This is a genomic window from Microbacterium sp. NPDC006705 (genome assembly GCF_044903545.1).
GTDB classification, from domain to species: domain Bacteria; phylum Actinomycetota; class Actinomycetes; order Actinomycetales; family Microbacteriaceae; genus Microbacterium; species Microbacterium plantarum.
In genome coordinates this window covers 618,590-675,148 of record NZ_JBJDQQ010000002.1, presented here as the reverse complement: position 1 = coordinate 675,148, position 56,559 = coordinate 618,590, and the positions used below count along the sequence as shown (strand labels likewise).

General features: G+C 70.8%; 49 protein-coding genes, 1 tRNA gene and 1 pseudogene (2 of these 51 only partly in view). 34 read left to right on the top strand and 17 right to left on the bottom strand.

The window, feature by feature from the left end:
- The 4 genes in view from ACI2K6_RS13735 to ACI2K6_RS13720 are tightly spaced (at most 10 nt apart) and all read left to right on the top strand, a layout consistent with a single transcriptional unit that may run on beyond the window.
- A protein-coding gene (locus ACI2K6_RS13735) for a HAMP domain-containing sensor histidine kinase (RefSeq protein ID WP_274178998.1) crosses the window boundary here: on the top strand, positions 1–1,501 show its 3' portion. 122 nt of this gene lie to the left of the window's left edge; only the last 1,501 of its 1,623 coding nucleotides appear in the window; its start codon lies off the left edge, out of view; the stop codon is at positions 1,499–1,501.
- Between the two features lie 10 nt (positions 1,502–1,511).
- Entirely contained in the window at positions 1,512–2,471 is a 960-nt protein-coding gene (locus tag ACI2K6_RS13730) for an ABC transporter ATP-binding protein (RefSeq protein WP_404568834.1), read from the top strand.
- Complete coding sequence (locus ACI2K6_RS13725) at positions 2,468–3,559, top strand: ABC transporter permease (protein ID WP_112617501.1); 1,092 nt, start codon at positions 2,468–2,470, stop codon at positions 3,557–3,559. Before ACI2K6_RS13730 ends, ACI2K6_RS13725 begins: the two co-directional genes overlap by 4 nt.
- A 7-nt stretch (positions 3,560–3,566) precedes the next feature.
- Complete coding sequence (locus ACI2K6_RS13720) at positions 3,567–4,751, top strand: ATP-binding protein (RefSeq protein WP_114588629.1); 1,185 nt, start codon at positions 3,567–3,569, stop codon at positions 4,749–4,751.
- A 10-nt stretch (positions 4,752–4,761) separates the two neighbouring features.
- On the opposite strand, the gene ACI2K6_RS13715 is transcribed toward ACI2K6_RS13720, so the two are convergent.
- The 3 genes from ACI2K6_RS13715 to ACI2K6_RS13705 all read right to left on the bottom strand — a co-directional run bounded on the left by ACI2K6_RS13715 (position 4,762) and on the right by ACI2K6_RS13705 (position 6,422).
- The gene (locus ACI2K6_RS13715; protein ID WP_274178995.1) at positions 4,762–5,679 is read right to left on the bottom strand and encodes a helix-turn-helix domain-containing protein; all 918 of its coding nucleotides are present in this window, start codon (positions 5,677–5,679) and stop codon (positions 4,762–4,764) included.
- 19 nt (positions 5,680–5,698) lie between these two features.
- Positions 5,699–6,025: an ATP-dependent DNA ligase gene (locus ACI2K6_RS13710; RefSeq protein WP_112617498.1), complete on the bottom strand. Its 327-nt coding sequence runs from the start codon at positions 6,023–6,025 to the stop codon at positions 5,699–5,701.
- A gap of 187 nt (positions 6,026–6,212) precedes the next feature.
- A complete protein-coding gene (locus ACI2K6_RS13705; RefSeq protein ID WP_274178994.1) occupies positions 6,213–6,422 on the bottom strand; it encodes a hypothetical protein in 210 nt (69 codons plus the stop codon).
- A 134-nt stretch (positions 6,423–6,556) separates the two neighbouring features.
- On the opposite strand from ACI2K6_RS13705, the gene ACI2K6_RS13700 reads away from it, so the two are divergent.
- The 3 genes from ACI2K6_RS13700 to ACI2K6_RS13690 all read left to right on the top strand — a co-directional run bounded on the left by ACI2K6_RS13700 (position 6,557) and on the right by ACI2K6_RS13690 (position 8,511).
- Positions 6,557–6,892, top strand: coding sequence for an ATP-dependent DNA ligase (locus tag ACI2K6_RS13700; RefSeq protein WP_269267985.1), 336 nt, complete (start codon positions 6,557–6,559; stop codon positions 6,890–6,892).
- A 163-nt stretch (positions 6,893–7,055) separates the two neighbouring features.
- Positions 7,056–8,162 (top strand): acyl-CoA desaturase, encoded by a 1,107-nt coding sequence (locus tag ACI2K6_RS13695; RefSeq protein ID WP_269268047.1) that lies wholly within the window; start codon positions 7,056–7,058, stop codon positions 8,160–8,162.
- 43 nt (positions 8,163–8,205) lie between these two features.
- Positions 8,206–8,511 carry a biopolymer transporter Tol gene (locus tag ACI2K6_RS13690; protein ID WP_282501447.1) on the top strand — a complete coding sequence of 102 codons (306 nt, stop codon included), beginning with the start codon at positions 8,206–8,208 and terminating at the stop codon, positions 8,509–8,511.
- 8 nt (positions 8,512–8,519) lie between these two features.
- Here the strand turns inward: ACI2K6_RS13690 and ACI2K6_RS13685 are convergent.
- The 3 genes from ACI2K6_RS13685 to ACI2K6_RS13675 form a co-directional block, all read right to left on the bottom strand.
- Positions 8,520–8,595 (bottom strand) — tRNA-Met (locus tag ACI2K6_RS13685).
- 63 nt (positions 8,596–8,658) lie between these two features.
- Complete coding sequence (locus tag ACI2K6_RS13680; protein WP_282501446.1) at positions 8,659–9,012, bottom strand: hypothetical protein; 354 nt, start codon at positions 9,010–9,012, stop codon at positions 8,659–8,661.
- Positions 9,009–10,469 carry a PspC domain-containing protein gene (locus ACI2K6_RS13675; protein ID WP_404568833.1) on the bottom strand — a complete coding sequence of 487 codons (1,461 nt, stop codon included), beginning with the start codon at positions 10,467–10,469 and terminating at the stop codon, positions 9,009–9,011. The genes ACI2K6_RS13680 and ACI2K6_RS13675 overlap by 4 nt, the downstream gene beginning before the upstream one ends.
- A gap of 114 nt (positions 10,470–10,583) precedes the next feature.
- Here ACI2K6_RS13675 and ACI2K6_RS13670 point away from each other — a divergent pair, with 114 nt between their 5' ends.
- From ACI2K6_RS13670 to ligD, 5 genes are all read left to right on the top strand, one after another.
- A complete protein-coding gene (locus tag ACI2K6_RS13670) occupies positions 10,584–11,825 on the top strand; it encodes an ATP-binding protein (protein WP_274178990.1) in 1,242 nt (413 codons plus the stop codon).
- Entirely contained in the window at positions 11,794–12,477 is a 684-nt protein-coding gene (locus tag ACI2K6_RS13665) for a response regulator transcription factor (protein ID WP_274178989.1), read from the top strand. Before ACI2K6_RS13670 ends, ACI2K6_RS13665 begins: the two co-directional genes overlap by 32 nt.
- Positions 12,478–12,521: 44 nt before the next feature.
- Positions 12,522–14,990 carry an ATP-dependent helicase gene (locus tag ACI2K6_RS13660; protein WP_282501442.1) on the top strand — a complete coding sequence of 823 codons (2,469 nt, stop codon included), beginning with the start codon at positions 12,522–12,524 and terminating at the stop codon, positions 14,988–14,990.
- A 45-nt stretch (positions 14,991–15,035) separates the two neighbouring features.
- Positions 15,036–16,118, top strand: coding sequence for an SseB family protein (locus tag ACI2K6_RS13655; protein ID WP_404568832.1), 1,083 nt, complete (start codon positions 15,036–15,038; stop codon positions 16,116–16,118).
- 186 nt (positions 16,119–16,304) lie between these two features.
- Positions 16,305–17,336: a non-homologous end-joining DNA ligase gene (gene ligD / locus ACI2K6_RS13650; protein WP_269267981.1), complete on the top strand. Its 1,032-nt coding sequence runs from the start codon at positions 16,305–16,307 to the stop codon at positions 17,334–17,336.
- Between the two features lie 15 nt (positions 17,337–17,351).
- On the opposite strand, the gene ACI2K6_RS13645 is transcribed toward ligD, so the two are convergent.
- The 4 genes from ACI2K6_RS13645 to ACI2K6_RS13630 form a co-directional block, all read right to left on the bottom strand.
- A complete protein-coding gene (locus ACI2K6_RS13645) occupies positions 17,352–18,650 on the bottom strand; it encodes a threonine/serine exporter ThrE family protein (RefSeq protein WP_269267980.1) in 1,299 nt (432 codons plus the stop codon).
- 80 nt (positions 18,651–18,730) lie between these two features.
- Positions 18,731–20,845 carry a phosphatase PAP2 family protein gene (locus ACI2K6_RS13640; RefSeq protein WP_404568831.1) on the bottom strand — a complete coding sequence of 705 codons (2,115 nt, stop codon included), beginning with the start codon at positions 20,843–20,845 and terminating at the stop codon, positions 18,731–18,733.
- Positions 20,846–20,988: 143 nt separating this feature from the next.
- Complete coding sequence (locus tag ACI2K6_RS13635) at positions 20,989–22,032, bottom strand: ATP-dependent DNA ligase (RefSeq protein ID WP_404568830.1); 1,044 nt, start codon at positions 22,030–22,032, stop codon at positions 20,989–20,991.
- Between the two features lie 9 nt (positions 22,033–22,041).
- On the bottom strand, positions 22,042–23,199 hold the full coding sequence (locus ACI2K6_RS13630; protein WP_274179039.1) for an AI-2E family transporter: 1,158 nt from the start codon (positions 23,197–23,199) through the stop codon (positions 22,042–22,044).
- Between the two features lie 219 nt (positions 23,200–23,418).
- Here ACI2K6_RS13630 and ACI2K6_RS13625 point away from each other — a divergent pair, with 219 nt between their 5' ends.
- On the top strand, positions 23,419–25,290 hold the full coding sequence (locus tag ACI2K6_RS13625; RefSeq protein WP_404568829.1) for an alkaline phosphatase: 1,872 nt from the start codon (positions 23,419–23,421) through the stop codon (positions 25,288–25,290).
- 74 nt (positions 25,291–25,364) lie between these two features.
- A complete protein-coding gene (locus tag ACI2K6_RS13620; RefSeq protein ID WP_404568828.1) occupies positions 25,365–26,345 on the top strand; it encodes a hypothetical protein in 981 nt (326 codons plus the stop codon).
- A gap of 18 nt (positions 26,346–26,363) precedes the next feature.
- On the opposite strand, the gene ACI2K6_RS13615 is transcribed toward ACI2K6_RS13620, so the two are convergent.
- Both ACI2K6_RS13615 and ACI2K6_RS13610 read right to left on the bottom strand, forming a co-directional pair.
- Entirely contained in the window at positions 26,364–27,611 is a 1,248-nt protein-coding gene (locus ACI2K6_RS13615; protein ID WP_404568827.1) for an acyl-CoA dehydrogenase family protein, read from the bottom strand.
- A 46-nt stretch (positions 27,612–27,657) separates the two neighbouring features.
- Positions 27,658–28,323 carry a TetR/AcrR family transcriptional regulator gene (locus tag ACI2K6_RS13610; RefSeq protein ID WP_282501435.1) on the bottom strand — a complete coding sequence of 222 codons (666 nt, stop codon included), beginning with the start codon at positions 28,321–28,323 and terminating at the stop codon, positions 27,658–27,660.
- Positions 28,324–28,384: 61 nt separating this feature from the next.
- Between ACI2K6_RS13610 and ACI2K6_RS13605 the strand changes: the two genes are divergently transcribed.
- Complete coding sequence (locus ACI2K6_RS13605; protein ID WP_404568826.1) at positions 28,385–29,905, top strand: FAD-dependent oxidoreductase; 1,521 nt, start codon at positions 28,385–28,387, stop codon at positions 29,903–29,905.
- Between the two features lie 9 nt (positions 29,906–29,914).
- Here ACI2K6_RS13605 and ACI2K6_RS13600 read toward each other — a convergent pair whose 3' ends face one another.
- Positions 29,915–31,609, bottom strand: coding sequence for a long-chain-fatty-acid--CoA ligase (locus ACI2K6_RS13600; protein WP_404568825.1), 1,695 nt, complete (start codon positions 31,607–31,609; stop codon positions 29,915–29,917).
- A gap of 62 nt (positions 31,610–31,671) precedes the next feature.
- Positions 31,672–32,172 carry a small multidrug efflux protein gene (locus ACI2K6_RS13595; RefSeq protein ID WP_404568824.1) on the bottom strand — a complete coding sequence of 167 codons (501 nt, stop codon included), beginning with the start codon at positions 32,170–32,172 and terminating at the stop codon, positions 31,672–31,674.
- 112 nt (positions 32,173–32,284) lie between these two features.
- On the opposite strand from ACI2K6_RS13595, the gene ACI2K6_RS13590 reads away from it, so the two are divergent.
- From ACI2K6_RS13590 to sucD, 4 genes and pseudogenes are all read left to right on the top strand, one after another.
- On the top strand, positions 32,285–33,529 hold the full coding sequence (locus ACI2K6_RS13590; protein ID WP_404568823.1) for a sensor histidine kinase: 1,245 nt from the start codon (positions 32,285–32,287) through the stop codon (positions 33,527–33,529).
- Positions 33,526–34,126, top strand: a pseudogene (locus ACI2K6_RS13585) (DNA-binding response regulator). Before ACI2K6_RS13590 ends, ACI2K6_RS13585 begins: the two are co-directional and overlap by 4 nt.
- A gap of 133 nt (positions 34,127–34,259) precedes the next feature.
- Positions 34,260–35,426, top strand: coding sequence for an ADP-forming succinate--CoA ligase subunit beta (gene sucC, locus ACI2K6_RS13580; RefSeq protein ID WP_354449955.1), 1,167 nt, complete (start codon positions 34,260–34,262; stop codon positions 35,424–35,426).
- Positions 35,427–35,453: 27 nt separating this feature from the next.
- Positions 35,454–36,356 (top strand): succinate--CoA ligase subunit alpha, encoded by a 903-nt coding sequence (gene sucD / locus ACI2K6_RS13575; protein ID WP_112617478.1) that lies wholly within the window; start codon positions 35,454–35,456, stop codon positions 36,354–36,356.
- A 93-nt stretch (positions 36,357–36,449) separates the two neighbouring features.
- Here sucD and ACI2K6_RS13570 read toward each other — a convergent pair whose 3' ends face one another.
- Entirely contained in the window at positions 36,450–37,886 is a 1,437-nt protein-coding gene (locus ACI2K6_RS13570; protein ID WP_269267966.1) for an NCS2 family permease, read from the bottom strand.
- Between the two features lie 79 nt (positions 37,887–37,965).
- On the opposite strand from ACI2K6_RS13570, the gene ACI2K6_RS13565 reads away from it, so the two are divergent.
- The 7 genes from ACI2K6_RS13565 to ACI2K6_RS13535 all read left to right on the top strand — a co-directional run bounded on the left by ACI2K6_RS13565 (position 37,966) and on the right by ACI2K6_RS13535 (position 48,558).
- Positions 37,966–39,252 carry a DUF6350 family protein gene (locus tag ACI2K6_RS13565; protein ID WP_404568822.1) on the top strand — a complete coding sequence of 429 codons (1,287 nt, stop codon included), beginning with the start codon at positions 37,966–37,968 and terminating at the stop codon, positions 39,250–39,252.
- Between the two features lie 4 nt (positions 39,253–39,256).
- The gene (purN, locus tag ACI2K6_RS13560; protein WP_274178973.1) at positions 39,257–39,871 is read left to right on the top strand and encodes a phosphoribosylglycinamide formyltransferase; all 615 of its coding nucleotides are present in this window, start codon (positions 39,257–39,259) and stop codon (positions 39,869–39,871) included.
- Between the two features lie 39 nt (positions 39,872–39,910).
- Complete coding sequence (gene purH / locus ACI2K6_RS13555; RefSeq protein WP_112617475.1) at positions 39,911–41,515, top strand: bifunctional phosphoribosylaminoimidazolecarboxamide formyltransferase/IMP cyclohydrolase; 1,605 nt, start codon at positions 39,911–39,913, stop codon at positions 41,513–41,515.
- A gap of 94 nt (positions 41,516–41,609) precedes the next feature.
- Entirely contained in the window at positions 41,610–43,049 is a 1,440-nt protein-coding gene (locus tag ACI2K6_RS13550) for an RDD family protein (RefSeq protein WP_404568821.1), read from the top strand.
- 41 nt (positions 43,050–43,090) lie between these two features.
- The gene (locus tag ACI2K6_RS13545; protein WP_354449964.1) at positions 43,091–47,668 is read left to right on the top strand and encodes an FtsK/SpoIIIE domain-containing protein; all 4,578 of its coding nucleotides are present in this window, start codon (positions 43,091–43,093) and stop codon (positions 47,666–47,668) included.
- 80 nt (positions 47,669–47,748) lie between these two features.
- Entirely contained in the window at positions 47,749–48,114 is a 366-nt protein-coding gene (locus ACI2K6_RS13540) for a hypothetical protein (RefSeq protein WP_274178970.1), read from the top strand.
- A gap of 204 nt (positions 48,115–48,318) precedes the next feature.
- Positions 48,319–48,558, top strand: a complete 240-nt coding sequence (locus ACI2K6_RS13535; RefSeq protein WP_274178969.1) for a hypothetical protein — start codon at positions 48,319–48,321, stop codon at positions 48,556–48,558.
- A gap of 240 nt (positions 48,559–48,798) precedes the next feature.
- Here the strand turns inward: ACI2K6_RS13535 and ACI2K6_RS13530 are convergent, their stop codons facing one another.
- On the bottom strand, positions 48,799–50,298 hold the full coding sequence (locus ACI2K6_RS13530) for a DUF222 domain-containing protein (RefSeq protein WP_354449966.1): 1,500 nt from the start codon (positions 50,296–50,298) through the stop codon (positions 48,799–48,801).
- Positions 50,299–50,887: 589 nt separating this feature from the next.
- On the opposite strand from ACI2K6_RS13530, the gene ACI2K6_RS13525 reads away from it, so the two are divergent.
- The 8 genes from ACI2K6_RS13525 to ACI2K6_RS13490 all read left to right on the top strand — a co-directional run bounded on the left by ACI2K6_RS13525 (position 50,888) and on the right by ACI2K6_RS13490 (position 56,074).
- Positions 50,888–51,175 (top strand): WXG100 family type VII secretion target, encoded by a 288-nt coding sequence (locus ACI2K6_RS13525; protein WP_112617469.1) that lies wholly within the window; start codon positions 50,888–50,890, stop codon positions 51,173–51,175.
- A 64-nt stretch (positions 51,176–51,239) separates the two neighbouring features.
- Positions 51,240–51,542, top strand: a complete 303-nt coding sequence (locus ACI2K6_RS13520; RefSeq protein ID WP_023955668.1) for a hypothetical protein — start codon at positions 51,240–51,242, stop codon at positions 51,540–51,542.
- On the top strand, positions 51,539–52,666 hold the full coding sequence (locus tag ACI2K6_RS13515; RefSeq protein ID WP_088380581.1) for a hypothetical protein: 1,128 nt from the start codon (positions 51,539–51,541) through the stop codon (positions 52,664–52,666). Before ACI2K6_RS13520 ends, ACI2K6_RS13515 begins: the two co-directional genes overlap by 4 nt.
- Positions 52,666–53,307, top strand: coding sequence for a hypothetical protein (locus ACI2K6_RS13510; protein WP_404568820.1), 642 nt, complete (start codon positions 52,666–52,668; stop codon positions 53,305–53,307). The genes ACI2K6_RS13515 and ACI2K6_RS13510 overlap by 1 nt, the downstream gene beginning before the upstream one ends.
- 10 nt (positions 53,308–53,317) lie before the next feature.
- On the top strand, positions 53,318–53,992 hold the full coding sequence (locus ACI2K6_RS13505; RefSeq protein ID WP_404568819.1) for a hypothetical protein: 675 nt from the start codon (positions 53,318–53,320) through the stop codon (positions 53,990–53,992).
- 32 nt (positions 53,993–54,024) lie between these two features.
- Positions 54,025–54,510, top strand: coding sequence for a hypothetical protein (locus ACI2K6_RS13500; RefSeq protein ID WP_404568818.1), 486 nt, complete (start codon positions 54,025–54,027; stop codon positions 54,508–54,510).
- Between the two features lie 77 nt (positions 54,511–54,587).
- On the top strand, positions 54,588–55,268 hold the full coding sequence (locus ACI2K6_RS13495; RefSeq protein ID WP_404568817.1) for a hypothetical protein: 681 nt from the start codon (positions 54,588–54,590) through the stop codon (positions 55,266–55,268).
- An 80-nt stretch (positions 55,269–55,348) separates the two neighbouring features.
- A complete protein-coding gene (locus ACI2K6_RS13490; protein ID WP_404568816.1) occupies positions 55,349–56,074 on the top strand; it encodes a hypothetical protein in 726 nt (241 codons plus the stop codon).
- A 27-nt stretch (positions 56,075–56,101) separates the two neighbouring features.
- Here ACI2K6_RS13490 and ACI2K6_RS13485 read toward each other — a convergent pair whose 3' ends face one another.
- Positions 56,102–56,559 carry the final stretch of an NAD(P)/FAD-dependent oxidoreductase gene (locus ACI2K6_RS13485; protein WP_274178962.1) on the bottom strand. 970 nt of this gene lie beyond the right edge of the window, so the window shows 458 of its 1,428 coding nt (coding positions 971–1,428); its start codon lies off the right edge, out of view; its stop codon occupies positions 56,102–56,104.

The window sequence follows — 56,559 nt, the reverse complement described above, 5'->3', positions numbered from 1 at the left end:
CGTGAGCGTCATCGTCGCGGCCTGTGTCGCGATGGGGTTCGTCTGGCGCGACAAGCCGACTCGCGGAACCGTCTGGGTGTGCATCGTCCCGCTCGTCTCGATTCTCGCCTGCGCCCCGCTGCGCAACGGTGCCATCGATCTGCTGCCGGTGACCGGAATGCTCGTCATCTTCCCGATCGCCTGGCTCGCCTTCGCGTTCCCACCGCCCGTTGCGGCGCTGGGAGTCCTCCTCGCGGGGCTGCTGCCTCTCGCGGCGGCGACCGAGCCGCCCGCCGGGCTCGCGGAGTGGCTGGCGCTCGCGACGGTGCCGGCGCTGCTCGGCATGTTTGCGATGGGAAGTCGTTTCGTCTCCACCGACCTCGGCCGCCACCGCACCAGGGCCCGACGCGCCACGCATCGATTGGCCGAGGCGCTCGACTCCTCGAACCGGGCCGACGCCGCGCTGCGCCAGCTGCTCGACACGAGCCCGGACGCGATCGTGCTCTTCGGCGATGACGGCGCGGTGCTGGTCGCGAACGCCCCCGCGCATGCGCTGGCCCAGCGTGCGGGGATCGCGATCTCGCTCGACCAGGACGGGCGCACGTCCGTCTACGAGGAAGACCGGATCACCCCGGTCGTGGTGGGGGCGGACCTGCGCGACATCATCCTTTCGGGTGAACTCGCCGAGGCGCGTCGCGTGTGGGTCGGTGAGCCGGGCGATCAGGTAGCGCTGCGCTTCGTCGCCCGCCCCATCGCGCTCGACGGCGAGCCCATCGGCGTGCTCGTGGTCGCCCAGGACGTGACCGAGCTCGTCGAAGCCGTCGACGTCCGCGATCGATTCCTCGACACGGTGGGCCATGAACTTCGGACGCCGCTCACGGTCATCCTCGGCAATGCCGAGCTCGCGCTCGCCGGAGCGATGCCGGAGCATCGCGACCGCTGGGAGACCATCCACCGCGCCGCCGAGAGACTGGAGCACACCGTCGAACTGATCCTCGCGACGGGTCGAGCGGACGCGACGCCCGGGACAGCGGCGTGCGAGGCTCGTGCCGTCGTCGACAGGGTCGTCGCCGAATCGGCCGACGGCGACTCCGGCGTGGCCGTGACCGTGACTGGAGCCACGGTGCACGCGCGCATCGCAGCCCGCGACCTTCAGGCGATCATGACCGAGCTGCTGCACAATGCCCGGCAGGTGTCGCCTTCCGCCGGTGTCGTCGAGATCTCGATCGCGATGAGACCGGACGAGGTCGAGATCTCGGTGACCGACGAGGGCCCCGGCATGACCCCTGCCGAGCGCCGTCAGGCGTTCGAGCGGTTCTATCGCACCACGCGCTCGCGTCGGAGCGCTGCGCAGGGGCTCGGGCTCGGGCTCGCCCTCGCGCGCGGGCTGGCGCGCGCCCACGGGGGCGAGGTGCGGCTGACGCCCGGGCGGGTGGGCGGTACCGTCGCCGTCGTGAGGCTGCCGCGGGCCAGCCCGCCGGACGCCCCTCCGCCTCTCGATCACGTCTCCGCCGTCCCCTAGGGTGTCGGACATGCTCACCGCCGGGATCACCGTCCGCGATGTCCGTCGATCGTTCGGGCGCGTCGAAGCCGTTCGCGGAGTGGATCTCGACGCTCGCGCGGGAGCGGTGACCGGACTCGTCGGCCCCAACGGCGCCGGTAAGACGACGCTGCTCCTGATGCTCGCGTCGCTTCTGCAGCCGGACGCGGGCAGCATCCGGATCGCCGGCGTCGACCCGGTGACCGATCCCGCCCAAGCCCGCGCGCGGCTCGGATGGATGCCCGACGCGCTGGGCGCGTGGGGCTCGCTCACCGTGCGGGAGACGCTGGAGATGACCGCCCGGCTCTACGACCTCGACAGAGCCGCAGCGGCCCGCCGCGCGCGGGAGCTTCTCGATCAGGTCGGTCTGGTCGATCTCGCCGAGTCGCCCGCCCGTGTGCTCTCGCGCGGGCAGAAGCAGCGCCTCGGTCTCGCCCGAGCTCTCGTGCACGACCCGTCCGTCCTCCTCCTCGACGAGCCCGCCTCGGGCCTCGACCCCCAGGCGCGGGTGGACCTGCGCGGACTCCTGCGCGCGTTCGCCGCCGCAGGCAAGACGGTGCTGATCTCCAGCCACATCCTCTCCGAGCTCGAGGAGGTCGTCGACGACGCGGTGTTCCTGCTCGATGGCGCGACCGTGAGTCCCGACCGGGTCGCGGCGGCGGCTCGCCGCACCCGCACCTGGCGCGTCCGCGTCGCCGATCTCGATGCGCAGGCTGCCGTGCTCCCGATCGCGACGGCCCTCGGACTCGACGTCGCGCGCGTGCCGACAGACCGCCGCGACGTCCTGGTCCCGTTCTCGTCCGAGGTCGAGGCTGCCGCCGGTCTGCGGGCGCTGCTGGGCGCGGGCATCGCGGTCGCCGAGTTCTCGGCCGCGACCGGGATGCTCGAGCACACCTTCCTCGATCTCGGCGCCGGCCGGGATCTGGGCACCGAGGGGAAGGAGGCGTCATGAGCGTCGCCCGGCTGTGGACGGTCGCTCGGCTCGAGCTGCTCCAACGGGTGCGCACGGTGTCGTGGTACGTCCTGCTCGGCATCTTCGCCGTGCTGCTGATCGGTGTCACCGCGCTGTCGTTCCTGGCCTTCGGCGGGGGCATCGCGGAGGGCGAGCAGCGCGGCGCCGGCATCTACTCGACGATCGTCATCATCACGTTGCTGCTCGTCGTCCTCGTCTCGCCCACACTCAGCGGCAACTCCGTCAACGGCGACCGGGATGCCGCGACCCTCGCACCGGTCCAGGTGACGCTCGCGCGAACCTCCGAGATCCTGCTCGGCAAAGTGCTCGCGGCATGGGTCACGGGTCTCGCGTTCGCCGCGGTGGCCGCCCCGTTCCTCGTCATCGCGACCCTGGCCGGGGGAGTGGACCCCGTCGTCGTCGTGGTGTCGCTGGTCGTCCTCGTGATCGAGATCGGCATCATCGCTGCGATCGGCGTCGGGCTGAGCGGCCTCATCGCCCGGCCTCTCTTCTCGGTCGCCGCGACCTACCTCGTCGTCTCTGCGCTCGTCTTCGGAACGCTCATCGCCTTCGGCCTCGGCGCGACGGCGTTCTCGAGCGAGGCGACCGCGACCTACCGGCCGGCGCAGTACAACGCCGACGGGTCGCCGCAGTGCATCGACGGGGCGGACGACTGCTGGAACGATCCCGCTCGCATGGTCTGCGGCGAGCCGGAGACATCGACCTACACCGTGCCGCGGTTCGATCGTGTGTGGTGGGTGCTCGCGGCCAACCCCTTCGTCATCCTCGCCGACGCGACGCCTGCCGAGTACGACCGGTTCGGCTACCCCGTCGACCTGTTCGGTCAGATCGCATCCGGTGTCCGGCAGGCACAGGTCGCACCTGATCTCGAGACGGGGTACGACGAGTGCCGGCCAGCCGCAGACGGCGCCGTGCCGACCGCGGCGGAGATCCGGGAACGAACGGCGCCGAGCTGGTTCGTCGGACTGGCCGGGCAGATCGTGGTCGCGGGTCTGCTCGTGGCGGGAGCGTGGTCGCGGACGAGGACCCCGGCCCGAGCCCTGCCGCCCGGAACGCGGATAGCGTAAGAGTGCCATGGTCACCGAACTCGACATCACCCGCCGCGAGGCGATCGACGCCTATCACGTGATCGGCGAGGCCCCCGCGCCCGACCTGCAGGGGATCGTCCGTCTCGCAGCCACCGTCTGCGGCGTCGACACGGCCGTCATCAACATCATCGACGACCGCTCGCAGCATCAGATCGCCGCGGTCGGTTTCGAACCCGCGGTCTGCTCACGCGAAGACTCGATGTGCGCCGCCGTCATCGCGCGTCCCGGTCGGGTCATCGTGCCCGACGCGCGGCTCGACGAGCGGTTCGCACACAACCCCTTCGTCACCGGTGAGATCGCCCACGTGCGCTTCTACGCATCGAGTCCGCTCGTCACGCCGGCGGGCGTCGCCATCGGCACCCTCTGCGTCTTCAACGACTCCGTGGGTGACCTCGACGAATCGGCTCGCGAGGCGCTCGATCTGCTGGCTCATCAGGTGGTCGACCTGCTCGAGCTGCGCCGGATCAGCCGCGCTTTGAGCGAGTCGAACGATCAGCTCTCGCGTTTCGCGGGGCAGATCAGTCACGACCTCCGCAATCCGCTGACGGCCCTCACCGGCTTCCTCGAGCTCGCGATCGACAGCCCCGACATGGACAACGCGCCCGAGGCGGCGCGCGTGCTCGCCCGTGCGGAGTCGGCGGCCGACCGCATGAACGCCATGATCTCCGACATCCTCGCCTACGCCCGCATCGGCGGTGCGAGCCCCCAACGGGCGCGCGTCGATCTCGGTGCCGTGATGCACGCCGTCGTCGAGGATCTCGACGCGTCCATCTCGGCCTCCGGCGCCGACATCCGTCAGGACATCGAGGTCGAGCCCGCCGGTGATCCCACGCTCCTGCGCGCGGTGCTCCAGAATGTCGTGGCGAACGCGGTGAAGTTCACCGCGGCCGCGGGGAAGGTCCCGCAGGTGCGCGTCGAGGCGCACGCGGTGCACGGTGGCTGGCGCATCACGGTCGACGACAACGGTCCCGGGGTGCCCCCGGCGGACCGCGAACGCGTCTTCGCGCTGATGGAGCGGGGGGATTCCGAGGCCGAGGGCCTCGGCATCGGCCTGTCGACCTGTCGACGGGTGATCCAGGCGCACGGTGGGCGCATCGGTCTCGACGACTCACCGCTCGGCGGCACCCGCGTCTGGATCCTCCTGCCGGACCCCGCGGCGACCGCCGCCTGAGTCGCGCGCCTCAGCGGCGCAGCGTGTGCGAGGGGTGCTCGCCGTACATCGCGGCGTAGAGCTGCGCGAAGCGTCCCGTGTGCGCGAACCCCCAGCGCAGAGCGACATCCCGCACGGTCGTCGACCCGGGAGGCGCAGCGCGGAGCTCGCGGTGGGCGCCCTCGATGCGCAGGCGGCGAAGGTAGGTGCTCGGCGGGATCTCGAACGCCTTGTGGAAGGCGCTCTGGAGTGCGCGGACCGATGTTCCGGAGGCCACCGCGATGTCGCTGATGCTGATGGGGTTGCTGACGTTCTCCTCCATGAACGCCACAGCGCGGCGCACGGCTCGCGCGGTCGGGCGTCGGCGTTCCCCCTCTTCGGGGTCGATGACGGGGAACGCCGTCACGAGCGATGCGACTGCCTGGTGCATGAGCTGAGTGCGCATGAGAGGCGAGGCGGCGACCTTCTCGTCGGCCAGCATGGTCGCCTCGAGAAAGCGCAGGGTCTCGGCGACGAGCCGTGGATTCTCAGCCCGGCGGTTCAGTCCGGAGAACTGCAGATGGTGAGGGTCGTCGCCGATCATGCCGCGCAGCACGTGGTCGAGCGTCTCCGTGGTGACGCTGAACGTGCGCAGGTGCAGCTGACCGAACTCGGCGGTGAACTCGGTGTCCGGCGGCACGATGAAGGGGGTCCGGCCGTCGCCGGACTCGCCTCCGACCTGCCACCGGTGGCTGCCATGCGCCGCGTGCGCCACGATGAGACGCGGAAAAGCTCGCGTCGTGGTGCGCATCGTCCCCGTAAACCGCACAGCGGCGGCGGCTGCGGCCGGGTGGGCGAGCGCCGCCATCTCGTATCGGAATGGCGCGGACCCGTCGACCGCGAGCGCCACCGGCGTCTCGTACAGCGAGCTGACCGATTCCTGTGCCCGACCGGGGTCGTCGGTCTGCAACCCCCGCCGAACGGGCTCGCTATTCAACAACGAGCTTGTCGGATGCGGACTCTGCCGGTTCGGGGACGACGTAAAGTCCGCTGGGGGAGTTGGCCGTGTACATCAGCGCCTCGAGCCAGGCACGGTTGATCGCGGGGGTCCGGCTGCCGTGGAACGTGAAGACGAGAGAGGCTCCGGCGTGCATCCAGACGGTCGTCCGCCCCTTGCCGACGCTGACGTCGTCCTTCCAAGTGAAGAAGAACGCCTCACCGCGACGAAGCTTCGCACCGATGGTCATCTGGAGGTGTGCGAGCGTGCGGTCCTCGATCTCGACGCGATTGTTGCCGTCGTAAACAAACCTGCCCAATATTCCTCCTCGCGCGCCATTCGGCGCGATCATCAGCTTCCGCGATCGGGTCACGACGCCGCGCGGAAGAGTCCGTTCCGCGCGCGCTCTGTCCGCGACGCGCACAGCCGTGCTGTGCCACCGCAGATTTCAGGCAGTTGTCAGGGAGCGGGAGGGGGTTGACTTTTACGGACGATTACGTAACACGTTAATCACCGGGGATGGCGGCGAGTGTGACGTCCACCCCGGAGGTGATGAGCAGATCGGTGGTCTGCGCCACGCCTTCGCCATCGTTCACGGTCAGCCAGCCGTGACCGAGCGCGAGTGCCGCCGCGATCTCGGCGCGGACGTCTTCGATGTCGCGACCGCCGATGCTGTACGGGCGACCGCCATAGAACACATCGACTCTCTTCGACACGCTTTCGCCCTTCGCTCCACCGGCGTCGAGTCCGCCGTGTCAGGCGAGACTACCGATCAGCTGAGGAATCACAAGGGGATGCGGCAGGACCGCGCTGATCACTATTGTCAGGTCGAGCACGGGAAGGAAGTGCGATGGGCAGATTCATCTACGAGAACCAGATCCGCGCAGATTTCGAGGATCGGACGCTCGCGCACCTCCAGGCCGTGATCACGACGAAGCTCCGCCGGGGCGAAGCCTTCACGCTCACCTGGAAGGACGACGTGAGCATCGGCGACGGCCGCACGACGGTATGGCTGCACCCGGGCTGCGGCCTCGTCTTCAAGTACTACGGCAGCCGGACGCCGTCGCTGAATCGCGCATGGCTCGAGGCGCTGACGTACACGGCGAACTCGCCGACGGGCCTGTACGTCGTTCCCGAGCCGCCGGAATCGCCCCGTAACGGCGCATTCCTCGACGGCGCGGAGTAGCGGGGCGCCGAGCGTCCCGCCTGTGCGACCGCCGTGCATCGCCGGTGAGACCGGGGCATATACCGCTCCGGCGATCCAGCGCTCCGTAGTGTGAGCCACAGCCGTCGGCATCCGCCTTCTGCTCCCGACCTTCCCGGTCACGAACGAGTCAGCAGGTGCTCTCATCGCTTCATCCGTCGTCGAGTCGCGTCTCGGCCCCATCCGCACCACTTACGCCGGAACCGCCGATTTCCCGCCGATGGCCAAGGCCTTCACCGATGTCTCCCGCGTCGTTCGGGAATCGGGTCTGCTGCGGCGCACGCCCTGGTTCTACGGCCTCGTCGGCCTCGCCCTGATCCTCGCGATCGGCGGCTGCGTGACCGGATTCGTCCTGCTCGGCGACAGCTGGTTCCAGCTGCTCATCGCGGCAGCCCTCGGCATCGTCTTCACCCAGGTGGCTTTCCTCGCACACGAGGCCGACCACCGGCAGGTTCTCGCCTCCGGCCCCGCGAACGACCGCCTGGCCCGCTTCCTCGCCGTCGGCGTCGTCGGCATGAGCCTGTCGTGGTGGACGTCCAAGCACGCCCGGCACCACTCGAACCCGAACAAGGTGGGCAAGGATCCCGACATCGAGATCGACACGATCTCGTTCATCGAAGAGGACGCGGCCACTGCGCGCGGCATCCGCCGATTCATCACGCAGCGCCAGGGCTGGTTCTTCTTCCCGCTGCTGCTGCTCGAAGGCCTGAACCTCCACGCGCTGTCGATGCGCCACCTCTTCAGCCGAGGCCCGGTGAAGAAGCGTGCGGTCGAGATCACGCTGATCATCGCGCGGTTCGCGGTCTTCGTCGCTCCGATCTTCATCTTCCTGCCGATCGGTATGGCCTTCGCCTTCTTCGGCGTGCAGGTCGCGGTCTTCGGGCTGTACATGGGCGCCTCCTTCGCGCCGAACCACAAGGGCATGGCGATCATCGCGCCCGACGCGAAGCTCGACTTCTTCAGCAAGCAGGTGCGCACCTCGCGCAACATCGGCGGCGGCTGGTGGGCGACGTGGCTCATGGGCGGCCTCAACTACCAGATCGAGCACCACCTCTTCCCGAACATGCCGCGGCCGGCACTCGCCCGCGCTCGCGAGATCGTGAAGGACCAGTGCGACGCCCTGAACGTGCCGTACACCGAGACCACACTCTGGCGCTCCTACGCCATCGTCATCGACTACCTCAACCGCGTCGGACTCGCCGCCCGCGACCCGTTCGACTGCCCCATGCGCGCGGAGTTCCGTCGCGCCTGAGGCGCAGCATCCCTCGACGTCGGCCACGGCTCATACTGAGTCCGTGGCCGAAGTCGATTCCGAACGCTGGCTCGTCATCGACGGGAGACGCTGGCGGCGCACCGACCCCTCGCTGCCCGATGATCTCGTCGCTGCGCTGAAGTCCCACCTCGGACGCGGCCGATCGGCGGTGGGAGCCGCGAAGCGGCGCGGAGACGACGAGGCGGTCGCCGCAGCACGCGAGCGCGTGGGCCTGGCCAAGCATGGCCTGGGAGAGCGCGGACCGTACTGGTGGGACGAGCCCGAGGGCGATCGCCTCGCGCGGGCGCGGGACGCGCTGCGGCGACTCGATGCGCTCGATGAGGGCTGAGACCCGAATGGACGCGACGGCGGGAGTCGAACCCGCAACGCGATCGGTTATGAGCCGATGCCCGGGACCACCCGGATCGCCGCGATGCCTTCACGCTACGTGGGCGCCCGCCGGGTCGCCAGGGGTGTGAAGGCCGGAGACGCCGTGCTACGTCGTGTGACGCTCCGGCGTCTCGGTGGTCTCGGTGACGTGGTCCGTGCTGGGCGCAGCAGCGTGGCGGGGCGCCAGCGAGCGCTGAGCGTGCCTGAGCATGCCGACGATTCCCGTGACGAGGACCGCGGCGCCCACGGTCAACAGGCCCGTGGCGACGAGCGTCGGAATCGAGATCGCCGCCACCCACTCGAGCAGTCCGCCGTAGGCGTCGGGTGACCGGGTGAGCACGACGCCCGCGACAGCGAGGGCCGCGAAGGCGAGGCCCCACACGATGCCGGCCCACCGCACGCGGGGACGAGGAGGAGGCGAGGGGAGCGCCGTGTCTTCGGTGGAGGTCAGGTCGGTCATCGGTCGGTCTCCTTCGGGTCGAGGATGCGGATCTCGATGTAGCCGCTCTCCTGGTCGAGGGTGAGCGACTGACGCGTCGTCGTCTCCCCTCGAGAGGGGATCGTCGTGTCGACCGCGGTCCGGTTCGCGCTGAGATCTCGCGCGTCGGGGCCGTCAGTGAGTACGGTCCATTCGTCGCCCTCCGAGAGGATGAGTGACGCTTCGTCGCCGACAGATGCGTGCAGCGTCACTTCGACACCGGGTGCGACCGTCACGTAGGTCGAGCCTGACCCCTTCTCGATGGTCAGCGGCGCCGCATCGGACGCGTCGACGAGCGCGACGCGGAGTTCGCCGAACGTCTGCCGATAGGTCTCCGTCCGGGCCTCGGATGAGACGTTCGAGATCCCGTAGACGCCGATGTGCAGTTCCTCGACGACGGAGACAGCGACCGCGACGCCCCCGCCCATGAGCAGGCATGCGGTTGCGAAGGCGAGGAAGCCGCTGCGGCGGCGGATGGCTCCGGCGACGATCATGGCGAGAGCCGTGACGGCGGCCGCGGCGAACAGCCCGAGCGCCGTCTGCAAATCACCCGACGCACTGAGCGCGGCGATCGTGCCCGTGACGACGGCAGCACCGGCGGTCACCGCGACGAACGCGACGCTGGTGCGCGGCCGTTCCGACCGCCGGATGCGCCGGCGTTCTGCCGCCTCGCGCGCGAAAGCGGCCGCCGACGCGCGACGCTCTTCCCGCGCGGCGGAGCGAGCCGCGCGATCGGCGTCATCCTGTTCCCGTCGCCACGCTCGATCGCGCTCTTTCCAAGCCGCGTGCTGAGCGCGCCAGGCCGTCAGGTCGGCCGGGTCGGCGTCGTTGTTCAGAGGCGCGGGCGGGGTGGGCGCAGGCTCGCGCTCCGCTCCCCCCGCGCCGGCATCCCCGACAGAGCGGTCGGCGGATGCAGCCGGCGCCGTCTCGGACGCTGCGGAAGCCCGACGCGCTGCTCGGACCAGCAGCGCGATCATGCCGGCCGCCACCACCACCCCGCCCATGAGGGCGAGTGCCCCGAGGACAGCCGTGACCGCTGCAGCGCTCGAATTCGTCGCGAGGCCGGCGAGAGTGATCAGGAGACCGAGGATCTGCACGACCCCGATGATCGCGACGGCGAGGATCGCACCCTGGGCGTACGAGAACCGGCCGCGCTCGAGGTCGGCGGCGTGCGACCGCCCCGAGGCATCGGGCAGGATCGCCCAGGCGGTGGCGTAGGCGACGATGGCGGGGAGGCCGATCACGGTCGCGACGACGGCGAGCCCGCGCACGATGACCGGGTCGACACCCCAGCGCGCGGCCACTCCCGCACACACGCCGCCGATCCACCCGTCTCGGCGGGCGGCGCCGAGGGCGTCGACCCAGCGGAAGAACCGGCCCTCCGTCGGTGACGCGGGATCGGGTCGCGGTGGGGCGGCGAGAGGCGGTGCGGAAGTCATGATCCGATCCTCCGCGGTGCGCGGCAGCGGGCGATATGGGGGATCGCCCTGAGGCTTCCCTGATCCTGCGCCGGCGCTGGTGTGCGGCCGCGTCCGGAGTGATTGGATGTGGCCATGTCCTCCGCTCTCGCGACTCCCGCCGCGCACCCGGGACCTCCGCCTCCGCGACCGGTCATCGGCCCGGGCACGCGACCGCCGCTCGATCGCGCTCGCGACAGCGTGGTCTCGGGCGTCAGCGCGGGGCTCGCCCAGCACCTCGGCGTCGGGGTGGGCAGCATCCGTGCGCTGTTCGTCGTCCTGACGCTCGTCGCGGGAGCCGGTCCGCTCCTGTACCTCTGGTTCTGGGCCCTCGTGCCCCGCCGACCCGGGCCTGCGGCGCCGACCCGGCAGGCGCCGGTCGCCTGGATCCTCGCCGCAGCCGCGACCGCCGCGCTGCCGATCCTGTTCGCGGTCCTCGCCATCGAGGCCCGTGATGCCTGGATGTCGCGATCCTTCTCGCCCACTCTCCTGGCGGTCGTCGCGTTCGTGACCGTCCTCGCGACGACCGCAGGGTGTTGGGCCGAGCTCGTCGACCGCCGAGACATCGATCGCGGGGGCCGGCATACCGTCACCGTTCGGACGGTCGCGGCCGGCATCCTGATCGTGGTGCTCCTCGCGATGCTGCCGCGCGTCGACTCCGACGGTCTCGTGGCGCTTCCTGACCTGGCCCTTCCCGTCGCGGGGGTGCTCGCGCTCGGCGGGGCATTCCTCGCCGGTCGGTGGCGCGACCTGTCGGGGGAACGCGTCCGGCGCATCCGCGAGGAGCAGCGAAGCGCGATGGCAGCGCATCTGCACGATTCGGTGCTGCAGACTCTCGCGCTCATCCAGAACACGGCGGGCGCCTCGAGCGAGGCCGCGCGCATCGCTCGGGCACAGGAGCGCGAGCTTCGCGCCTGGCTCTTCGACGGCGAGGCGCACCCCGACAGCGACCTCGTCAGCGACCTGCGCGACTACGCCGCCGCGCTCGAGCTCGATTATGCGGTGCGGATCGACGTGGTCTCCGCCGGGCTGTCGGCCGAGCAGGCCAGCGGTGAACTGGCGGCGGCGGCGCGCGAGGCGATGCTCAACGCCGCCCGGCACGCCGGCGGCGACGTCTCGGTCTACATCGAAGGTGGAGCCCACGGGGTCGACGTCTATGTGCGCGACCGAGGGCCCGGGTTCGACGTGACCGCGATCCCGGATGACCGGCTGGGCGTCCGGGAGTCGGTCATCGGCCGGATGCGGCGCGCCGGGGGATCGGCATCGGTCCGCACGGCGGCCTCGGGCGGCACCGAGGTCCACCTCCATGTCGGCGGCCCCGGGGACGCACGTGGCTGACGCGCTGCGCGTCGTCATCGTCGACGACCACTCCATCTTCCGGTCGGGGCTCCGGGCTGATCTGGGCACGGGGATCGCCGTCGTCGGGGAGGCCGCGGACGTCGAATCCGCCGTCGAGGTCATCGCGCGAACGGAGCCCGACGTCGTGCTGCTGGACGTGCACCTGCCCGGCGGAGCGGGCGAGGACCGTGCCGGGGGAGCGGAGGTGATCGCCCGGGCCGCCCCGACACCGGCGCGGTTCCTCGCGCTGAGCGTCTCGGATGCCGCCGACGACGTCGTGCGGGTCATCCGCGCTGGCGCACGCGGATACATCACCAAGGGCTCATCGGGCGACGAGGTGAGCCGCGCCGTCGCTGCGGTGGCGGGCGGAGACGCCGTCTTCTCGCCGAGGCTCGCGGGATTCGTCCTCGACGCGTTCGGGGCCGTGGCCGGTGAGACGGCGACGGCGGTGGAGGAGCTCGACCGGCTGTCTTCGCGCGAGCAGGAGGTCATGCGGCTCATCGCCCGCGGCTACGCATACAAGGAGGTCGCGGCCGACCTGTTCATCTCCGTGAAGACGGTCGAGACGCACGTCTCGGCGGTGCTGCGCAAACTGCAGCTGTCGTCGCGGCACGAGCTGACCGCCTGGGCGACGGCCCGACGCCTGCTCTGAGTCGCCGGGCGGGTGTCGGTGGCCGAACGTAGAATCGAGTGGTCATGCCAGAGCCCATCAAGCCCGTCATCGTCGGGTCCGCCGCATCCGTGCGCCCCGGCGCCTCCTCGGGCGAGCGTCCCGACGCCGACCTCCTCGAGGGACTCAACCCGCCCCAGCGCGAGGCGGTGACCTATCGCGGTCCGGCGCTGCTGATCGTCGCGGGCGCCGGCTCGGGCAAGACCCGGGTGCTCACACATCGCATCGCGTCGCTGCTCCGAGGCCGCGAGGCGTGGCCGAGCCAGATCCTCGCCATCACCTTCACCAACAAGGCCGCCGGCGAGATGCGCGAGCGCGTGCAGCAGCTGATCGGCGACAGCGCACAGGGCATGTGGATCTCGACGTTCCACTCGGCGTGCGTGCGGATCCTCCGGCGCGAGGCGCAGCAGTTCGGCTTCACCAAGAACTTCACGATCTACGACTCGGGCGATTCGCGCGCGCTCATCAAGCGTCTCGTGAAAGAGCACGAGGCCGACGCCTTCGGACTCACGCCGGCGGCTGTCCAGAGCCGCATCTCGAAGCTCAAGAACGAGCTCGCCGACGCCGACTCGTACGCGCGCCAGGCGAACATGTCCGATCCCGCCGAGCGCGTCTTCGTCGAGCTCTTCGGCGCCTACCAGTCCGCCCTGCAGCGGGCCAACGCCTTCGACTTCGACGACCTCATCGCCCAGACGGTCTACCTGTTCCGGGCGTTCCCGCATGTGGCCGACGTGTACCGCAAGCGGTTCCGGCACATCCTCGTCGACGAGTACCAGGACACCAACCACGCCCAGTACGCGCTGATCCACGAGCTCACGCGCCCCGTCCAGGGGCAGGGCGGCGACGCGTTCTCGTCGGGCGGCATGATGATCTTCGAGCCCGAGTCGGCCCCCGAGGTCGAGGCTGCGTCGCTGACCGTCGTCGGCGACTCCGACCAGTCCATCTACGCGTTCCGCGGCGCCGACATCCGCAACATCACCGAGTTCGAGCGCGACTATCCCGGCGCGAAGGTCGTGCTGCTCGAACAGAACTACCGCTCGACGCAGAACATCCTCTCTGCCGCCAACGCCGTCATCTCCCATAACTTCGACCGCAAAGACAAGAAGCTCTGGACGGATGTCGGCGCGGGCGACGCGATCGTCGGCTTCACCGGCTACTCGCAGCACGACGAGGCGCAGTTCGTCGCCGACGAGATCGAAGCGCTGCACCGCTCGTCGGTGCCTTACTCGCAGATGGCGGTCTTCTATCGCACGAACTCGCAGTCGCGAGCGCTGGAGGAGATCTTCATCCGCGCGGCGATCCCGTACAAGATCATGGGCGGCACGAAGTTCTACGACCGTGCCGAGATCAAGGATGCGCTGGCCTACGTCGTCGCGGTGGCGAACCCCGCCGACGAGCTCGCGGTGCGCCGCATCCTGAACCGCCCGCGCCGCGGCATCGGCGACGTCACCGAGACGTCCATCGCCCGGTACGCGGCCGACCACCAGATCACCTTCCGCGATGCGCTCGCCAACGCCTCGGCGCTCGGCGTGGGTCCGAAGATCCAGGCCGCGATCGCGCAGCTCGATGCCGTTCTCGCCGAGGCATCGGAGATCATGCTGCCGAGCTCGGGCGAGATCGCCCCGCCGACATCCGTGACCGAGGGCCTGACGGTGCTGCTGAACAAGTCGGGGTACATGGACGCCCTCCGGGCGAGCCGCGACCCGCAAGACGAAGCGCGCCTCGAGAACCTCGACGAGCTCATCGCGGTGACTCGCGAGTTCGCCCGTAACAACCCCGAGGGAACCATCCTCGACTTCCTCACCGAGGTCGCCCTCGTCGCCGATGCCGACGACCTCGACGACGCATCCGGCACGGTGTCGCTCATGACCATGCACACGGCGAAGGGTCTCGAGTACGACGCCGTGTTCGTCACGGGCGTGGAAGAGGACCTCATCCCGCACCGCATCTCGGCGAACGAGCCCGGCGGCCCGCAGGAAGAGCGGCGGCTCTTCTACGTCGCGCTCACCCGTGCCCGCAAGCGCCTGCATCTCTCGCTCGCCATGACGCGTGCGCAGTTCGGCGAGGTGTCCGCCGCGATGCCGAGCCGGTTCCTGCAGGAGATCCCGCACGACCTGATCGACTGGCGGCAGTCGCCCGGTGACGTCAACTCGCGCGGGGGCATGCAGTCACGAGCCCTCAATGGTCGGCGTTCCGGCGGATCCGGCGGCGGCTTTGGCGGATCGGGCAAGCGATACGGCGACGACCTCGTGCCGCTTCCGCGCAAGGAGAAGAGCGGCGATATCGCGAAGTTCGCCAACCGCATTCCGGCCAAGGTCCGTGACAACGGCGACCTCGAGCTCGGCCCCGGCGACCGCATCAAACACGACGACTTCGGCGAGGGTCGGGTCGACGCGGTCACGGGCGAGGGGGCGAAGCGCGTCGCGCACGTCCGCTTCGATTCCGCCGGCCCGAAGAAGCTGCTCATCAAGATCGCACCGATCGTCAAGCTGTGACGCAACCCCCCGCGCGGCGCGGGGGCGCGGGTTAGGCTCGGGGACATGGCGATCTTCAAGCGCTCCGCGCGAGACACCACGAGCCAGCCCGCGAACGCCGACGAGGTCGCTGCCGACGTCGACGGCGACTCCGCCGTCACCCCCGACGCCGAGACACCTGCCGAGGTGGTGCCCCACGTGGGCATCTCGGTGTCGACTTTCGGTGCTCCCGCTCAGGCCGCAGCCCCGGCGCAGCCCGAGCGGACGGTCACGCGCCCGCCGGCTGAGGCCCCCGCCCGCACCGAGACGGTGACGGGCATGCCCGACAACACCCTCGTGCAGGCGGCCCTGGCGTCGCTGCCGGAGAAGCCCGGCAACGTCGACGTCATGAACGTCATGCGTCAGAGCATGCAGGGCACGATGTACGTTCGCGTGCGCGGCGACGCGCGGGCCCTGACGGCCGAAGGCAAGCCGATCACGCTCGCGGTCTCGCAGATCGACGGCGCCCGCTTCCTCCTCGCCTTCACCGGCGGCGCATCGCTGCGGGCGAGCGTCGAGGCCGACGGCGACCGCGACACCTCGGCGCTGGGGCTTCCCGTCGCGAACGTGTTCCGCAACGCGATCGAGGGTCCGTACGAGGGCCTCATCATCGATCACGCGGTCGCCGGATCGCGCATCGTCCTGCCCGTGCAGCTCATCACGAAGGCGTTCGAAGAGGGCGATCCCGCCTTCACGATCAAGAACCTGCTCGCCGGACCCCGCAGCGCCGAGACGGCGGCCGCGGTCGGCGAGGCTCTCGCGCAGGCGCCGTTGTGGGTGGCCGCCGGGCCCGCGGGCGACAGCGGCCAGCTCGGTCTCGCCGAGTCGCGCACCGTATCGGGCGAGCGGCGCCTCGAGGTTCACTCGCACCCGCTCGAGGTGCTGGTGCTGCAGCGCGGCGACCGTCCCGTGCCGGTGACCGCGCCCCAGCTGGCGCGTGCCCTCCAGTCCAACCCCGCGCTCAACGGCGTCATCGTCGACCCGGGTGGGCCCTGGATCCATGTCGACCGCGCCGACCTCGGTCCCGTCCTCGCGCGGGCCGACGAGCCCGACCCCGAGCCCGCTCCGGGCGCGCCGGCTGAGCCGGCCCCCGAGCCGCCGGCGTCCTGACGACGCCGTCGCGCTGATACATCCGTCGGGCCGCCGGTGCCGGTGAGCCCACACGCCGCGTGCGAGGGCTTACCAGCACCGCCGGTCCGGCAGGTGTATCAATCCGCTCGCTCCGTCGCCGAGCATTCCGCCGACGGGATTGTCCAGGGGCTACGTCATCCGTTCCCGACGCCCTAGGGTCGGGCCATGGCGAGCGAGCGCATCACCCTGACCGTGCCCGGCCCCGAGGGCGACCGTGAGGTCGGCCTCTCGAGTCCCAATCGGGTGCTCTGGCCCGAGCTCGGCATCACCAAGCACGAGTACGCCGAGTACGCGATCGCCGTCTCCGAGCCGTTCCTCCGTGCGAACGGTCATCGGCCCGTCTCGCTCGAGCGCTTCCCCGACTCGATCGACGGCGAGCGGTTCTTCTCGAAGAATCCGCCGAAGGGCGCCCCGGGCTACGTCGATCAGGTCGTGTGCACCTACAACAGCGGGCGGCGGCATCCCCAGGTCGTGCTGAACGAGACCGCCGCCGTCGTGTGGGCGGTGCAGATGAACACGGTCGTCTTCCATCCGTGGGCCTCGCTCGCCGCCGACACGGACAACCCGGTCGAGCTGCGGATCGACCTCGACCCGCAGCCGGGCACGGACTTCGCGGATGCCGCATCTGTCGCGCCGGCTCTGCGTGAAGTCCTCGCCGAGGCCGGCCTGACGGCGTTCCTCAAAACGAGCGGCAATCGCGGCCTGCACGTCTTCTGTCCGATCGAGCCGACGCACGAGTTCCTCGATGTGCGGCACGCGGTCATCGCCGCCGGACGCGAGCTCGAACGCCGGATGCCCGACCGGGTGACCACCAACTGGTGGAAGGAGGAACGGGGCAAGCGCGTCTTCGTCGACTTCAACCAGGCGAACCGCGACCGCACGATGGCGGGCGCCTACAGCGCACGGGCGCTGCCGGCGGCGACGGTGGCGACACCGATCACCTGGGAGGAGCTCGAGGCCGGAGTCGAACCGTCCTCGTTCACGGTCCGCACCGTGCCGCAGCGGCTGGCGGACATCGGCGATCCCTGGGCCGAGCTGCAGGCCGACCCCGGCCGCATCGACACCCTGCTGGAGTGGTGGCAGCGCGACCTCGACGCCGGTCTCGGCGAGCTGCCCTTCCCGCCGGAGTTCCCCAAGATGCCGGGAGAGCCGCCGCGCGTGCAGCCGAGTCGTGCCCGACAGCCCGGCGCCGACTAGCCGGCATCCCGCCGCTCACCGGGCGGAGGGTCGCTGCCACTCGCGCTCGGTGACCACGCGCGCAACGGTGAGGCCCACCGCCAGAGCGACGACGACGAACACCGCCGTCACCCCGTACTGCACCGCGCTGATGGTGTCGCTCTCGATGGTCCCGACGATGGCCCGGTAGGCGGAGGCCCCCGGCACCATGATCAGCACGGCGGGCACGGTGAGGGTGATGCGCGGCGCCCGGACGAAGCGCGACACGGCGAACGCTCCGAATCCGACCGCGACACCGGCTGCGGCGGCCGCGACCGGCTGCATCGTGCCGTGGTCGATCATGAGGAGGCGGCCCACGTTGGCGACCGTGCCGATCGCCGCGGCCGCGAGGGCGATGCGCCAGGGCGTCGAGAACAGCAGAGCGAAGCCCATCACGCCGACGAACCCCGCGATGAGGCGACCGAGGGAGAGCAGCGGCTCCGCCAGCTCGGGGGCCGCGACGGCGACGGCACTCGTCTGGAACACGGCGGCCACGGCCCACACGGCGCAGCCTGTCGAGAGCAGCACGAGGCAGGCGTACACGACGCGGTTCACTCCCGCGTTGAGATCGAGGCGGGCGAGATCGAGGGCACCCGTGACGAGGGGGAATCCGGGCACCAGGTAGAGCACGGCGCTCGTCAGCGCGGCGCCGTACTGCGGCGAGGGCGCACCGAGCAGCTCGATCAGATGCGAGACGCCCAGGAAGGTGAGCAGCGCGGCCGAAGCCGACAGGAACACCAGCAAGAACTCGTTGACCTGCAGCCGGGCTCCGCGAACGCGCACGTACTGGCCGAGCGCGACGGCCAGCGCCACGCTCAGGCACTCGGCCCATCCGCCGTTGTTGAGGAACGCGAAGGCCGTGCAGGCCGCCGCGGCGGCCAGCACCCGCACCGCGGTCGGGTAACGCGGCGGCATCCGTTCGATCCGGTCGAGCTCGCGCTGCAGGTCGTCCGCGGTGACGCCGCCGGCGACGCGATGGGAGAGGTGCATGACCTCGGCGATCCGCTCGGAGTTGACGACCGGATGCCGCACGTCGGCCACCCTCGTGCGGAAGAGCTGTCCCCGCTGCGCGGTGATGACGATGTCGGTCATCCCGACGCGCGACTCGAGGCGATCGAGGCCGAGTCCGTGAGCGGTGCGGTCCATCGTGTCGCGCACACGGGCCGAGGAAGCGCCCGCGCCGAGCATCAGCGTGCCGAGGCGGAGGACCGCATCCGTCCGCGCGATGAACCGCAGGGGCTCGAGGTGCAGTTCGGCGGTGCCGTCGGGGACGTCGTCGCGCTGGTCATCCCGCATGGTTCGATCCTCCCACCCGAGGAGGCTGCTCGGGTGGGAGGATCGGCCGGACCAATCGGGTCGATCGGGTCGCCGCGCTGTCAGCGGCGCGCGAGGCGACGGAGCCGCGAGAGCAGCACGACGCCTCCGGCGGAGACCAGGAGGACTCCGCCGATCAGGAGACCGATCGGCGAGCCCTCGCCGCCGGTCCGCGCGATGCGGTCGGGGGTGGGTCGCGCCGCGCTCGTTCCGATCGCCGCAGCGGAGTCGCCTCCGGCAGCGGTGTCGGAAGCTCCGGGCATCGGAACGCCGGGCGCCGGGATGCCGGGCGCCGGGGTGCCGGGCGCCGGGGTGCCGGGCGTCTCCCCAGGGGCGGTGACGTCGACGAGGTACACCCCGTCGGCACGGTAGTCGAGTGCGCCGTCGAATCCCGCGCCGGCGCCGGTGAGCTCCACCGCGTCGAACGTCGTGTCGGCGGCACGCGCGCCGTACGCGATCAGCCGCAGGGGAGAGGTCGGAGCCTCCGCGGGAAGGTCGACGCGCAGGGTGCCCCCGAGCGTGGCGGTGCCCGCGATCGAGAGGGCCGGCGCTGCGTTCTCGACCGACAGCTCGAGCGCGGCATCCTTCGCCTGCGTGAAGTCGCCGCCCACGGCGAGCCCGGAGGTCGCCTCGACGAGCGATCCGCCGGTGACCGAGAGGTCGCCCGTGCCGAGGGCCGTCGGGGAGGTCGCCTGCACGATGCCGTCGCCGACGATGGTGCCGCCGGTGTAGGTGTTCTCGCCCGACAGGACGAGGGTGCCGGAGCCGTCCTTCGTCAGCGACCCGGAACCGTCGATGTCGTTGCGCCACTCGTCGGCTGCGGCGAAGCCGCCGGAGCCGGCATCCATCGTCACCGTGACGTCGGTGTCGAAGGCACCGTATCCGTTCGACGCCTCGAACAGGTTGAGTCGTCCCCAGCCCTCGGGGTCGTCGAGCACGGCGTGGCCGGAGTCGATGGCGGTGGAGTGGAGCACCCAGCGGCGCTGCTCGGCGTCGAGGTAGGGCAGCCGGTGCTCGAGCAGCACTTCGGCGCCTGCCGGGACGCGTGCGGGCAGGCCGGCGATGCCCGTGCTCGGCAGCCCGTAGGTCATGCGATCGCGGTACTGCTGCGCGAGCGCGTCGTAGTGGGCATCGTCGAGCGTGGATGTGGATGCCGGGGCGGGCAGCGTGTCGATCAGACCCTGGGCCTCGGCCGATGCGGCGGCGCGCAGCTCGGCGTTCGCGGGATCGTTCAGGCTTGCGGCGGCGAGGGCGGTCGCCAGCACGCGACCGCCGATGACGTCGAGCGACGAGTGCATCCCGGCGACGATGCGGCTGTCGCCGATCTCGGCGGCGTTCGCGATGAGGAGGTCCTGGTACTGCGGCGCCGCGTCGGCGAGGGCGAACGAGGCGAGGTAGGCGGCGTTGGTGTGACCGCTCGGAAAGCCGCCGTCGCTCGCCGCCTCGCTGTCGGGCTTTCGCACCGGCATCAGCGCGGGGACGATGATCGAGTCGTCCACCCAGCGGAAGGGGCGCTTGTAGCTGAAGAAGTTCTTCGACGGGTTCGACGAGGCCGAGGGACCGCGCACCGTGTCGACGAGCGCGACGACCGAGCCGAGCTCGGAGTTCGGGTCTGCCCAGCGGCCCGAGGCGTTGCCGGCGTCGTCGTAGCGCACCGTCGTGGCGTCGGCGGGGATGGCGTCGGGGATCGTGGTGCCGGCATTCATCGCCTCGCGGAAGGCGGAGGCTGCCGGGCCGAGTCCGTCGATGGCGCTGTAGCTCTGATGACGGCGGTCGAAGATCCACGCGGCGGTCTCGTCCGCTGCGGTACGGGTGCGCGCGACCTCCACGTTGCGCGCGATGTTGGCGTCGAGCACCGCCGCGCCGGCATCCGTCGCCCGGCCGGTGTCCCAGGTGGCTCCCGGCTGCCAGAGGTCGAGCATTCCCGAGAGCACACCGATCGCGGGGTTCGTCTCGGGCGTGGTGTTGGCGGAGCTGTTCGCGGTGTAGACGTCGACGAACGTGCCGTAGGGAGCGGCGTGCGGTGCGATCGCGTTCTCGTCGAGCAGATCGTCGGCGGCCGCGTTCGCGGGCGCGGCGACGCCGAGAGCGAGGGTCGTGACGGCGAGCGCCGCCACGGCCAGGGGGATGCCCGTGCGGCGCCGGGATGGATCGGGAGCAGAGGGGGCGAGGTGCATGCAGCGTCCTTCGGATGCGGGGGGAGAATCGCGCCCCCAGCCCGGGCGGGCGGGGGTTGCGGGCGACTCTCGCACGCTAGGAAGCGGCGCGCAACGATCGGTGGCCGCGGCGTGAACGGCCGGTGTCGCCCGCTCGCCCGCCGTCAGTCCAGAACGTCGGCCAGGTCGTAGGCGGCGACGGTCTCGAGCTGGTCGAACGTGCACGAGCGGGCGTCCCGGTCGTGGCGCCAGCGCTCGAACTGGACCGTGTGCCGGAACCGCCGACCCTCGAGCTGGTCGTAGCGCACCTCGAGCACGAGCTCGGGTCGCAGCCTCACGAATGAGACATCCTTCGACGATGCGAAGCGCGAGCGGTCGGATTCGCCGGTGACCGCCGCCCCGGCGGCATCCCGCTCGACCAGCGGCTCGAGCTCGTCGATCAGCTCACGGCGCCGCTTGTCGCTCCACGCGGACACCCCGCCGACCCCGTGCAGCTCGCCGTCATCGCCGTACAGCCCGACGAGCAGTGAGCCGACCCCGGTCCCGGACTTGTGGATGCGGTATCCGATCGCGACGACGTCCGCCGTGCGGGCATGCTTGATCTTGAGCATCGTGCGCTTGCCCGGGGCGTAGTGCTGATCCACGGGCTTGGCGACGACGCCGTCGAGGCCGGCGCCTTCGAACTCCGCGAGCCAGCGACGCGCGGTGCGCACGTCGTCGGTCGCGCGCGTCACGTGGATCGGATCGGGCACGACGCGCAGCAGCTCGACGAGTTCCTCACGCCGCCGCGAGAAGGGCTCGGCCTGCAGGTCTCGCTCGCCGCGGGCCAGGAGATCGAACGCGATGAACATGGCAGGTGTCTGCTCGCTCAGCAGCGCCACGCGCGAGGCAGCGGGGTGGATCCGCTGCGAGAGAGCCTCCCACTGCAGCCGCCGGCCGGCACCGGTGTCGGTGGCCACGACGATCTCACCGTCGATGAGGCACGGCTCGGGGAGCAGCCTCGAGAAGGCGTCGACGAGCTCGGGGAAGTACCGGGTGAGCGGCTTCGAACCGCGGCTTCCGATCTCGACCCTCTCGCCGTCCCAGGAGACGATCGCGCGGAACCCGTCCCACTTCGGCTCGAACGACAGCCCCGCGCCGCGGGGCCCGGCATCCGGAATGGCGGGCACCGCTTTGGCCAGCATCGGCGCGGGGATGTCGTAGGTCATCGCGGTTCCTCAGGCGCGCAGCTGCTCGCGCGGCTTCGGTCGGGCCCAGCGGGCGGGCAGGTTCGGCCCGTCCCACACCTGCACGATCCCCCAGACGACGGCGGTGATGGGCACGGCGAGCAGGGTGCCCAGGATGCCGCCGATCGCGGTGCCGGCGGTCAGAGCGACGAGCACGACGAACGAGTGCAGCTTCATCGTGCGGCCCATGAGGACCGGCTGCAGGAAGTTGCCCTCGAGCTGGTTGACGAGCACGACGGCACCGACGACGAGGACCGCGTTGAGCGGGCCGTTCGCGACGAGTGCGACGAGCGCGGCCAGGATGCCGGCGAGCGTCGCACCGACGATCGGGATGAAGGCCAGGAGGAAGACGAGCACGGCCAGGGGGATAGCGAGCGGAACCTGGAGGGCGAGCAGCGCGATGAAGATGCCGACCGCGTCGACGAAGGCGACGGCGGCGGTGCCGCGGATGTAGGAGCCGAGCACCACGACCGTCTTGTCGCCGATACGGCGAGCCCGCTGCTCGTTCGCCCCGCGGAACGGGCGCAGCAGGAACTCCCACATGCGCGGGCCGTCCTTGAGGAAGAAGAACAGGATCACCACCATCAGCACCGCGCCGGTGATGAAGGTCGCGACCGCGCTCACGCCGGCAATGGCGCCCGATCCGAACTGAGCGCTGGTGACGAAGTCGCCGAGGGCGCCCAGCCACTCGTCGATCTGCTTCTGATCGATCGAGAAGGGCAGCGTCTGCGCCCAGGCGACGAGCTGCTGGAATCCTTCCTCGGCCTGGGAGTACAGGTCGTCCCACTGGTCGCGGACGGCCCACACGATGAGCCACGAGAGGCCGCTGAGCAGCAGCACGATCGTGAGCAGGGTGATGATCGTCGCCAGCAGCGACGGCACGCCGTGCCGACGCATCCAGCTCATGGCCGGCGCGAACGCGCACGCGAAGATGAGCGCGAGGATCAGGGGGATCGCGACGACCGACACCTGGCGCAGCACGTAGACGACGCCGATCGCGAGGATCACCAGGACGATGATCTGCACTCCGCGGATGGCCAGCCGCCCGAAGCCGTCGGCCCACAAGCCTGCGGGAGGTCGCTCGGCGTCGCGGTCGATGGCATCCGCCAGCACGATCTCGGGCCGCGGTCTCCGTCGGAACAGGCTCATGACGACGACGCTAGCGGACCGCGACGCCCCTGACGCGGGGTTGCGCTCGAGGCGCTCGCGGGGCAGGGCAGCGGCGACGGCGGTCACGTCCGCGGCTCCTCCCGTTCACCGACCCGTCGCTCAGGTGTCGGCGGGTGGACACCTGCGCCGACCACCGTTGAAGGGCCGCCCGCACGCGGCGGCTTTCGCACCTCCCCCCAGATACGAAAGAGGATCTCCATGCAACGGAGAGCGCACACGCGCGCCTGCACATTGACGGCGACGAGCATCGTCACCGGCCTCGCCCTCGCGTCGGCACCCGCCATCGCCGCGGGCGCGACCGAGGCCGACCCGGCATCCCTTCCGAAGAACGTCATCCTGATGATCTCGGACGGCGCGGGCTACAACCAGTTCGACGCCGCGAGCCTCTACGAGCACGGAACGAGCGCGCACCAGGTCACCGTCGATCCCGCGACCGGCGCGATCGCGCACGAGGCGGCCACGCCCGGTCAGGCCTACGAGACCTGGCCCGTTCAGGTCGCCCAGTCGCACTACTCGGCCTCGGGTCGGGCGGAGTACGTCACCGAGAAGGCCTGGGGGGACTTCGACTGGGTCGCTTCGGGCGCCACCGACTCCGCGGCAGCGGGCACGGCGCTCGGAACCGGTGTGAAGACGAACAACGGGACCCTCGGCTTCGAGCCGGGCGGGGACCGCCTGCTCACCGTCGGCGAGCAGGCGCAGGAGGTCGGCAAGAAGGTCGGGCTCGTCACCTCCGTGCCCTTCAACCACGCCACCCCCGCGGGCTTCATCGCCCATAACGCCGACCGCAACGACTACCAGGGCCTGGCGGCGGAGATGATCGACAGCGGCGTGGACGTCCTCATGGGCGGCGGACACCCGATGTACACCGACGGACACCAGTCGCGTGCGGCCGACTGGACCTGGATCGCGCAGAACGACTACGAGCGGGTGTCGACGGGCGCCACGCCCTACAGCTTCATCGACGACAGAGCCGACTTCGAAGCTCTCGCCGCAGGCACCGCCGTCCCCGAGAAGGTGTTCGGCCTCGCGCAGGTGGCCGAGACGCTGCAGTACAACCGTCCCGGTCTCGCCAACGATGCCGTGCTGCCGTACACCGATCCCGCGAACGACGTCCCCGACCTGGACACGCTCGCTCGCGGCGCGCTCAACGTGCTCGACACGGGCGACGAGGGCTTCTTCCTCATGGTCGAGGGCGGGGCGGTCGACTGGGCCGGCCACGCGAACCAGACCACGCGCCTGATCGAGGAGCAGATCGCCTTCAACGACGCCGTCGAGGCCGTCGAGGCGTGGGTCGAGGAGAACAGCAGCTGGGACGAGACGCTCGTCGTCGTCACCGCAGACCACGAGACCGGCTACCTCGCGGGTGCGGGCGCCGGTCCCGAGGCCGGATGGACGCCGATGACGGGAACGGCGGGTCAGCTGCCGGACCTCACCTGGCACTCGGGTGGACACACCAACGCGCTCGTTCCGCTCTTCGCCAAGGGCGCCGGGGCCGAGGTGCTCGAGGCGCGCGCCGATCAGTGGGACGTCGTCCGCGGCGCCTATCTCGACAACACCGCGATCGGCGAGACGATCTTCGACTTCCTCGGACACGGCGAGCGCAGCTCGGCGGATGCGGTGGCGCTCGAGGCCACGGTCGCGGGGCGTCAGGCGGAGGGGGCCCTGAGCCTGAGCGTCGCCGGCCACGGCGAGCGGGTGTCGTTCAGCGGTTCGGGGGAGGGGCTCGACGCCACTCTGCCGCTCGTGACGGTCGCCGACACGCGCAATGAGGTCCGCGCTCAGGGACGCGGTTGGACGCTCGCGGGCTCCGCGACCGATTTCGTCGCGGGCAACCGCACGCTCGCGGCGGAGAACCTCGCCTGGACGCCGCGCGTGATCCGGTCGGAGTCGGGCGCCGCCGCGGGCGGGCGCGCGACCCTCGAGGCTCCCGCGACTCTGGCGGCTGCGGACCGCACCTCGCGCCTGGGCGCGACGGTCGTGGGCGCTGATCTCGACCTGTCGATCCCCGCCGAGGCAGCGGGCGGTCGGTACGGCAGCGAGATCACGCTCACCCTGTTCGCGCAGGACTGAGCGTCCCGCGCAGCACACCCCCATCGGCGGGGGCGGGCTCCCGCCCGTCCCCGCCCACGCTCACCGGAGACACCATGCCCCGCATCCCTCTCGTCCGTGCCGTGCTGCTGGCGACCGGCGTCCTCGTCGCGCTCACGGCGTCCGCTTCGCTCACCGTCGTCCCGGCATCGGCTGCCGCGCCGGAGTCCCCCGCGATCGAGTGGGGGGTCGTCCCCGCCGACGCTGCGGGACCCGACGGCCGGGTGTCGCTGCGGCACACCATCGACCCGGGCGCCGCGATCACCGACGCCGTCGCGGTCACCAACCACTCCGCCGAACCCGCCGTCTTCGCCGTCTCCGCCGGTGACGGGCTCGTCGGCACCGACGGTGCTTACGACGTCCGCACCGATGAGCCGGAGGCGGGCGGCGCGTGGATCGATGTCGGCGGGCTCGACGGCGGGTCGCTGGCCCTGGCGGCGGGCGAGACTCGGGTGCTGCCGGTGACGATCACCGTTCCGGCGGACGCGACGCCGGGCGATCATCCCGCGGGGATCGTCGTCGGACTCAGCACCGACGAGACGGGTGTGACGGTGACGCACCGCGTCGGCGTGCGCGTGCACCTGCAGGTTGCCGGCGAGATCGCCCCCGCGCTGCGGATCGACGCCGCCACGGCGAGCTTCACACCGTCGTGGATTCCGTTCGCGCCCGGGACCCTGACGGTCGAGTATCAGGTGACCAATACCGGCAACGTCCGGTTCGGGGCGAGCGCCGCCGCCGAGGCCGCGGGGCCGCTGGGGCTCATGCCGGGCAGGGGTGCCGGTGAAGCGCTCGAGGTGCTGCCCGGCGGATCGGCGACGCAGCGCATCGAGCTGCCGATTACGCCGCTGTTCTTCGCCGCCGGCGAGGTCGCGGTGACCCCGATCTCGCTCGGCGACGATCGCGTGCCGCTGCCCGAAGCGGCATCCTCGGGGTTCTCGACGCCGGCCGTGCCCTGGTCGTCGATCGCGGTCGTCGCGCTGGGCGCGGGAATCATCGCGCTCGTGGCGGTCATCGTGTTGCGCCGGCGCGCGCGCTGAGCCGCCGCCCACCGCGGATCAGGTGAACGCGCCGACGCCGGTGATGTCGCGGCCGAGCAACAGCGCTTGCACGCTCTCGGTCCCCTCGTAGGTGTGGATCGCCTCGATGTCGGCCATGTGCTGCATGACCCCGTTCTCGAGCAGGATGCCGTTGCCGCCGAGCAGGTCGCGCGCGACCTGGGCGATCCGCCGTGCGGCGCGGGTGTTGTGGTACTTCGCCAGGGAGGCCTGGGTCGGGCGCAGGCCGCCGGCGGTCTCGAGGTCGGCGAGGCGGCGGCAGTAGAGCTGCATCGCGGTGAGCTCGTCGAGCATCTGCGCGAGGCGCTCCTGCACCATCTGCGAGCGGGCGAGCGGCCGCCCGAACTGGATGCGCTCCCCGGCATAGGTGACCGCAGCCTCGTAGCAGGCGGTCGCGTGGCCGAGCGCCGACCACGCGACCCCCGAACGGGTGGCGTAGAGGACGGTCGAGGCATCCCGGAACGACCTCGTGCCCTCCAGCACCGCGTCGGCCGGAACCCGCACGTCGCGCAGGGCCACGTGAGCCTGGTGGATGCCGCGCAGTGAAGCCTTACCCGCGATGACGGTGCCGGTGTAGCCCGGGCGGTCCTGCTCGACCAGGAAGCAGCGCACCGAGCCGTGCAGATCATCGCCCTCATCGTCGACGCGTGCCCACACGAACGTGATGCCGCCCGAGGCGCCGTTGCCGATCCACTTCTTGGCGCCGCGGAGCACCCACTCGTCGCCCTCGCGGCGGGCGACGGTCTCGAGCGAGACCGAGTCGGAGCCGTGGTCGGGCTCGGTGAGGGCGAAGCTGCCCAGCACCTCGCCCGTCGCGAGGGGGCGCAGCCAGCGTTCCTGCTGGGCGGGCGAGCCGAACAGCGCGAGGGTGCGCAGCGCGAGCCCGCCCTGCACCGCGTGCGCCGTGCCGAGCGAGCCGTCGCCGCGTGAGATCTCCATCGTCACCAGGCCCGCCCCGAGCGGTGTGATGCGCGTCAGGTCCGCATGCTCGATGCCGTCGACGAAGAGATCGAGCTCACCCATCCGCCGGACGAGGTCGAGCGGGTAGATCGCGGAGTCCCAGGCCTGCTGCATCCGGTCGCCCACCTCGTCGACGAAGGCGCGGGCGCGGTTCCAGGCGGCCCGGTCCTCGTCGTCGACGTCGGCGAAGACGCCGTAGTAGTCGGTGTCGCCGCGTCCCGTCAGGACATACGAGGCGACGCGCTCGCCGGGGAGCGCGTCGAGATCACGGTCGGCTTCATCGCTCATGACATCCAGTATCGCCCCTAGTGGCACTGAGTGTCACCGGTTGCACTCAGGAGAGATCGGCGCGGAGACGGCGGGTGACCTCGGCGAGCGGCATGCGGCGGGGGAAGACGGCCACCACGACGTCGTCGGCGGCGGGCGCCTGACCGTCGGGGTGCACGCCGAAGCGATGCAGCAGGTCGTCCAGCGCGGCTTCCACCGTGGCTCGCGTGACCGCGTCGTCGCCGCGCAGGAGGCGGCGCAGGACATGGTTGTGCACCGCGGTCACCGCCGCGCTGAAGGCGACGGCCTCGGCGGGATCCAGGTCGGGCAGGCGTTCGCGCAGGTGGTCGCCGAAGAGCCGCTCGTAACGGAAGACCATGACGATCTCGCGCTCGCGCAGCGCCGGGACACCCCGCACCACGCGATACCGGCGTCGCGCCAGCTCGACATCGGCGGCGAAATGGTCGAAGGCCGCGAGGGCGGCGTCGCACACGGCCCGCCAGGGGCTCTCGTGCGGCGTCTCGAGCAGCTCGCGCAGCGTCGCGATCGCCACGTCGTGGTCGGCGAAGACCACATCGTCCTTGCCGCCGTACTGCCGGAAGAACGTCGACCGCGAAAGACCCGCCGCCCGCGCGATGTCGTCGACCGAGGTGCGCTCGTACCCCTGCTCGTCGAACATCGCAACGGCCGCGGCCACCAGAGGGTCGCCGGGGGTGCGGGAGGCCTCGGTCATGGGCACCGAGCCTAGTGTCAAGTCGCTTGCCGCCGTCCGGCGCTCGGCGTTGACTGCGAAGATGACCGCGCTCTGGAAGTCCGACGTCACCGTGCCCGCCGGAACGCCGTTCGAACCCGGTCGACGCCACGACGTGATCATCGTGGGCGCGGGGCTGACCGGCCTCGCCACCGCCCTCGAGCTGGTCCGGAGCGGCATGGATGTCGCGATCGTCGAGCGCGGCGGCATCGGCGAGCTCGCCTCGGGCTCGAACACCGGCAAGATCTCGCTTCTGCAGGGCACGACGCTGTCATCGCTCCGCCGGCACCACCCGGCATCCCTCGTCCGGGCCTATCTCGACGCGAACCGCGACGGCTTCGAGTGGATCACCCGCGCCGCGGACGAGCTCGGGGTCTCGACCACGACCCGAACCGCGTACACGCATGCGCAGGGGGCCGAAGGCGTGGCGGCCGTGACCGAGGAGTACCGGGCGGCCCGGGAGGCGGGCCTCGACGCGCGGCTCGCGGGCGCCGACGAGCTCGCCGCCAGTCCCGTCCACATGGCCAGCGCCGTCGCTCTGGATGATCAGCGCGCGATCGACCCCATGAGCCTGTTGGCGGCACTGGCGACCGCGTTCGTCGCGGCCGGAGGTCGGCTCCACCTGGGCACGGCGGTGAGCCGGGTGCGGGTCGTGCCGAGGCCGCGGGTCGACACCGAGGCGGGCCCGCTGTTCGCCGGGAAGATCGTGCTCGCCACGGGTGCCCCCATCACCGATCGGGGGCTCTACTTCGCCAAGGTGAGCGGGATGCGGTCGGCGTGCGTGTCGTTCGACCTCGAGGGCGAGGTGCCCGACGGCATGTACCTGTCGGCCGACAGCCCCACCCGGTCGGTGCGCACCGCGACGGCCGCCGACGGTGCCGGCCCGGAGCGGTCACCGCAGCTCATCGTCGGCGGCGCCGGACACCCGGTCGGCCGGACCGACAGCGAGCTCGCGAAACTCGACGAGCTCATCGCGTGGGCCCGGGACACGTTCCCGGTGGGCGCGGAGACCCACCGCTGGTCGGCGCAGGACTACACCTCGCACAACCTCGTGCCGTTCATCGGCTCGATGCCGCGCTCGCTCGGTCGCGTCCGTTTCGCGACCGGCTACGCCAAGTGGGGGCTCACGAACGCGCCGGCAGCGGCCCTGCGGATCGCCAGCGAACTGCGCGGCGAGAAGATGCGCGAGCGGCCGACCTGGATGACGGTCATCGGAACGCGATTGACGGTGCCCGCAGACCTGGCGCGCGGGGTCTCCGAGAACGCGAAGGTCGGAGCCGTCGCCGCGCAGGGCTGGACCGCGGCGCTGGCCCGGTCCACCCCGGTCGCGCAGCCTGCGGAAGGCGAAGGGACCGTCGCGCAGCACCACGCCCGGCCGGTGGGCGTCTCGACGGTCGACGGTCAGACACGGGCGGTCAGCGCGATCTGCCCGCACATGGGCGGTGTGCTCGAGTGGAACGACCTCGAGTGCACGTGGGACTGCCCGCTGCACGCGTCGCGCTTCACCCCCGACGGCGAGCGCATCGAGGGTCCCGCCTCGACGGGCCTGCGACGTCTGCGCTGACCCGAGAGGTCAGTCCCGCGCGAGCAGCTGTTCGCGCACCTGACGTCGCAGCACCTTGCCGATGAGCGACCGGGGCAGGTCGTCGACCGCGACGATGCGGCGCGGGACCTTGTACGCGGCCAGACGCGTCCGGCAGAAGTCGCGGAGCCCCTCGACGTCCAGCGAAGCGCCCTCGCGCAACACGACCGCGGCGACGACCTCCTCGCCACCGGATGAGCGGGGAGCCGCGACGACGGCCGCCGCCTCCACGTCGGGGTGCGCGTGCAGGGTGTCTTCGACCTCGCTGGGCGAGACGTTGAACCCGCCGGTGATGATCAGCTCCTTGAGCCGGTCGACGATCGTGACGAAACCGTCGGGCGAGACGACGGCGATGTCTCCGGTGCGCAGCCAGCCGCCGGGCAGCAGCGCGTCGGCGGTCTCGGCGGGGCGGCGCCAGTAGCCCGAGAACACCTGGGGACCGCGCAGGAGCAGCTCGCCCTCCTCGCCCGGTTCGCGGTCGACCGACGGGTCGTCGGGGTCGACGATGCGGATGTCCGTGCTCGGGAACGGCACCCCCACCGTGCCGGGGCGGCGCGAGGGACCCATGGGATTGCCGAGCGCGACGGGGGAGGACTCGGTCATGCCGTAGCCCTCGACGAGGAGCCCGCCCGTGGTGTCCTCCCAGCGGCGGACGGTGGCGACCGGCAGGCTCATCGCTCCCGAGATCGCGAACCGCACGCGCGAGAGGTCGATGGTGCCGCGGGATGCTGCGCGGGCGAGCTGGTCGTAGATCGGCGGCACGGCGGGGAGGAACGTCGGCGGGCTCTTCTTCGCGGCATCCGCCATGAGGCCGACGTCGAACTTCGGAAAGAGCACGAGCTTCGCTCCGATGCTCATCGCGAAGGTCAGGCAGAGCGTCATGCCGTAGGCGTGGAAGAGCGGCAGGACGCCGTAGAACGTCTCCTCGCCCTCGACGAGCCCGGGAACCCACGCGCGCCCCTGCATCGCGTTGGCCCGCAGGTTGCGGTGGCTCAGGACCGCGCCCTTGGGGATGCCGGTCGTGCCGCTGGTGTACTGCAGCAACGCCGTGTCGTCGAGGGTCGGTCCCGCCACACGACGCGACAGGGGGCGGTGGTCGACGAGCTTCGACCAGGGCAGTGCATCCTTGGTCCGCGGCTTCGCGGTCAGCTGGGCGCGCGACTCCCGTGCTTTCGCGATCGGCAGCCGGAGCAGCATCCGCTTGCCGCGGGGGAGCGCCTCGGTGACGTCGACGCTGATGATGCGCTCGACGCGCAGATCGGTCGGGAAGTCGGCGATGGTGTCGACGGTCTTGTCCCACACGATGGCGAAGCGCGCGCCGTGGTCCTCGAACTGGTGGCGCAGCTCGCGGGCCGTGTAGAGCGGGTTGTGCTCGACGACGATCGCGCCGAGGCGCAGCGCCGCGTAGAACGCGACGACGTGCTGCGGGCAGTTGGGCAGCACGATCGCCACCCGGTCGCCCGCGGTCACCCCGAGCCGGCGCAGCCCCTCGGCGGCCCGGTCGACGTTCGCGCCGAGCTCGCGATACGTCATGGTGGCGCCGAAGAACCCCAGAGCGGTCCGATTGCCGTGCCGTTCGACGGTCGCGGCGAGCATCTCCGGCAGGGTCTGCGTCACCTCGTCGATCTCGGCGGGGACGCCGTCGGCGTAGGCCGACAGCCACGGGCGGGACTCGAGGGCGGTCATGTCCCCATCCTGCATTCCGCGGCATGCCCGCCGCTGAATACGGCCTGGGGGTTGCGTGCGCGTCAGGCGGCGACGTAGAGCACTCCGGTGATGAACAGCGTGATGATCGTCGTCCACATCACGATCGCCGCTCCCTGCCAGAGCAGGACGGTGCGCGGGGGCACTCCGGTGGCGGTCAGGGCGGCGGCGGTGAACTGCGTGGGCAGCAGAAGCGGACCGAGCAGGCTCACGCCCGGGGTGCCGTAGCGGTGGTACGCCTTCTGGAACTTCTCGCTTCGGGCCGACTTCGGCTTCTCGGGTGCCCCGCCGCGCTTCGTCACGGCCGTGCGGACACGAGCGGCCACGAGCACGACGACCGCGACGCAGACGAAGTTGCCGATGGCGCCGGCCAGCGCGGCGACGACGGGGTGGATGCCGCCGATGATGCCGATGCCCGCGGCGCCCTCGCCCTCGATGAAGGGCACAGCGCCCGCGAGGGCGACGATGACGGGCTGAAGGATGTCGGGCATCCGGGCCACGAGGTCCTGGAAGCCGAGGATGAGGTCTGCGAAGGGATTGGTCATGGATCCATCCCAGCGGCGGCCCGACGCTCACGGGAGTGCCGGGGCGTCACGGGAGTCCGGGAGGTTCCGCGACCCGGACCGTGACAAACGTCATGGCCGTACTGTGGGCCTCGTGAACGACCGCGACCCTCGCCCGGCAGCCGCGCAGCGCAGCACGACGCTCGCCCGCGAGGTCGTGGCCACCTCGTGGTACATCGCCGTGTCCATCGTCTTCTTCATGATCTCGGCGCTCGGCATCTGGAGCCTGTGGGCACTGCTGGTCCGCACCCGCCTGGAGGATCCGGCAGTGATCGTCGGATACGCGGTCGGATCGATCGCCGTCCTGGTGTCGACGGTCGTGCTGCTCGTTCGATACCGAGCCGACGGCGATGTGGGGGAAGCGGATCGCCCGCCTCGCCTGCGCCGCTTCCTGTCGTGGCCGGTTCTGCTGGGGACGGGCGGATCGGTGCTGCTCGGCGCGGCGACCGTGTCGGTGCTGTTCGGCGCCTCGGTCCTGGCGACGATCCTGTGCCTGGTGCGCTGGGGGCCCGGCATCCGGTGGCGCGGCGTGATCCTCGTCGAGGCCGCCCTCGTCGCGCTCTGGTTCGCGGAGCGGGCCCGTCTCGAGGGTGCGGGCTCGCTGACATTCGCTCTCCTCGTCTTCGGTGTCGCTCTGCCGGCATCCATCGCTCTGTCGCTGTGGTCCTGGGACGTGGTGCTCGAGCTCGATCGTGCGCGTGCGACCGAGTCGCGCCTCGCCGCGACGCAGGAGCGGCTGCGCCTGGCGGGGGAGCTGCACGACCTGCAGGGGCACCACCTGCAGGTGATCGCGCTGCAGCTGGAGCTCGCCGAGCGGATGCTCGCCCGGGATCCGGATGCCGCGGGGGAACAGATCCGCCTGGCCCGCGCCTCCGTCGACGCGGCGCGAACGGGCACCCGAGAACTCGCCGGACGCTTCCGCGGCGTGCCCCTGCCCGATGAGTTGGCCAACGCCGCCGATCTGCTGCGCGCGGCCGGACTCGCGGTGCGGTCGGACGTGGCCGCCGACGCCGTCCTCGCCCCCGCTGACCTCCTGGGGCCGGTGGTCCGGGAGTGCACGACGAACGTGCTCAAGCACGGCGGTGGGCGATGGGCGGAGGTGCGGCTCGATCGCGACGGCGGATTCTGGCGTGTCGTCTTCGCCAACGACCCGGGCCCGACGTCGTCGCTCGGCGCTGGTTCGGGCCTCGCGGGCATCTCGCACCGGGTCGGGGTGGCCGGCGGTGATCTGCGGACCCGCCGCGAGCACGACCGGTTCGAGGTCGTCGTCTCGGTGCCAGCGGAAGCGCCCGCGGCCGCCGCGGGGCGGGAGCAAGCGGGCGAGGGGATGCCGCGGTGATCCGGGTGCTCATCGCCGACGACGAGGACATGATCCGTTCGGCCCTCGCCGCGCTGCTCCGGCTCGAGGACGACCTCGAGGTGATCGCCGAATGCCGCGACGGCGAGAGCGCGGTCGAGCGGGCGCTCGAGCTGCGTCCCGATGTCTGTCTGCTCGACCTCGAGATGCCCGGCATCGACGGGGTCGAGGCGGCGGCCCGCATCCGGCAGCGGGTTCCGGCGCGCTGCGTCGTCGTCACACGGCACGCGGCCGGGCGTGCTGCGACGCGCGCTGAGCGCCGGCGTCGACGGCTTCGTGCCGAAATCCCGCCGCGCCGACGACGTCGCCGCCGTCATCCGCGAGGTTGCCGCGGGGCGACGCTACGTCGACCCCGAGATCGCCGCCGATGCCCTCAGCGACGAGCGGAGCCCCCTCACCGATCGGGAGCTCGACGTGCTGCGGGCAGGTGCCCGAGGCGAGACGATCGCCGAGATCGCGGCGACGCTGCATCTGTCGGCGGGCACGGTCCGCAACCACGTCTCGTCGGTGCTGGGCAAGCTCCATCTCGCCACCCGGCAGCAGGCGGCGATCATGGCGCGCGAGCGCGGCTGGATCTGACACCGCCCCCTCCGTTCGGCGGGGCGCGGGCACGGGGCCGTCAGGCGCGGGTAGTAGGCTTTCCGATCGGGCGATCTCTCGACATCGAGATTCTTCACGCCCATCACCCACCGTCGCCCAGCGAAGGATTGCAGTGGACCTTTACGAGTACCAGGCCCGAGACCTGTTCGAGAAGTACGAGGTGCCGGTGCTCGCCGGCATCATCGCCGACACCCCTGAGGAGGCGAAGGCGGCGGCCGAGAAGATCGGCGGTGTCGTCGTCGTGAAGGCTCAGGTCAAGACCGGAGGTCGCGGCAAGGCCGGCGGCGTCAAGGTCGCCAAGACCCCCGACGAGGCATACGCCGCAGCCGAGGCCATCCTGGGCCTCGACATCAAGGGCCACGTGGTCCAGCGCGTCATGATCGCGCAGGGCGCCGACATCGCCGAGGAGTTCTACTTCTCGGTGCTGCTCGACCGCGCCAACCGCTCGTACCTGAGCCTGTGCTCGGTCGAGGGCGGCATGGAGATCGAGGAGCTCGCCGTCGAGCGTCCCGAGGCGCTCGCGCGCATCGAGGTCGACCCGCTGCAAGGCATCGACAAGGCCAAGGCCGTCGAGATCGCCCGCGCCGCGAACTTCCCCGACGACCTCGTCGAGAAGGTCTCGGACGTGTTCGTCAAGCTCTACGACGTCTACAAGGGCGAGGGCGCGACCCTCGTCGAGGTGAACCCGCTCGTCCGCACGGGCGCCGGTGACATCGTCGCTCTCGACGGCAAGGTCTCGCTCGACGAGAACGCCAGCGAAGTGCGCCACCCCGAGCACGAGGAGCTCGAGGACAAGGGCGCCGCAGACCCGCTCGAGGCCAAGGCCAAGGAGTCGGGCCTGAACTACGTCAAGCTCGACGGTCAGGTCGGGGTCATCGGCAACGGTGCGGGTCTGGTCATGTCGACCCTCGACGTCGTCGCCTACGCCGGTGAGAAGCACGGCGGCGTCAAGCCCGCCAACTTCCTCGACATCGGCGGCGGCGCGAACGCCCAGGTCATGGCCTCGGGTCTCGACGTCATCCTCGGCGACGAGCAGGTCAAGAGCGTCTTCGTCAACGTCTTCGGCGGCATCACGTCGTGCGTCGCCGTCGCGGAGGGCATCGTCAAGGCCCTCGAGATCCTGGGCGACTCGGCGACCAAGCCGCTCGTCGTGCGTCTCGACGGCAACCAGGTCGACGAGGGCCGCGCGATCCTCGCCGACGCGAACCACCCGCTCGTGACCCTCGCCGCCGGTATGGACGAGGGCGCCGACAAGGCCGCCGAGCTGGCGAACGCCTGAGCTCCGGACGCGAAAAGGACCAACGACATGTCTATCTACCTCAACAAGGACTCCAAGGTCATCGTCCAGGGCATCACGGGCGGTGAGGGCACCAAGCACACCGCGCTGATGCTCAAGGCGGGCACCAACATCGTCGGCGGCGTCAACGCCCGCAAGGCCGGCACCACCGTCTCGCACACCGATGCCGACGGAAACGCCGTCGAGCTGCCCGTGTTCGGATCGGTCGCCGAGGCGATCGAGAAGACCGGCGCCGACGTCTCGGTCGCGTTCGTGCCGCCCGCGTTCACCAAGGACGCCATGGTCGAGGCCATCGACGCCGAGATCCCCCTCCTCGTCGTCATCACCGAGGGCGTGCCCGTCGGCGAGTCGGCCGAGGCCTGGGCCTACGCGAAGTCGAAGGGCAACAAGACCCGCATCATCGGGCCGAACTGCCCCGGCATCATCACGCCCGGCGAGGCTCTCGCGGGCATCACGCCGGCGAACATCACGGGCAAAGGCCCGATCGGCCTCGTATCGAAGTCGGGCACCCTGACCTACCAGATGATGTTCGAGCTGCGCGACCTCGGCTTCTCGACCGCCATCGGCATCGGCGGCGACCCGATCATCGGCACCACGCACATCGACGCCCTCGCGGCGTTCGAGGCCGACCCCGAGACGAAGGCCATCGTCATGATCGGCGAGATCGGCGGCGACGCCGAAGAGCGCGCGGCCGAGTACATCAAGGCGCACGTCTCCAAGCCGGTCGTCGGCTATGTCGCGGGCTTCACCGCCCCCGAGGGCAAGACCATGGGCCACGCCGGCGCCATCGTCTCCGGCTCCGCGGGCACGGCGCAGGCGAAGAAGGAGGCCCTCGAGGCCGCCGGAGTCAAGGTCGGCAAGACGCCTTCCGAGACCGCCGCGCTCATGCGGGAGATCATCGAGAAGCTCTGACGCTTCGGGATACGACGAAGGGGCGGATGCTGCGGCATCCGCCCCTTCGCTGTTCTCCGGAGCTGCGCCCGGCGGCGGCGTGCCGCGGTCGGGTCAGACTCCGAGGAGCGCCTCGAGGGGCCCGCGGGCGAAGAAGATCACGAATCCGCCGGCGACGACCCACAGCAGCGGGCTGATCTGCTTGACGCGGCCCGAGAGAGCGTTGACGAGCACCCACGAGATGAAGCCCGCACCGATGCCGTTGGCGATCGAGTAGGTGAGCGGCATGACGGTCGCCGTGAGGAACACCGGCAGCAGGACGCGGAAGTCGGTCAGGTCGATGTGCGCGATCTGCGACAGCATCATGGCTCCGACGATGACCAGTGCCGCCGCGGCGACCTCGGTGGGCACGATCGAGGTCAGCGGCGTGAAGAACATCGCCAGCAGGAAGACGAGGCCCGTCACGACGTTGGCGAGGCCCGTGCGCGCGCCCTCGCCGATGCCCGAGCCGGACTCGACGAAGACCGTGGCCGACGACGAGCTCGTCGCGCCACCCGCGATCGCACCGACGCCCTCGACGATCAGCGCCGACTTGATGCGCGGGAAGTCGCCCTTCGCGTCGGCGAGGTTCGCCTCCTTCGCGAGTCCGGTCATGGTGCCCATCGCGTCGAAGAAGTTGGAGAAGACGAGGGTGAAGACGAGCATGACGAGGGTCACGATGCTCACCTTGCCGAGGTCGAACCCGAAGTCGACTGCGCCGATGAGGCTCAGGTCGGGGACGCTGACGGGCGAGCCGGAGAGGGCCGGGACGGTCAGTCCCCACCCGCCGGGGTTCTCGGTGGCCGCGCCGAGGTGCCAGATCGCCTCGACGACGATCGACAGGACCGTGCCCGTGACGATGCCGATGAGCATGCCGCCCTTGACCTTGCGAGCGACGAGGATGCCGGTCAGCAGGAGGGTGATGACGAACATCAGGGTCGGCACCGACGCGACGGACCCGCCGACGCCGAGACCGACCGGGGGAGAGGCCTGTCCGGTCGAGGTCACGAACCCGGAGTTGACGAAGCCGATGAACGCGATGAACAGGCCGATGGCCACCGTGATCGCGAGCTTCAGCTGCACGGGCACCGCGTCGAAGATGAGCTTGCGCAGGCCGGTGGCCGCCAGCAGCACGATGATGACGCCGTTGATCATGACGAGCGCCATCGCCTCTGCCCACGTGACCTCGCCGACGACCCCGAACGCGACGAAGGCGTTGATGCCCAGGCCGGCGGCGAAGGCGAAGGGCAGACGCGTGATGAGACCGAACAGGATGGTCATGACACCCGCGGTCAGAGCGGTCGCGGCACTGACCGCCGCGAAGTCGAGGGTGGTCCCCGCGACATCCGGCTTGCCCGACAGGATGATCGGGTTCAGGATCACGATGTAGGCCATCGTGACGAAGGTCACGAGGCCGCCGCGGACCTCCGTGCCGATCGTCGAGCCGCGTCGGCTGATGTCGAAGAAGCGGTCGATGGCACCCTGGGGCGCGCGCGATTGCGTAGTGTTCACAAAATCCTCCGAGAAGACGGTAGCGCCCCGCGCGCGTCCGCCCGACACGCACAGGCTCGCTGGGTAGGGTCGATCAGGCATGAATCGCCTGCTCGTCGCCCTCCTCTCCGCCTTCGACGCCCTCGTCGCGGTGGCCGTCGGCGTTGCCGCGGCCCTGGCGCCGCTGACCGTCCTCTGGGCCGTCGCCTTCGGTGGTGGAGCCGACTGGTCGTCGCTCTGGCCCGCGTCGGTGCGCCTCTGGCAGTTCGGGAACCTGGTGCCGCTGGAGGTGACGCTGCCGCAGGAGTACACGGTGGGAACCGGCATCGGCGCCGACGCGATGTCGTTCTCGCTCTCGCTCTCGCCCCTCGCCGTGGCTCTGCTCATCGCGCTTTTCGCCGCGCGGTCGGGATCGCGCGCTGCCGGCGCGGGAGCCGGGTTCACGGGCGTGCTCGCGGGGGCATCGACCGTCGCCGTCGTTTCGGCCATCCTCGCCGCGACAGCCTCGACTCCGTACGCCGTCGTCGAGACCTGGCAGGCCGTCCTGCTGCCCACCGCCGTCTTCGCGGTGCCGGCCCTGGTCGGCTCCGTGACCCGCGCGTGGCGCGACGGCGACGACGGCCCCGTCGATTCGCTCTTCGTGCGGCTCGACCGCAGCGGTCATGCCGCCGCGGTATCGGCGGGGGCTCGCGGCCTCGCGATCGCCGTTCTCGGCTTCGTCGCGGTCGGTGCCCTCCTCGTCGGCATCGCCATGCTCGTCCGCGGCGGCGACATCGTGGCGCTCTTCCAGGCGGCCAACGTCGACGCGATCGGCGCGACGGTCATCACCATCGGCCAGGCGGCGTACCTGCCGACCTTCTTCGTGTGGGGCGGCGCGTTCGCGGCCGGCCCCGGGTTCTCGCTCGGCGCCGGCTCGACGGTCGCCGCCTCCGGCACGCAGCTGGGTGTGATCCCCGGTATCCCCGTGCTGGGAGCCGTCCCGCCGGCGACGCCGCCGATGCTGCTGCTCGCGGCGCTGCTGTTCGTCGCGGTGGGATTCGTCGCCGGGGCGGCGGCACGGCGCAGGCTTCCGGCGCCGGCATCCGCTCTCGCCGCCGAGCCCGTCGCGCCCCGGCTCATCGCCGCCGCGATTCTGGCGGTCGGAGGCGGTCTCGCCGTCGCGGTGCTGTCGATGTCGGCATCCGGCGCGTTCGGTCCTGACCGGCTCGACCAGATCGGCCCGTCCGCGGGCGCCGTCGGCCTCGCCTTCGCGGTTGAGGTCGGCATCGGTGCCGCGATCGCCCTCCTCGGCCCGCGGTCGTCGCATCGCGAACCCGGGCGCGACGCCCCCTCGGCAGCCGATGCCGAACACCCGGCTCGGACCGCCGGAAAGGCGTGGGTAGAGTAGGACGGTGCTGACGGTCGCGGTCCTCATCTCCGGTGGCGGGTCGAACCTGCGGGCCCTCCTGGACGCCGCGGCCGAGCCCGACTTCCCCGCCCGCGTGGTGGTCGTCGGAGCCGACCGGCCCGCCGACGGTCTCGCTCATGCCGACGCGTACAACATCCCGACCTTCGCGGTCCCGTTCCGCGAGTACGCGACGCGTGAGGAGTGGGGTGACGAGCTCGCTCGCCAGCTGGCGGCCTGGGCCCCCGACCTCATCGTGCTCAGCGGGCTGATGCGACTGCTGCCCGCCGCGGTCGTCGACGCGTGGTCGCCCCGCATCATCAACACCCACCCGGCGTATCTGCCCGAGTTCCCGGGCGCTCACGGCGTGCGCGATGCGCTCGTAGCCGGTGCCGAGCTGACGGGGGCAAGCGTCATCGTCGTCGATGCGGGCGTCGACACCGGGCCGATCCTGGCCCAGGAGCGCGTGCCCGTGCTCCCCTCCGACGACGAGGCGTCGCTGCACGAGCGCATCAAGCCCGTCGAACGCCGACTGCTCATCGACGTCGTGCGGCGCATCGCCACCGGCGAGATCGACCTCGCCGCGCCCGCATCCCCGAACCCGACCGCTCCGACCGCCTGACGCACCGCAGGCCCCACACCGCACCCGAGGAGAACCGCCATGGCCGGACCGAGCCACGACCCCGCCCTCTACCGCGCGCGCGACCTCGTCGCCGTCCGCCGAGCGCTCATCTCGGTGAGCGACAAGACCGATCTTCTGCCGCTCGCACAGGCTCTCGCCGATGCCGGTGTCGAGATCGTCTCGACCGGTGGATCGGCCGCGCTGCTCCGCGATGCGGGCCTGACCGTGACCGATGTCGCCGAGGTCACCGGGTTCCCGGAGTCGCTCGACGGGCGAGTGAAGACGCTGCACCCGGGCGTTCACGCCGGTCTTCTCGCCGACCTGCGACTCGAGAGCCATGAGGCCCAGCTCGGAGAGCTCGGCATCTCGGCGTTCGACCTCGTCGTCGTGAACCTGTACCCCTTCGTCGAGACGGTGGCCTCGGGCGCTGCGCCCGACGACGTCGTCGAGCAGATCGACATCGGCGGGCCCGCGATGGTGCGCGCGTCGGCGAAGAACTTCGCCAACGTCGCGATCGTCGTCTCGCCCTCGTCGTACCCGGCCATCATCGAGTCGGTCTCCGCCGGCGGCACGAGCCTCGCGCAGCGCCGCGACCTGGCTGCCCGCGCTTTCGCGCACACGGCGGAGTACGACCGGGCCGTCGCGACGTGGTTCGCCGAGTCGACCCTCGAGGGCGACGAGCTGCCGCAGCACCTCACGATCCGCGCCGAGCGTCTGGCCACGTTGCGCTACGGAGAGAACTCGCATCAGCGCGCCGCCATCTACACGCGCGCGGGCGGCCACGGCATCGCTCAGGCCGAGCAGCTGCAGGGCAAGGAGATGTCGTACAACAACTACGTCGACGCGGATGCCGCACTGCGCGCCGCGTTCGACATGGTCAAGCCCGCCGTCGCGATCATCAAGCACGCGAACCCGTGCGGCATCGCCGTCACCGCACCGCAGGCGCTCGACCCCATCGCATCCGCGCACCTGCGCGCGCACGAGTGCGACCCCGTGTCCGCATTCGGCGGGGTGATCGCCGCCAACCGGACCGTCACGCTCAAGATGGCCGAGAACCTGCGCGACATCTTCACCGAGGTGATCGTCGCTCCCGACTTCGAGCCCGCCGCGCTCGAGGTGTTCAAGCTGAAGAAGAATCTCCGCGTGCTGCGGCTCCCCGCCGACTGGCGTCAGGAGCGCATGGACGTCCGGCTCGTCTCGGGCGGGCTCCTGCTGCAGGACGCCGACCGCTTCCCCGATGACATCGAGTCGGTCGCCACGGACTGGCAGCTGGTGTCGGGGGAGCGTCCCGACCCCTCCGAGCTCGAGGGGATGATCTTCGCGTGGAAGGCGTGCCGCGCCGTCAAGTCGAACGCCATCGTGCTCGCTCAGGGATCGGCGACGGTCGGCATCGGCATGGGACAGGTCAACCGCGTGGACTCGTGCCGCCTCGCCGTCGAGCGCGCCGGAGAGCGGGCGGCCGGCTCGGTCGCGGCATCCGATGCCTTCTTCCCCTTCGCCGACGGCCCGCAGGTCCTCATCGACGCGGGGATCAAGACGATCATCCAGCCCGGCGGTTCGGTGCGCGACCAGGAGGTCATCGATGCGGCCCAGGCCGCGGGCGTGACGATGTTCTTCACGGGCGAGCGCCACTTCTTCCACTGACGCCGAGCGGGGCCGGCCGAGTCAAGAGGTGATCGGCGGGCCCGGAACGGGCGATAGGGTCGCTTCGGGTGTGGATCGTTTCGAGGAGGAACGAGTGATCTGGGAGATCGATGAGCGCGCTCGGACGATCGAGGGGCTCGATGCGGACGGCCGACCGAGGCCGGAGTACGCCGCGTCTCTCGGACTGCGCCGAGCACCGTTCGGCCGGCGCGTGCTGGCCACGGCCATCGAAGCGCTGGTCCTGCTCCTGATCCAGTCGCCGCTGCTCGTCTTCGTCGTTCCGGCGCTGAGCGGCATCGCTCTGGCGGCCGAGCCCGTCGAGGCGCTCGCCGCCCGTGACGATCTGCTGCTGCTGATCATCCTCGCGGCCGTGAGCTCGGGTCTGTCGACGGCCTTCGTCCTCACCCAGCTCATCCTGCTCGGCCGCCGCGGAGTCACTCTGGGCAAGGCGCTGACGGGCTTGCGCGCCGTGAACGTCCGCACGCTCGAGCGTCCCGGCTTCTGGCGAGGCGCTGTCGTGCGCTACCTCGTCCTCTGCGCGAGCATGATCGTCCCGATTCTCGGCCCCCTGCTCGTCATCGCGCTCTCGCCCTTTTTCGACCCCAACCGGCGAGGCCGCAGCTGGCCCGATCTCGCGGCCGCCGTCTGGCTCGTCGACATCAAGCGCGGGCTCAACCCGTACGACGACAAGCGCATGCGCATCGCGAGGAAGACGGTCGCGACGGACCTGCTCGATGTGAAGACGGAGCTGCCGTCGCTCGCGACACCCGTCGCCTCGGCGGGCACCGGGTCGTACGTTCCGCTCGCGCGAAACAAGGGCGGTGTGCTCGGAGCCGTTCGCTCCGCACCCGGCAGCGGAATCATCGGCGAGACGGATGCCGTCGAGGAGGAGGAACGCCCGGGCATCCCCACCACGGTCGCGCCGGCGCCGTTCGTTGCACCCGCACCGGGCATGCCCGCGGCGTCGCCGCCGCCCGCAGCGCCGGGAGTGCCTGCCGGCGCACCCACGCCCGGTGCTATTGCTCCGGGGGCGATCGTCGCTCCCGCCGCCGGCGCGGCGCCGTGGACGCCGCCGTCGCTGCTCGAAGAGCCCGTTGCGCCGCCTGCCCCGGCTTCGCCTGCCCCGGCCGCCCCTGCCCCGGCTGCGCCCGCTGTGTCGGCGCCGGCACCCGTTCCCGCCGCCGAGCAGGTGGCCGCGCCGTCCGCGGTCGTCGAGCTCACGCTCGACTCGGGCGACACGATCGCGGTGCCGGGCGGGGGCGTCGTTCTGGGCCGGGCCCCGGCAACCGGTCCCGACGATGTGGACGTCTCACCCGTTCCGGTCGTGGACCACACGCGTTCGATCTCGAAGACCCATTGGGCGCTCCTTCGCTCCGGCGGCCGAGTCGTGGCTGTCGAACGCGGCTCGACCAACGGAAGCGTTCTCGTGCGCGGTGCCCGAGAGCAGGTCCTCGTCCCCGGCCAGCCCGTCGAGCTGCGCGACGGCGACACCATCCGCTTCGGCGACCGCTCCGCGGTCGTCGCGATCCGCTGACTCCCCGCCGACCGACGTCGCACGGCTGACAGGAAACCTCGATGAGACTCAAGCTGACTCTGCAGCGCCGCGATCACACCGGGACGGACATCGTCGTCACGTCCGACTCGACCGCCACCGTGCACGACGTCGCGCGTCGGATCGTCGACAGCGACCCGCGACGTGAAGTCGCCGCGGGCGACTCGGATGTCCTGACGTTGACGGTGGCGCCGCCGACGTCGCCCGATTTCGTCATGCTCGACCCGAACATGCTCGTCAGCGATGCTCCGATCGGCTCGGGGTTCGTTGCCACCGTGACGAACCTCGGAGCGGACTACGTCGCCACCCGCGGTGCCGGCGGCCCCGTCGCCGCGATCCTCCACGTGGTCGGCGGGCCGCTTGCGGGACGCGAGTTCTCGCTCCCGCAGGGCCACTTCACGATCGGCCGCTCGCAGGGCAACGACATCGTGCTCGATGACCGGCTGGTGTCCAAGCGTCACGCGCGCATCGAGATCGGGGCATCCGTCGAGCTCGTCGATCTGAACTCCGCCAATGGAATCGTCATCGACGGCGGTCTCGTGCAGCGCCTGCGCGTGATCCCCGGCCAGCGGTTCCAGCTCGGCGACACCGAGCTCGTCATCTCGATGGTCGAGAGCTTCGCCCCCGTCGAGCAGGATCCTGTGCTCGAGCGGGGCGGCAGTCTCCTGTTCAACCGCAGCCCGCGGGTCGAGGCGCGCTACGTCGGCGAAGAGCTCGAAGAGCCGCGGATGCCGAAAGATCCGGTGTCGCGCCTCTTCCCATGGCCGATGCTCATCGCGCCCCTCATCCTGGGCATCGCGATGTTCTCGATCACCAACCAGCCGCGCACGCTGCTCATCGTCTTCATGACGCCGATGATGCTGCTCGGAAACTTCATCTCGCAGCGGACGCAGCTGGGCCAGCGTCAGCGCAAAGAGGTCGAGATCTTCGAGCGCACCTTCGAGGAGCTCGAGGAGAAGCTGTACCGGCTGCGGCCGCGTGAGCGCGAGGTGCGCAACGCCGAGGTCCCGCCCGTCGCCGTGGTCTTCGAGCAGTCGATGCAGCTCGGCCCGATGCTGTGGACGCGGCGCCCCGAGCACTGGAACTTCCTCTCGGTGCGGATGGGCACCTCCGAGGCTCCTTCACGCACGAGCGTCAAGCGTGCTGAGAACCCCGATGCGCTGCAGGAGTACGTCGAGCGCGTCGACCGGCTGCGCGAGCGCTACCGGATGATCGACGGCGTCCCCGTCCTTGAGTCGTTGCAGAGCGTCGGCGTGCTCGGCGTCGCCGGCGGCGCACGCGAGGCCGCGGATGCCCTCCGCGGGCTGGCCGTGCAGCTGTTCGGGCTGCACTCCCCGAACGATCTCGCCGCCGTCGCGCTGACCGAGCCCGAGTGGGCGAAGGAGCTCGAGTGGCTCAAGTGGCTGCCGCACACCTCGAGCGAGCGCAGCCCGTTCCGCGACATGCCGCTGTCGGATTCCGCCTCCACCGGCGCCGCACTGCTGTCCGGGCTCGAGGAGCTCGTGATGCGGCGATCGAAGGCGGCAGCCGCGCCCCGTCTGCCGTTCGACGACGACTGGGACCCGATGCGTTACGGCACCGATGTCCGTCGCGCCGCCGAAGAGGCGACCTTCCCGGGGCAGACCGCGGTGCTCGTCATCGTCACCTCCGACGCGCCGGTCGATCGTGCCCGTCTCACGCAGGTGCTGGAGCGCGGCGCCGACGTCGGTGTCTACGGCATCTTCGTCGCGCCCGTCGTCGACGCACTGCCCGCCGTGTGCCGCACGTTCGTCGACGTGTCGGCGGGACTCGGCGCGGCGCGTGTGGGAACCGTCCGCAGCGGCGTCGAGTACCCCGTCACAGAGGTCGAGGGCGTCTCGAACGAGCTCATGACGGTGCTCGCGAAGCGACTCGCTCCGGTGGCCGATGCCAGCACGATCATCGAGGACTCCTCCGACATCCCGAACTCGGTGATGTTCCTCTCGCTCGTCGGTTCCGAGCTCGCCTCCGACCCGACATTCGCTGTCGAGCGCTGGCGCGAGAACAACACGATCCTCGACCGCAGCGGGGGAGCGCTGCCGCGGCTGAAGAAGGCCGGCAACCTGCGCGCCATCGTGGGCCAGGGTGCGACCGACGCCATGACGCTCGACCTGCGGACGCAGGGGCCGCACGCCCTCGTCGGCGGTACGACGGGCGCCGGCAAGTCGGAGTTCCTGCAGGCGTGGGTGCTCGGCATGGCCGCGGCCCACAGCCCCGACCGCGTCACCTTCCTCTTCGTCGACTACAAGGGCGGATCGGCCTTCGCCGACTGCGTCGAGCTGCCGCACACCGTCGGCCTCGTCACCGACCTGAGCCCGCACCTGGTCCGTCGCGCCCTGACGAGCCTCCGGGCCGAGCTGCACCACCGCGAGCACCTGTTCAACCGCAAGAAGGCGAAGGACCTGCTCGAGCTCGAGAAGCGTCGCGACCCCGAGACGCCGCCCGCACTCGTGCTCGTGATCGACGAGTTCGCCGCGCTCGCGGGCGAGGTGCCGGAGTTCGTCGACGGCGTCGTCGACATCGCCCAGCGCGGTCGCTCGCTCGGCATCCACCTCATCATGGCGACGCAGCGTCCCGCCGGCGTCATCAAGGACAACCTCCGCGCCAACACGAACCTCCGCGTCGCCCTGCGCATGGCCGACGAGTCGGATTCCAAGGACGTCGTCGACGACCCCGTGGCGGCCCGATTCGACCCCAGCATCCCCGGCCGCGGTATCGCCAAGACCGGCCCCGGCCGTCTCGTTCCCTTCCAGTCGGCCTATGCCGGTGGCTGGAGCACCGATGAGGTCGTCGCCGCCGACGTCAGCGTCGCGGAGCTCCGCTTCGGGTCGGTGCAGCGCTGGGAGGTCGACGAGAAGCCCGAAGACCCGGCCGCCGAGGTCGATCCCGGACCCAACGACCAGAAGCGCATCGTCGCCACCCTCGTCGCCGCCGCGAACCGAGCGGCGATCCCGGCACCCCGTCGGCCCTGGCTCGACGACCTCGAGACCACCGTCGACATCCGTTCGCTGCCCGCGGGTCGCGCCGGGTCGATCCTCATCGGCAAGAGCGACATCCCCGAACGCCAGCTGCAAGAGGCCGTTTACTTCGAGCCCGACCGCGACGGCTCGCTGCTCGTGTACGGCACCAGCGGCTCGGGCAAGTCCACCGTCCTCCGCACGATCGCCATCGCCGCCGCGACGACGGGCCGCCGTGCCGAGAACATCGAGGTCTACGGTCTCGACTTCGGCTCGGGGTCGCTCAAGAGCCTCGAGATCCTGCCGCACGTCGGCTCGGTGATCCCCGGCGACGACGCCGAGCGCGTGCAGCGCATCATGCGTTCGCTCGGGAAGGTGCTCGATGACCGGGGCAAGCGCTTCAGCGCCGCCAACGCGTCGACCATCGCGGAGTACCGCGAGCTCACCGGCCGTGACGAGGCGCGCATCGTGCTGCTCCTCGACGGGTTGCCGCAGTTCCGGGCCGAGTGGGAATCCACCACGGCGCGGATGCCGTTCTACCAGGCGTTCATGCGGATCCTCGGCGAGGGACGTCCGCTCGGCGTCCACGTCGTGGCCACCGCCGACCGTTCCGGCTCGGTGCCGACGGCGGTCAGCTCGAACATCTCGCGCCGCGTCGTGCTGCGACTCTCGGACGAGAACGCCTACGCGCTGCTGAACGCGCCGAAGGACGTCCTCGACGAGCGCTCCGCGCCCGGGCGGGCGATCGTCGACGGCTTCGAGACGCAGATCGCCGTCCTCGGCGGCACGCCGAACGTCGCGGAGCAGACGAAGCTGCTCGGTCAGCTCGCCGACGAGCTGCGATCGCGCGGCGTGCGCGAGGTCGCGGAGATCGGGTCGCTGCCGACGCGTCTCGCGCCCGCGGACCTTCCCGACCGCATCGGCGAGTTCCCGGTGCTCGGCGTCGCGGAAGACACCCTGGCTGCGCGCGAGTTCGACCCCGTGGGAACGTTCGTCGTGGCCGGCCCGCCGATGGCGGGCAAGACGACCGCGATGAAGGCCATCATCACGTCGATGACGCGCCTCGACCCCGAGGTGACGCTGTTCCACTTCGGCGGCCGGCGCTCGCAGCTGCGCGACTTCGCGCCGTGGGTGCGCAGTGCCACGACGCCCGACGACGCGAAGGAGCTCGCCACCGAGCTGGCCGAGCTCGTCGCCGACGAGACCCTCGGGCGCCGCATCCTCATCGTCGTCGAAGACGTGCCGCAGTTCGCCGACTCGCCGGCGGAGCGCCCGCTGAAGGCCCTGTTCCAGGCGGTCAACCGCAGCGACCACCTGCTCATCGGCGACGCCGACGTCACGCAGGTGACCAGCGGATTCGGCCTCGTCGGCGACTTCAAGGGCGGGCGCAAGGGCGTCATCCTCAAACCGGATGCCTTCGACGGCGACGCCGTGTTCAAGGTGCCGTTCCCGAAGGTCAAGCGCAGCGACTTCCCCGAGGGCCGCGGCATCTTCGTGCAGGCCGGTCGTGCCGTCACGGTGCAGATGCCGCTGGTGGAGTCCGAGACCGTCGCGGCGTCTCGTCCGGTCGCGGCGGGCGCGGGGGAGGCCGTGTCGACCGACACCGTCACCGAGACCATCCGCTGAGTCGGATGTCGTCGGGGCGGGTCCGCGCGTCGCCAGCCACTGCGGGCGGGCGGTGGTGGGCGTGGATCGCGGGCGCCGGGATGACGTCCGCGGTCGTCTCGGCTGCCGTGATGTATCCACCGCTCCGGCGTATCCGGCTCGACCCCGGCCTCGCCCTTCCGATCATGGTGACGGCATCCGTGGTCGCGGTTCTCGCTCTCGGCGCGGCGGCCGTCGTCCGGCCCGCGGCAAGGCGAACGGATGCCGCGATCATCGCCACGATCGTCGCGGTGGCAATGGTCGCGGCGATCGGATACCGCGCTGTGGTGGGAACGTCTGCGGGCACGTCGTTCTCGGAAGCGCAACTGCGGCTGTGGTTCGCACTCGCCGTGGCGCAGGTCGTGCTCCTCGTCATCATCGCGGTGCAATCGCCCCGCACCCGGCGCGCCGATGAGGTGCGGCGTTGAGCATGCGAGCGACGATGCGGCGGTCATCGCCTACGTCCAGGCCGACCTCGAGCAGCTGTTCGCGTCGGTCGTCACGGTGACGCACTGAGCGTCTCTGTCGCTCCGGGCGCCGTGCCGCAGCGACCGCCTCACCACGACGAGCGCACTCCGCGAGCCGAACGCTCCATGTGGTGATCACCGTCGTCTCACCGATCGGGTGGCCAAGTGAGCGCACCGATGGACACGAAGTGGGACCCCGTCATCCCCTATCCGCTCTTCCTCGCGCCGACGGCGATCCTGGTCGGCCTCGCTGCCCTCTCCGGGGTTCTCGCGCTGGTGGTCGCCCTCAGTGCGCGAGCCGGCGACGAGTCAGGGCAGCGGGGTCCACTGGGCCCCACGGCGCCGGCCATGGTCAGTGCTTTCGCTTTCTCCTCCTCGTCCCCGACGGGGCACCCGGTGGGGTGACACCGTCTTCGGTGAGCAATGGGTGGCAGCAGCCGTTTGCGCCGGCGCGTTCGTCGTGCTGCTCTTCGGCGTGGCTGCCTCGTCCGCGAAGAGTCGTCGTCGCCGAGGCGCAGACGCATGAGCCCGTCCGCCGCGCACCTGGACGATGACCGCCCGCAGAGCGTGAACGTGGGATGACGTTCTTCAACGACAGTGCCACCGACTGGGCCGACGATCATTCCTTGAGCGCGGAGACGCGGTTCAGTCGCCTCGAAACGGTCGCTTTCCAGCGGCATTCCGAGATCTTTCATACCCTGGCGCTGCGCGTCGGAACGGCGGAGATGCGCGCCAGAACGGTGGTGGTACGTCGGGTGGTGGCTCAGCCGTGCCGTGTGGTTCTGGGATCGTGAAGGTGACCAGTGGTGGTGGTGCGTCTTCGCGATAGACCCGCCCGGTCGGTGAGGTCCAGACGAGGGTTCCACCCGCGAGTTGTACCACGTGCCATCTGGTGTGGTGTTTGACGTCGTGGTGGCGCTTGCAGAGGTCGGCGAGGTTGCACACGTGTGTCTTGCCGCCGTCGGATGCGGCGATGGTGTGGTCGAGTTCGCATCGGATGGCGGGTTGTCGGCATCCGGGGAACCGGCAGTGCCGGTCCCGGGCTCGCAGCAACCGGATCATCGCCGCGGTGGGCCGGTACGCGTCGCATTCCAGCACGGTTCCGGTGACGGGGTGGGTGAGCAGCCGGTCCCACGAGGTGGCGTTGCCCGCGAGCTCGCGGGCGGTGGCGGCGTCGATGGGGGAGCGCCCGGCTAGATCGGCCGGCCCCTCGTCCTGACCCATCAGCGTCAGCGCGGATACCGCGACCTGCACGTGTGCGCGGATCGCGCCGAGGGTTCCGTTGCCGTCACCGGTCGCGGTGGGATCGAGGGTCGGTGTTCCGGCCAGCAGGAGGTCGGAGAACACGTCGGCTCGAACCTGGTCGATGCTCCGGCCGTCGTCGATGAACGACGACCCGACATCAAGCGTCGTTTCGGCGTCGGGTGCGCGGCCATTCGCGTCGGCTCGCTCGTCAGGAACGCCCGCGGCGTCGCGCGCAGGTCGTGCGTTGATGATCTCCCGCGCCTGTCGCGTAAGTCGGTCGATGATTCCGTCGGCGATCACGGTCGGCAGCGTCGCGATCAAATCCGACATCCCGTCCGGGCCGGGCTTGACCGAGACGCACCTCCCCGCCGCGACCTCCTCGTGGCGTTCCGTGAACGATCGCGGGTGCACCCGTTCGGCGACCATCTGGAGCGCGTCGCGCACCCGGTTCGGGGCGTCGCGTTCGCACTTCTCGATCGCGAGGCGTTCGAACTCCGCACGGTCACCCGCCGGGATGACGCATCCGACGTCCTGGATGACCCGCACGTGCCCGCGGACGATCCGCCCGGCCTCCCATGCCGCCATCGTCAACGGGTAGTTGTCGACGAGGTCTCGGGCTTCGTCGATGCGACGCTGCAACGTCCGGTCGGTCGCGACGAACACCCCGGCAAGCTCGGCGGCGATCCCACGCAGTGCCATCTCCCGCGCCTTCACCCGCTCGGACGCGCCCGCCGACTGCTGCTCAGCCAGCACCCCCGCCGCCGCCAGAACCCGCACCTCCCGGACCTGCCCGGCCCGCACCACATCCGCAGCCGCCTCGGCATCCGCGACCAGCGCCGCGAGCGCGGCGACGTCGGCGTCGCTGCCCATCCCGCTGTCGGATGCGTGGTTCGAATGCATGTTCTAATCATGGCACCGACCTCCGACATTCATCCGAACTGTCCACAGGCTGCGGCATCCGCGCGATCGACCGTCGGAACATGCCGCAGCGCAGCCGTCCGAACCTGACGCGTCACGCACGTTCGGACCGCGGTGGAGCCTCCCGAGCGCCTGGGTTCCGCTCATCATCATCGCCGTCGTCAACATCGTTCCCGCCGCGATCGTTCTGGCTGGCCGCGGCCGCGGCTCACATCGCCCTGCACGTCTTCCTCTCGCGCGTCGTCCGATTCCGCGGGGGTGGTCCGATGTCGAGAAGCTCGAGATGACGATGGCGCCGGAGGCCATGTCGCCTCGCACGAAGGCCGCGCTCGCGGGTGTCGGCCACCTCACCTGAGCCCACCGACGGGCGGGATGGAAAAGACCGCGGTATCACGGCGCGTCCTCTCGGCATGAAGGGCGGAACTGCGCCACGGGCTGTCAGAGGAAAGCGATTGCCTAGCACATTCCGAGATGGGGAGTTCTCCCCATCGACCTCGGGCCTGGGCTGCCGATAGGTTTTGGGTGTCGGCTCCGGAGGGGGGTCGGGACATCTACTTTCAGGAGGGCCGTCATGGCTGATTTCGGTGCGTCTTATGGCGAGATGGAGCAGGTTGCGAGTTCGCTGGCGCAGGCTCGTGATGACATTCAGGGTCAGCTGGACACCCTGAAGTCGCAGGTCGACACGCTTCTGGGCGATGACTTCAAGACGCAGCACGCGTCGGGCAAGTTCGGTGAGGGCTACTCGGAGCTCACCACGGGTCTGAAGAACGCGGTCGATGGCATCAACGACATGTCCGAGTCGCTGCTGGGCATGATGCGCGCGATCCAGGACCTCGACCAGCAGCTCGCCGGCAGCTGATCTCGTCTTCTCGGAGCCGAGGCGTCCTGGGCGCCTCGGCTCCGCTCGATTCTCGGAGGTGACCATGGTCGACGTGCGGATCGACTACGGCGCGATGCGCGCCAGCCGCAACGCTTACGCGAACATGCGGGATGTTCTCGACGGGGCGACACGGGCGATGTCGAACGTGTCGGGCGCGGCCGTGCCCCAAGACGTGCTGCGGCGGCGTCTCGAGGATCTCCACGATTCGTGGGGTGGCGGTATCGACAAACTCGCCCGCTATGCGGAAGACGCGGGCACGGGACTCGAGGGCATTCTCGAGGCATTCCAGCAGCTCGACACCGAGCTCGGCAACAGCATGGTTCCGCAGGAAGGATCGGCGTCGTGACCGACTTCTCCGCTCTCGGCTTCGACCCCGCCCCTGGCGATGTCGCGACGCTCTCCGGATATGTGGATGCGCTCACCACCAGCTGCGACGGCGTCGATGACGCGCTGTCGATGATGGACGGCTCCGACGACGCCGCCTGGATCGGGAAGTCGGCGACGGCGTTCCGCGCCGCACTCAGCGAGGACTTCCGACCGCACCTCAGTGACACCGGCGAGGCGTTGCGCACATCGCGGACGGCCCTCGCGACCTGGACCGATCAGCTCACCAACTACCAGCGGCGTGCCGCAGCGCTCGCGGAGGAGGCCTCAGCGGCATCCGCGAGCGTCGCCTCATCGGAATCGGCCCATGCGCAGGCGCAGGCGAACAAGGACGCCGAGGACGCCGACCCGGATGCCGTGTCGAACGCGTCGACGGCGCTGGCGAACGCGCAGGGCGAGCTGGAGTCGATCCGCGCGCGTGCTCGTCAGCTCAAGGACGAGGTCGACGCCGATGCCGCCGCCGCGGCCGGAGCGCTGCTGTCCGCGAGCGACACGCTGAACTCCTACGCCGGCAACCCGGTCATGAACTTCCTTGGCTCGGCCGGCGACTGGCTCGCCGACGCAGGCAACTGGCTCATGGACAACGTGGTGCCGATCCTGGAGGACATCCTCCGGGCGGCGCTGCCGATCATCGCGATCCTCTCGCTCTTCATCCCCGTCCTCGGCACGGTGGCGCTCATCATGTCCATCGCGCTCGTCGCGATCGACGGCCTGCAATGGGCGACCGGTCGCGGAACGTTCGCCGAGTTCGCCACCGGCGCCCTCGGACTGCTGGCGGGTGGTGCGCTCGGGCAGGCTGCAAAGGCGCTGATCGGCCCCGGTGGACAGGTGCTCATCCCGTCGATCCAGGGCATGACGCCGGCCATGGCCGGCGGTGGAGCCGCGGCGGGAAGCGTCGCCGTGGCGCTCAACGTCAATCTGCCCAACATGGTCGCGAACACCTACTGGACCGTGAACAGTGCGATGGACGCCCACAGCAAGGGGACGGACTTCGTCGACAGTCTGACCGGGCCGTGGCAGAACCTCTCCGAGCGGTTCAACAACACCCTGCGCGGCAACGGTCCGCGCACCGACGAGGAGGTCTGATGACCGAGCAGGAGGCGACGCTCGACCCGATCGCGGCTGAGGGGGCGCCGCTGCGGGTCTGGCAGCGCGTGCCCCAGGGGTGGATCGAATTCCGCTCGTTCGGCGATCGTTCGCCGCAGGAGTGGCTCGACTGGTACCTCGTGAGTGCCGAGGGCTGGCTCCCGGATGCTGCGCGCGACGCGATCGTCGACGGATTCCGCGCCGGCGTCGAGCTGTTCGCCGACACAGCTTTCGCGTTCGCCGGTGTCTCGCTGACGTTGGGCGAGCGCCCGGCGGCGTTCTTCCTCTGCACGAACGTGGTGCCGGGGGCGGCCGAGACCGACGCCGCCGCGACGGCGTTCCACCGGCTGCTCCCGCTCGCGCGGTTCGGCGAGGGCGGGCGCAGCGAGAGCTTCACCACCCCGGACGGCCGCGTCGGCACCATCACCCTCGGTGCGTCGATGGACGGCGGGATGCCGCATCTCACGGCGGTCGGCGAGATCCGTCTTCCCGGCGGCGCGGGCACAGCCGTCGTCATGGGGTTGTGCTCCGACCCGCAGCAGTCGGCCGAGCTGGCGCTGCACGTCGCGTTCGCGCTCACGACGACGCAGGCTCTGCCCGAGGGCGCCGAGCCCGCGGAGCCCGAGCCCGTCGCCACGTAGCATTCTGTCCATGGCGTTCGCTTTCATCCAGGCAGCATCCCGCCCGCTCCTCGAGACAGGCGAGGCGGGGGAGCCTGCGGCATCCGCGGGGCCGTCCGAAGCCGATCGTGCTGTCGCCGTCCTGCGTGCCGACTACGAGCGATGGTCGCGCTGGGCGCTCGGAATCGTCGGATTCGTCGCTGCCGCGGGCGGCGTGTTCTTCGCGGGCGGGCTGGTCGCGACCGTCGTGGCCATGGGCGTCGTGACACCGGACACCGTCATCGCCATCGCGATCTCAGCGGCGATCGCGCTCGGAGGCGTCGCGCTGCTCGTGGTGTTGTGGCGCACGGGTCGCGCTTTGACTCGCGCCGCGTCGTTCTGGCTGCGCGCACCGTACGTCGCGGGCCAGCGCGCGCCGCGCGCCGCCGGATGGGTACAGGCGCGTACCGTCAACCTCGAGCCGCGCATCCTGGTCCGTCTGAGCACGGCGACCTTGGCGCTGCTCGTCGCCATCGGCGGTGTCGCGGTCTTCGTGCGTGACCTCGGCGCCGGCGTCTCGGTTTTCACGGTGCCGGTCCTGCTGGTCGGCATCTGCGGCGCCCTCAGCGGCATCGGTCAGATCAGCGGCGTATTGCGTATCGTCAACGGCCTGAGTGCGGGCGACCCGCTGTGGGCGTGGCTGACGCGCTCGGTGCGCGCGCGCTGAGGCACGCTTCACCTGCCGCGTACGCTGGCCCCGTGATCCTGCCGTCGTCGCCGCCGAGCCGCGTGCACGCGTTCGCCACACGTGCCTTTGCGATCGTTGCCGTGATTCCGTCCGTTGCGCTGATCGTATTCCTCGTGGGGTCGCTGATCCTCTCGGGCGGGCAGGTCAGCGAGTCCACAAGGGCCAAGTGGGCCGTCGCGGCGCCGTATCCGCTCTTCGTCATGCCCGCCGGAGTCCTGATCGCGCTAGCCGGTGCATTCGTGGTCTTGGCCGTCGTCTCGGTGGCGACCGCGCGTCGCGACGATGTGCCGGGTCTGCGCGGACTTATCGGGCCTGGCATTGCCGCCGCGATCGCTGCGGTCCTGTTCGCCGGTATGACGCCGGAGCGCGGCGTGCGTGCGGGGGACATGGTGTGGGGTGCCCAATGGACCGCGGCCCCGATCTCGGCTCTCGCGGTCGTCATCCTGGTCGTGGGCATCGCCGTGCTCTCCCGACGTTCCTCGATTGGTGAGCGATGACGGCGGGCCGGCTGAGGCACTCGCGGAGCAGCTCATACCGCCACCGCGCGACAGGGCGAGCGCGACGCACGTTTGCCATGGCCCTGGCCACGGGAATGGTAGTGATCATGACGGGATGCAGTTCCGCAGCCGAAGCACCGACGGGAGATGCGCTCTACCGCGACGGCGAGGATCGATACCTCTCGTACGCGACGACCATGCATTCGGTGATCATGGCGATCCACGATGGTGAGTGGAAGGTGGATCAGGGGTCGTGGGGCGCCTCGCCTATCCCGTGCCGGACAGAGGGCGGCTCCGACGGGTATGCCTTTTCGTGGGCCCGACTGCTGGAGCAGGATGCCCCGGATGTCGACGCGATCGTGGCGGCATCATCCGCTGCCTTCGAGGCCGCAGACATGTCGGCGACCACCACGACCTACGGCGAGGGAGACCGCCAGGAAGTCAACGTGATCGCGACGGGTGGTCCCGTCGTTCGTGGCGTCGTGACCATCCGCCCTGCCCTGGGTACGATCCGAGTGACCGCGGAACCCGGATGCTTCCCCGGTGACGCCGCGAAGCTGTATGACATGGTTTTCGCCGGCATCTCCTACCCCGGACTCGCCCTGCGCGTGCCGGCCTTCGAGGGGCCCGATTGGCAACCCCGGTTCTATTTCCCCGAGGACGGCAGCCCGGTGTACTGGAACGAGGACGGAACGCCGATCGAACCTCCGCCCGCGTCCACCGACTTTCCCGTCGCCCCGTACGGTGGTGACTCATAGGCTTCCTCCACACCACGGCTCGCGGCTGGGCAGAAGGCCACTCGCTCGCCGCTGACGTCCGATTCGCGCAACTCGAGGCTGTGGCCTACCAGCGGCATCCGGAGATCTTCCAGCACCTCGGCGCCGACGGCGCCGCGATGGCGCAACGCCTGCACGCGAACGCGAAGAGGTCATCGTTACGTCGCATCCTCGACGTCGTGCTGTGGTCCCTCGTGATCGGCGCGTTCTTCGCACCGATCGCGGGCCTCGCCGTCCTCATGGGCGACCGCTTCGACTTCCACCGCATCGAGGCCCAGCGGGCGATGCCGATCGCGGGCGCGATGTTCACCGTCGCGGCGGTCAGCCAGGCCACCCTCCTGGTCATCTGGCTGGTCCGGGGCGCCCGGTTCTCGTGGCCGGAGTTCTCCATCCACCTCGTGGCGGCGGCGATGGCACTTCTCGCGCTGGGCACGATGCCCGGCGTCGCCGAGCTCGAAGACTACACGGGGTGGCAGCAGTGGCGGGTTCCGGTCCTCATCGCGCTCGGCGTCGCCGGGCTGGCAGCCCTCGTGATGCTGGTGCGCTTCCGCGTCCGTGAGCCCGATGGCGACGGCGACGCCGTCCCGGCGACAGGCCTCGACGCCGGCGATATCCGCACCCGCATCGCGGCGCTGCCGTGGGACGAGCGTCAGGCCATCATCGACGACCGCAACGCGGCGCTTGCGGTGCTGCACGAGCGCGGCTTGATCGACGCCGACACCCTGGAGCAGGCCCTCGGGTGCGAGCCGGGAACGCTGTTCCTCCTCGACGCCGAGCGGCGCGCGTGAGCCGGTGGGTGCGGAGGCGGGACCGGGTCAGATGTTCGGGCGACCGTAGGTCTCGAGGAAGCGCAGCCACACCTCGCTGAGCGTCGGGTACGCCGGCACGGCGTGCCACAATCGCGCGAGCGGAACCTCGCCGACGACCGCGATCGTCGCAGCCTGCAGCAGCTCGCCGACATCCGCCCCGACGAACGTCGCTCCGATGAGAACGCCGCGGTCCTCGTCGACGATCGCCCGTGCCTGACCGGAGTAGGCGTCAGACCGCGTCGACGCGCCCGCGATCCACGAGAGGTCGTAGTCCAGCACACGGATGTTGCGTCCCGCAGCACGCGCGGATGCCTCGGTCTCGCCGATCGATGCCACCTCGGGGTCGGTGAACGTCACCTGCGGCACGGCGCCGTGGTCGGCGGTCGCGACGTGCGCGCCCCATGGGGCGTCGTCGATGGTGCCCCCGGTCGCCCGCGCGACGATCACGTCGCCCGCGGCGCGGG

Excerpts from the sequence above, each read along its gene's own strand:
- ACI2K6_RS13730 (WP_404568834.1), top strand. The coding sequence starts at position 1,512 with ATGCTCACCGCCGGGATCACCGTCCGCGATGTCCGTCGATCGTTCGGG.
- ACI2K6_RS13725 (WP_112617501.1), top strand. The coding sequence starts at position 2,468 with ATGAGCGTCGCCCGGCTGTGGACGGTCGCTCGGCTCGAGCTGCTCCAA.
- ACI2K6_RS13720 (WP_114588629.1), top strand. The coding sequence starts at position 3,567 with ATGGTCACCGAACTCGACATCACCCGCCGCGAGGCGATCGACGCCTAT.
- ACI2K6_RS13700 (WP_269267985.1), top strand. The coding sequence starts at position 6,557 with ATGGGCAGATTCATCTACGAGAACCAGATCCGCGCAGATTTCGAGGAT.
- ACI2K6_RS13680 (WP_282501446.1), bottom strand. The coding sequence starts at position 9,012 with ATGACCGACCTGACCTCCACCGAAGACACGGCGCTCCCCTCGCCTCCT.
- ACI2K6_RS13675 (WP_404568833.1), bottom strand. The coding sequence starts at position 10,469 with ATGACTTCCGCACCGCCTCTCGCCGCCCCACCGCGACCCGATCCCGCG.
- ACI2K6_RS13670 (WP_274178990.1), top strand. The coding sequence starts at position 10,584 with ATGTCCTCCGCTCTCGCGACTCCCGCCGCGCACCCGGGACCTCCGCCT.
- ACI2K6_RS13665 (WP_274178989.1), top strand. The coding sequence starts at position 11,794 with ATGTCGGCGGCCCCGGGGACGCACGTGGCTGACGCGCTGCGCGTCGTC.
- ACI2K6_RS13660 (WP_282501442.1), top strand. The coding sequence starts at position 12,522 with ATGCCAGAGCCCATCAAGCCCGTCATCGTCGGGTCCGCCGCATCCGTG.
- ACI2K6_RS13655 (WP_404568832.1), top strand. The coding sequence starts at position 15,036 with ATGGCGATCTTCAAGCGCTCCGCGCGAGACACCACGAGCCAGCCCGCG.
- ligD (WP_269267981.1), top strand. The coding sequence starts at position 16,305 with ATGGCGAGCGAGCGCATCACCCTGACCGTGCCCGGCCCCGAGGGCGAC.
- ACI2K6_RS13645 (WP_269267980.1), bottom strand. The coding sequence starts at position 18,650 with ATGCGGGATGACCAGCGCGACGACGTCCCCGACGGCACCGCCGAACTG.
- ACI2K6_RS13640 (WP_404568831.1), bottom strand. The coding sequence starts at position 20,845 with ATGCACCTCGCCCCCTCTGCTCCCGATCCATCCCGGCGCCGCACGGGC.
- ACI2K6_RS13635 (WP_404568830.1), bottom strand. The coding sequence starts at position 22,032 with ATGACCTACGACATCCCCGCGCCGATGCTGGCCAAAGCGGTGCCCGCC.
- ACI2K6_RS13630 (WP_274179039.1), bottom strand. The coding sequence starts at position 23,199 with ATGAGCCTGTTCCGACGGAGACCGCGGCCCGAGATCGTGCTGGCGGAT.
- ACI2K6_RS13625 (WP_404568829.1), top strand. The coding sequence starts at position 23,419 with ATGCAACGGAGAGCGCACACGCGCGCCTGCACATTGACGGCGACGAGC.
- ACI2K6_RS13620 (WP_404568828.1), top strand. The coding sequence starts at position 25,365 with ATGCCCCGCATCCCTCTCGTCCGTGCCGTGCTGCTGGCGACCGGCGTC.
- ACI2K6_RS13615 (WP_404568827.1), bottom strand. The coding sequence starts at position 27,611 with ATGAGCGATGAAGCCGACCGTGATCTCGACGCGCTCCCCGGCGAGCGC.
- ACI2K6_RS13610 (WP_282501435.1), bottom strand. The coding sequence starts at position 28,323 with ATGACCGAGGCCTCCCGCACCCCCGGCGACCCTCTGGTGGCCGCGGCC.
- ACI2K6_RS13605 (WP_404568826.1), top strand. The coding sequence starts at position 28,385 with ATGACCGCGCTCTGGAAGTCCGACGTCACCGTGCCCGCCGGAACGCCG.
- ACI2K6_RS13600 (WP_404568825.1), bottom strand. The coding sequence starts at position 31,609 with ATGACCGCCCTCGAGTCCCGCCCGTGGCTGTCGGCCTACGCCGACGGC.
- ACI2K6_RS13595 (WP_404568824.1), bottom strand. The coding sequence starts at position 32,172 with ATGACCAATCCCTTCGCAGACCTCATCCTCGGCTTCCAGGACCTCGTG.
- sucD (WP_112617478.1), top strand. The coding sequence starts at position 35,454 with ATGTCTATCTACCTCAACAAGGACTCCAAGGTCATCGTCCAGGGCATC.
- ACI2K6_RS13565 (WP_404568822.1), top strand. The coding sequence starts at position 37,966 with ATGAATCGCCTGCTCGTCGCCCTCCTCTCCGCCTTCGACGCCCTCGTC.
- purH (WP_112617475.1), top strand. The coding sequence starts at position 39,911 with ATGGCCGGACCGAGCCACGACCCCGCCCTCTACCGCGCGCGCGACCTC.
- ACI2K6_RS13545 (WP_354449964.1), top strand. The coding sequence starts at position 43,091 with ATGAGACTCAAGCTGACTCTGCAGCGCCGCGATCACACCGGGACGGAC.
- ACI2K6_RS13540 (WP_274178970.1), top strand. The coding sequence starts at position 47,749 with ATGACGTCCGCGGTCGTCTCGGCTGCCGTGATGTATCCACCGCTCCGG.
- ACI2K6_RS13530 (WP_354449966.1), bottom strand. The coding sequence starts at position 50,298 with ATGCATTCGAACCACGCATCCGACAGCGGGATGGGCAGCGACGCCGAC.
- ACI2K6_RS13525 (WP_112617469.1), top strand. The coding sequence starts at position 50,888 with ATGGCTGATTTCGGTGCGTCTTATGGCGAGATGGAGCAGGTTGCGAGT.
- ACI2K6_RS13520 (WP_023955668.1), top strand. The coding sequence starts at position 51,240 with ATGGTCGACGTGCGGATCGACTACGGCGCGATGCGCGCCAGCCGCAAC.
- ACI2K6_RS13510 (WP_404568820.1), top strand. The coding sequence starts at position 52,666 with ATGACCGAGCAGGAGGCGACGCTCGACCCGATCGCGGCTGAGGGGGCG.
- ACI2K6_RS13505 (WP_404568819.1), top strand. The coding sequence starts at position 53,318 with ATGGCGTTCGCTTTCATCCAGGCAGCATCCCGCCCGCTCCTCGAGACA.
- ACI2K6_RS13495 (WP_404568817.1), top strand. The coding sequence starts at position 54,588 with ATGGCCCTGGCCACGGGAATGGTAGTGATCATGACGGGATGCAGTTCC.